Origin of the sequence: Microbacterium sp. A84 (assembly GCF_051842815.1) — a bacterium.
Classification (GTDB): Bacteria; Actinomycetota; Actinomycetes; order Actinomycetales; family Microbacteriaceae; genus Microbacterium.
This window is the reverse complement of the sequence record NZ_JBPXMS010000002.1, coordinates 55248-112918: the sequence shown is the minus strand read 5'-3', so window position 1 is coordinate 112918 and position 57671 is coordinate 55248. Positions and strand designations below refer to the sequence as shown.

36 protein-coding genes (1 of these 36 only partly in view) are annotated in these 57671 nt (G+C 62.1%); 17 read left to right on the top strand and 19 right to left on the bottom strand.

Annotation, left to right across the window (positions count from 1 at the left end; genetic code table 11):
* From ACSU04_RS10940 to ACSU04_RS10920, 5 genes are all read left to right on the top strand, one after another.
* A protein-coding gene (locus ACSU04_RS10940; protein WP_439289511.1) for a DUF7507 domain-containing protein crosses the window boundary here: on the top strand, nt 1-3988 show its 3' portion. The gene continues 2489 nt to the left of window position 1, outside the view; only the last 3988 of its 6477 coding nucleotides appear in the window; its start codon lies beyond the left edge, outside the window; its stop codon occupies nt 3986-3988.
* Nucleotides 3989-4137: 149 nt separating this feature from the next.
* A complete protein-coding gene (locus ACSU04_RS10935; protein WP_439289510.1) occupies nt 4138-8559 on the top strand; it encodes a hypothetical protein in 4422 nt (1473 codons plus the stop codon).
* Nucleotides 8560-8740: 181 nt separating this feature from the next.
* On the top strand, nt 8741-9376 hold the full coding sequence (locus ACSU04_RS10930) for a VanZ family protein (RefSeq protein WP_439289509.1): 636 nt from the start codon (nt 8741-8743) through the stop codon (nt 9374-9376).
* A gap of 131 nt (nt 9377-9507) precedes the next feature.
* Nucleotides 9508-10827 (top strand): hypothetical protein, encoded by a 1320-nt coding sequence (locus tag ACSU04_RS10925; protein WP_439289508.1) that lies wholly within the window; start codon nt 9508-9510, stop codon nt 10825-10827.
* 175 nt (nt 10828-11002) lie between these two features.
* Nucleotides 11003-12313 (top strand): UDP-glucose dehydrogenase family protein, encoded by a 1311-nt coding sequence (locus ACSU04_RS10920; RefSeq protein WP_439289507.1) that lies wholly within the window; start codon nt 11003-11005, stop codon nt 12311-12313.
* 68 nt (nt 12314-12381) lie between these two features.
* Here the strand turns inward: ACSU04_RS10920 and ACSU04_RS10915 are convergent, their stop codons facing one another.
* The 5 genes from ACSU04_RS10915 to ACSU04_RS10895 are packed head-to-tail and all read right to left on the bottom strand — an operon-like array spanning nt 12382 to nt 17477.
* Entirely contained in the window at nt 12382-13806 is a 1425-nt protein-coding gene (locus tag ACSU04_RS10915; protein ID WP_439289506.1) for an aldehyde dehydrogenase family protein, read from the bottom strand.
* Complete coding sequence (locus ACSU04_RS10910; protein ID WP_439289505.1) at nt 13803-14873, bottom strand: tartrate dehydrogenase; 1071 nt, start codon at nt 14871-14873, stop codon at nt 13803-13805. Before ACSU04_RS10910 ends, ACSU04_RS10915 begins: the two co-directional genes overlap by 4 nt.
* 10 nt (nt 14874-14883) lie before the next feature.
* Nucleotides 14884-15687: a DeoR/GlpR family DNA-binding transcription regulator gene (locus ACSU04_RS10905; RefSeq protein ID WP_439289504.1), complete on the bottom strand. Its 804-nt coding sequence runs from the start codon at nt 15685-15687 to the stop codon at nt 14884-14886.
* A 3-nt stretch (nt 15688-15690) separates the two neighbouring features.
* Complete coding sequence (locus tag ACSU04_RS10900; protein ID WP_439289503.1) at nt 15691-16575, bottom strand: aldolase; 885 nt, start codon at nt 16573-16575, stop codon at nt 15691-15693.
* Complete coding sequence (locus tag ACSU04_RS10895) at nt 16572-17477, bottom strand: carbohydrate kinase family protein (protein WP_439289502.1); 906 nt, start codon at nt 17475-17477, stop codon at nt 16572-16574. The genes ACSU04_RS10900 and ACSU04_RS10895 overlap by 4 nt, the downstream gene beginning before the upstream one ends.
* Before the next feature lie 170 nt (nt 17478-17647).
* On the opposite strand from ACSU04_RS10895, the gene ACSU04_RS10890 reads away from it, so the two are divergent.
* The 5 genes from ACSU04_RS10890 to ACSU04_RS10870 all read left to right on the top strand — a co-directional run bounded on the left by ACSU04_RS10890 (nt 17648) and on the right by ACSU04_RS10870 (nt 22443).
* Complete coding sequence (locus ACSU04_RS10890; protein WP_439289501.1) at nt 17648-18913, top strand: ABC transporter substrate-binding protein; 1266 nt, start codon at nt 17648-17650, stop codon at nt 18911-18913.
* Nucleotides 18914-18989: 76 nt separating this feature from the next.
* The gene (locus tag ACSU04_RS10885; RefSeq protein WP_439289500.1) at nt 18990-19946 is read left to right on the top strand and encodes a carbohydrate ABC transporter permease; all 957 of its coding nucleotides are present in this window, start codon (nt 18990-18992) and stop codon (nt 19944-19946) included.
* The gene (locus tag ACSU04_RS10880; RefSeq protein ID WP_439289499.1) at nt 19943-20779 is read left to right on the top strand and encodes a carbohydrate ABC transporter permease; all 837 of its coding nucleotides are present in this window, start codon (nt 19943-19945) and stop codon (nt 20777-20779) included. Before ACSU04_RS10885 ends, ACSU04_RS10880 begins: the two co-directional genes overlap by 4 nt.
* Before the next feature lie 2 nt (nt 20780-20781).
* Complete coding sequence (locus tag ACSU04_RS10875; protein ID WP_439289498.1) at nt 20782-21903, top strand: ABC transporter ATP-binding protein; 1122 nt, start codon at nt 20782-20784, stop codon at nt 21901-21903.
* Between the two features lie 84 nt (nt 21904-21987).
* A complete protein-coding gene (locus ACSU04_RS10870; RefSeq protein WP_439289497.1) occupies nt 21988-22443 on the top strand; it encodes a hypothetical protein in 456 nt (151 codons plus the stop codon).
* Nucleotides 22444-22554: 111 nt separating this feature from the next.
* Here ACSU04_RS10870 and ACSU04_RS10865 read toward each other — a convergent pair whose 3' ends face one another.
* Nucleotides 22555-22740 carry a hypothetical protein gene (locus tag ACSU04_RS10865; RefSeq protein ID WP_439289496.1) on the bottom strand — a complete coding sequence of 62 codons (186 nt, stop codon included), beginning with the start codon at nt 22738-22740 and terminating at the stop codon, nt 22555-22557.
* Between ACSU04_RS10865 and ACSU04_RS10860 the strand changes: the two genes are divergently transcribed.
* The 3 genes from ACSU04_RS10860 (at nt 22730) to ACSU04_RS10850 (ending at nt 26538) form a co-directional block, all read left to right on the top strand.
* On the top strand, nt 22730-23071 hold the full coding sequence (locus ACSU04_RS10860; RefSeq protein WP_439289495.1) for a hypothetical protein: 342 nt from the start codon (nt 22730-22732) through the stop codon (nt 23069-23071). The genes ACSU04_RS10865 and ACSU04_RS10860 overlap by 11 nt on opposite strands.
* Before the next feature lie 141 nt (nt 23072-23212).
* Nucleotides 23213-25339, top strand: a complete 2127-nt coding sequence (locus ACSU04_RS10855) for a glycosyl hydrolase (protein ID WP_439289494.1) — start codon at nt 23213-23215, stop codon at nt 25337-25339.
* A gap of 83 nt (nt 25340-25422) precedes the next feature.
* The gene (locus tag ACSU04_RS10850) at nt 25423-26538 is read left to right on the top strand and encodes an acyltransferase family protein (protein WP_439289493.1); all 1116 of its coding nucleotides are present in this window, start codon (nt 25423-25425) and stop codon (nt 26536-26538) included.
* A 223-nt stretch (nt 26539-26761) separates the two neighbouring features.
* Here the strand turns inward: ACSU04_RS10850 and ACSU04_RS10845 are convergent, their stop codons facing one another.
* The 11 genes from ACSU04_RS10845 to ACSU04_RS10795 all read right to left on the bottom strand — a co-directional run bounded on the left by ACSU04_RS10845 (nt 26762) and on the right by ACSU04_RS10795 (nt 42541).
* Complete coding sequence (locus ACSU04_RS10845; RefSeq protein ID WP_439289492.1) at nt 26762-28834, bottom strand: acyltransferase family protein; 2073 nt, start codon at nt 28832-28834, stop codon at nt 26762-26764.
* A 765-nt stretch (nt 28835-29599) separates the two neighbouring features.
* Nucleotides 29600-31672, bottom strand: a complete 2073-nt coding sequence (locus ACSU04_RS10840; protein ID WP_439289491.1) for an acyltransferase family protein — start codon at nt 31670-31672, stop codon at nt 29600-29602.
* A gap of 607 nt (nt 31673-32279) precedes the next feature.
* Nucleotides 32280-33590, bottom strand: coding sequence for a UDP-glucose dehydrogenase family protein (locus ACSU04_RS10835; RefSeq protein ID WP_439289490.1), 1311 nt, complete (start codon nt 33588-33590; stop codon nt 32280-32282).
* Nucleotides 33591-34053: 463 nt separating this feature from the next.
* Complete coding sequence (locus ACSU04_RS10830; protein ID WP_439289489.1) at nt 34054-35502, bottom strand: O-antigen ligase family protein; 1449 nt, start codon at nt 35500-35502, stop codon at nt 34054-34056.
* A 2-nt stretch (nt 35503-35504) separates the two neighbouring features.
* Nucleotides 35505-36536 carry a glycosyltransferase family 4 protein gene (locus ACSU04_RS10825; RefSeq protein WP_439289488.1) on the bottom strand — a complete coding sequence of 344 codons (1032 nt, stop codon included), beginning with the start codon at nt 36534-36536 and terminating at the stop codon, nt 35505-35507.
* A complete protein-coding gene (locus ACSU04_RS10820) occupies nt 36533-37978 on the bottom strand; it encodes a lipopolysaccharide biosynthesis protein (protein WP_439289487.1) in 1446 nt (481 codons plus the stop codon). The genes ACSU04_RS10825 and ACSU04_RS10820 overlap by 4 nt, the downstream gene beginning before the upstream one ends.
* 23 nt (nt 37979-38001) lie before the next feature.
* A complete protein-coding gene (locus ACSU04_RS10815; RefSeq protein WP_439289486.1) occupies nt 38002-38805 on the bottom strand; it encodes a polysaccharide pyruvyl transferase family protein in 804 nt (267 codons plus the stop codon).
* The gene (locus ACSU04_RS10810) at nt 38802-39644 is read right to left on the bottom strand and encodes a glycosyltransferase family 2 protein (protein ID WP_439289485.1); all 843 of its coding nucleotides are present in this window, start codon (nt 39642-39644) and stop codon (nt 38802-38804) included. The genes ACSU04_RS10815 and ACSU04_RS10810 overlap by 4 nt, the downstream gene beginning before the upstream one ends.
* Nucleotides 39641-40669: a glycosyltransferase gene (locus ACSU04_RS10805; protein WP_439289484.1), complete on the bottom strand. Its 1029-nt coding sequence runs from the start codon at nt 40667-40669 to the stop codon at nt 39641-39643. Before ACSU04_RS10805 ends, ACSU04_RS10810 begins: the two co-directional genes overlap by 4 nt.
* A complete protein-coding gene (locus tag ACSU04_RS10800) occupies nt 40666-41793 on the bottom strand; it encodes a polysaccharide pyruvyl transferase family protein (RefSeq protein WP_439289483.1) in 1128 nt (375 codons plus the stop codon). Before ACSU04_RS10800 ends, ACSU04_RS10805 begins: the two co-directional genes overlap by 4 nt.
* Nucleotides 41756-42541, bottom strand: coding sequence for a glycosyltransferase family 4 protein (locus ACSU04_RS10795; protein ID WP_439289482.1), 786 nt, complete (start codon nt 42539-42541; stop codon nt 41756-41758). Before ACSU04_RS10795 ends, ACSU04_RS10800 begins: the two co-directional genes overlap by 38 nt.
* A gap of 493 nt (nt 42542-43034) precedes the next feature.
* On the opposite strand from ACSU04_RS10795, the gene ACSU04_RS10790 reads away from it, so the two are divergent.
* Both ACSU04_RS10790 and ACSU04_RS10785 read left to right on the top strand, forming a co-directional pair.
* Nucleotides 43035-44798, top strand: a complete 1764-nt coding sequence (locus tag ACSU04_RS10790; protein ID WP_439289481.1) for a DUF4012 domain-containing protein — start codon at nt 43035-43037, stop codon at nt 44796-44798.
* Between the two features lie 258 nt (nt 44799-45056).
* Nucleotides 45057-46421, top strand: a complete 1365-nt coding sequence (locus ACSU04_RS10785; protein WP_439289480.1) for a sugar transferase — start codon at nt 45057-45059, stop codon at nt 46419-46421.
* 3 nt (nt 46422-46424) lie between these two features.
* Here ACSU04_RS10785 and ACSU04_RS10780 read toward each other — a convergent pair whose 3' ends face one another.
* Nucleotides 46425-47048 (bottom strand): RES family NAD+ phosphorylase, encoded by a 624-nt coding sequence (locus ACSU04_RS10780; RefSeq protein ID WP_439289479.1) that lies wholly within the window; start codon nt 47046-47048, stop codon nt 46425-46427.
* Nucleotides 47045-47707, bottom strand: a complete 663-nt coding sequence (locus ACSU04_RS10775) for a hypothetical protein (protein ID WP_439285995.1) — start codon at nt 47705-47707, stop codon at nt 47045-47047. Before ACSU04_RS10775 ends, ACSU04_RS10780 begins: the two co-directional genes overlap by 4 nt.
* A gap of 186 nt (nt 47708-47893) precedes the next feature.
* Here ACSU04_RS10775 and ACSU04_RS10770 point away from each other — a divergent pair, with 186 nt between their 5' ends.
* Both ACSU04_RS10770 and ACSU04_RS10765 read left to right on the top strand, forming a co-directional pair.
* Complete coding sequence (locus ACSU04_RS10770; protein ID WP_439285993.1) at nt 47894-48106, top strand: hypothetical protein; 213 nt, start codon at nt 47894-47896, stop codon at nt 48104-48106.
* Between the two features lie 198 nt (nt 48107-48304).
* Entirely contained in the window at nt 48305-57346 is a 9042-nt protein-coding gene (locus ACSU04_RS10765) for a DUF5979 domain-containing protein (RefSeq protein WP_439289478.1), read from the top strand.
* Nucleotides 57347-57671 lie beyond the last annotated feature (325 nt).

Sequence of the window (57671 nt, the reverse complement as noted above, 5' to 3'; positions counted from 1 at the left end):
GGTCGCAGGAAACACGGTGGACTGGTCGACAACGGCGATCGCGAACCCGACCGCTATCCGTGTGATCGCACCTGAACTCGTTCCGGGTGCGATGCAGACGATTCGTATCGAGTTCACGACGCCCGCCGGAAGCAGCTGTGAAGCTCCTGCCGCGGGTGACAACAAGCCGGGCCAGATCATGGTCAACTCGGCCAGCTCTTACGCGGGGCACACTGCCCTTCCGATGCTCTCATCGGCAGTGACCGAGATCGGCAGCTGCTATGCCGCGAACCTAAAGAAATACGTACAGGATTCTGCGGGTGTGTGGCACGATGCGAACACGATCGCCGATGCCCCGACGTTCAAGGTCGGCGACACCATCCGGTACCGGATCGTCGTCGAGAACATCGGCCAGGGCACGCTGACCAACGTCGTTGTTTCTGACGACCTGCAGCCCGCGCTTGGTTCGTTCACGATCGACTCTCTCGCCCGTGGCGAGAGTGAAACGCATGAGTTCGAGATCATCGCGGATGCCACGATGGACGAGAACATGGTCAACACAGCCTGTGCTGATGCGGATGCTCCGCCGGCACCGGAGCTGCCAGCCACGATCAACTGCGACCCGGCAGTGGTCACGCTCGATGGTGACCCGACGCACGTGAAGTCGCTGCTGTCAGCAACACCGATCGGAAGCGGTCAGTGGGAGCTCGTCTACGGCATTGATGTGACGAACACGTCGACGTACTCGACGGTCTACAACCTCGATGACACGCTGCGCTTCACCGACCAGGCTGAGATTACTTCAGCGACGGTGACTGCATCCCCGGCAGATGTAACGCTTGCGGTCCCTGCTTGGGATGGCGAAAGTAATGTCACGATCGCCACGAACGCGGCTCTGCTTGCCGCCGACGACGCAGGGTATGCGCCGCACCATTACGAGGTGACCGTGGTCGCCGATGTGCCTTTGCAGTTGGAAGGCGCAGGTTCTGGAGCGGATGACCCGACACAGTGTGGGGCGGCGGATGGTGATGACACTGACCGTGCGTTCAACAACACCTCTCAGCTGACTGACCGTGCGGGTGGGATTGAGGATGACCAGGCGTGCGCGCCGATCCCATCGATCGACATCAACAAGGTCGTGTCGGCAGGTCCGACCCCGAACGAGGATGGCACCTGGACGGTGACGTATGACGTCGTTGCGACGAACACGGGTGCCGAAGCGGGCGTCTATGACATCTCTGACCAGATGACGACTGACGGTGACCTCGAGGTCATCTCCGGTTCCGTCGTGAGCGCGCCGGATGGCATCACGCCGTCCGCAACGTGGACGGGTCTTGGTGCCGAGGGTGCTGAGGAGAACGTCATTGCCACGGAGGTGACTCTGCCTGCTGGTGGTGTTCACACCTACCAGGTCGAGGTTGTTATCGGTCTCGCTGAGGGCACTGAAGGAGCGCCGGTGATCACCGAGTGCTCTGCGGAGCCGGGTGAGAACGGTGGCCTGTCGAACACCGCTGAGCTCGAGCACAACGACCTCACCGACGACGCATCCGCCTGCATCACGGTGGGTATCGTCACGGTCGATAAATCGATCTCTGCAGGTCCGACCCCGAATGGGGACGGCACCTGGACGGTCGTCTATGACATCGTCGCGACCCACGTGGGCGCGGCTGCCGCGGATTACGACGTGACCGACCGCCTGCACTTCGGTGAAGGCATCGAGATCGTCGACGCCGCTGTCACCACTTCACCCGATGGTGTGACCACCAACGGTGATTGGACGGGCCTGGGCGCTGAGGACTCCGATTCGGAGAACCTTGTCGCTAAGGGTGTCACTCTCTCTGAGGGTGGATCGCACCTGTACCAGGTTGAGGTCACTGTCCAGATGGACGAGGCCACCATGGATCCGACTGAGCTCGTATGTGCTCCGGCCGGTTCGGGCGAGTCTGGTGGTCTGGGTAACTCGACCACGCTGACCAGTAACGGCATCGTCGGTCAGGATGACGTCTGCGCGACACTTCCGTTCATCGAGTTGGACAAGCAGGTCGTCGAGGGCAGCCCGATCGCCAACGGCGACGGCACGTGGACGATCGCTTATGACGTCACCGCCACGAACAACGGACAGGTTGTGGGCGACTACGACCTCAGTGACCGGCTCCGCTATGGCGCCGGGATCGAGGTGCAGTCCGCGGCTGTTGTCTCTGGTCCGGAAGGTATCGAGACCAACGCTGAGTGGACTGGTCAGGGCGCTAAGGGTGCAGATGAGAACGTCATCGTCACCGGGATCGCTCTCGACGCCGGTGAGGTTCACACCTACCGTGTCGAGGTCATCGCCTCGATGGACCGTGCAGTGGTCACCCCTGGTGACCTGATCTGCCCGGCTCCGGGATCAGACGCTGACGGCGGGTTCTCGAACACGGCCGGTCTCGTCCACAACGGTGAAGACAAGGATGCTGATGCGTGTGTGTCTGCTCCGCTGATCGAGATCACCAAGTCGCTCTCGGGCGCGGTGACACCGGTCGATGGTGAAGACGGCGTGTATGACGCGACCTATGAGATCACTGTCACCAACAGTGGCGCAGGCGCCGGGGTCTATAACCTCGACGACCAGCTCGCACCCGGTGACGGCGTGTCCGTGGTCGGCATCCAGGGAGTCACTTCTGACGCTGTGGAGCCGGTCGCAATCAACGGTGGCTTCAACGGCATCGACGATCTGCGGATCGTCACAGATCAGAGCATCGCGAGTGGTGCGGATGCACCGGTCGTGCACACCTACACGGTGACCGTGCGGTATGCGGCTGACCTGGCGGGTATCGAGGTTCCTGCTGGCGATGTGTGCACCACGCCGGAGGGCGCGCCGCTTCCTGGCACGCTGAACAACACCGCCACGGTCGGCTGGAACGGTCTGGAGGGCACGGACAACGAGTGCGTGATTCCGGGCAAGCCCACGCTCGACAAGGCGATCGTCTCGGCGACGCCGATCGGAAACGGCCAGTGGGAGGTCGTTTACGACCTCACCGTTGGCAACACCGGCACCGAGGCGACCACCTACGATCTCGACGATGAACTGCTGTTCGCGAAGCAGATCACGGTGGACACCATCACGGCAACCGGTCCTGATGGGATTGCGATCAACGATGGATTCGACGGTGATGGCGACCAGCGCATCGCGACGGACGTGGCCATCATCGGTCTGGATGACGACGGCTACACGCCGCACGTCTACACCGTGACCGTGGTTGCGAATGTGCCGTTGCAGTTCGACGGTTCCGACATGGGCGACGACGGCACCGGATCACCGGCCTGCACGGTTCCTGGCGGTAGCAACCTCATCGAGCAGGGCCTGAACAACGCAGCGACCCTGACCGACGAGGCCGGCGGAACGATCGTCGACACCGATTGCGCGCCAGTGCCGTCGATCGACATCGTGAAGGCCATGGATGGTGCGCCGATCAAGGGTGCGAACGGGGGCTGGACTGTCAACTACACGATCACCGTGCAGAACGACGGCGCAGCGACCGGCGCGTACACCGTGACCGACGAGCTCCGCTACGGTGCCGGCATCGAAGTACTCGATGCGACCGTGGTCTCCGCACCCGAGGGCGTCACGCCCGCGGCAACGTGGACCGGGTTGGGAGAAACCGGCACGGAAGATAACGTCATCGCGACGGATGTGGCCCTGGCCGCAGGCTCTACCCACACCTACCAGGTGAAGGTAGAGGCCAAACTCGACACGGACAAGGCAGACAGCACCACGCTGAAGTGCCCGGCACCGGGTTCGAATGATCGCGGAGGGTTCGCCAACACGGCGGGCGTTGACCACAACGACCTGACGGATGAGGCAACCGCCTGCGACGTTCCGGAGTGGCCGAAGGACGTTCCTCCGCCGCTCGCAGCCACCGGTGGCACCATCGCCCTCGGAACCATCGGTGTAGCCCTGCTGCTCCTGATGGCTGGTGGACTGCTGCTTTACATGCGCCGCCGCAAGGCTGCGGAAGCAGTAGCAGAGTAACCCCACCTCATCGTCCTGCTTGCCGCTACCTCCCCTTGCGGCAAGCAGGACGATGTTGTTTTGGAGGACGGGCCGACCGACGTGGTTTCTTCCGATTAACTCGAGAAATTCAGATGCAGCCAGGTCCCTGGCCTAGGAGAGAAGCGCCCATGCGATCACGTCAGAAGTACTCCGATCAGAGATCCAGGCCTTCCTGGGTCAGGAAGATGGGTTCCCTGCTCGCCACGGGTGCCTTGATCGCCTCAGGGCTGACATTCGCCACGATGACGTTGACCGCCGCACCAGCAGACGCCGCTGAGCTCCCACTGCCCGCGGTGTGCACAGCGGAGGAGACCCGGGCGACCGAGCGTTACTGGTTCTTCGGTCAGAACGGCGTCATTGACTTCGGTGTCACCGGCAACTCCGCCCAGGCGTCCCGTGGGTCGCAGACGACTCTCGAAGGTTCAACGGTTGTTACCGATACCTCCGGAACCCTGCAGTTCTGGAGTAACGGCCAGAACGTGTTCGACCGCAACAGCAACCCGATGCCGAACGGCACAGGCCTGCTCGGCAACAGTTCGGCAACGCAGGCGGTCGCGGCCTTCCCCGCACTCGGCCAGCCCGGAAAGTACTTCATCGTCACGACCAGCACCGATGTCGGTATTGCACCCAACGGGAACCTGACTTACTCGATGGTGGACATGGCCCTCAACGGTGGGTTGGGCGACGTCACAGACGTGAAGAATGTCTCGCTGGGCGCCCCAAGCACAGCGTCGGAGGCGGTTACGGCTGTTCCGAATGCGGACGGCACCGGCTTTTGGGTTCTGACGCACACGAACAATTCGCCGAACATCCTGGCGTATGCGTTCGACGCGAACGGGCCAGCGACGGGCACACCAGTGACGAATGTTATGCCGTCTACAAACTTCAACGGCTATGGATCGTTGGCGTTCAGCGCAGATTACTCGCAGGTAGTCGCACTGTCCTCGGGCTTCGCCCCGGGAGCGAATGGTACCCAACCAGCCGTGGTCCGGCTGCTGCAGTTCAATGCAGAGACCGGTCAGCTGTCCGAGCGATTCGAATGGAACCTGCCGATGGGGGTCGGATCCGGCGGCATGGGTTACAACGCGGAGTTCTCGCCTGATGGCCGTTACGTCTACGCGACGAAGATCTTCGGCGGTGCGCAGCTCTATCGCTACGACCTTGAAGGCGCAACAACCGGTGCCGAGGTGAAGGCGACCGAGGAGAACATCGGCACAATCGGAGTCAATGGTGGTCAGATTCGCCGTGCCCCTGATGGACGAATGTACGTTGCGAACCGTGCCGTCAACGCACTCGGCGTCGTGAACAATCCGAACGATGCTGATCCGGGCTTCGTCGCAAGCGGTTTCCCGCTGCCAGCGGGAGTGACCAGCCAGTTCGGTCTTCCGCAGATGGTGACAGGATGTCAGCTGACCGTTCCTGCCCTCGAGATCGAGAAGGTCTCGAACATGACCGAGGGCTCGCGTCCCGGTGACGTTGTCGAGTACACGGTGACCGCGATGAACACGGGCACGGGCGATTACACGGACGAGGTTCCGGCAGTGGTCTTCGATGACCTTGCCGGGGTGTTGGATGACGCGGAGTACAACGGTGACGCCGTGGCGATGGCATCCGATGATTCGGCTGTGCCCGTTCCTGCGTTCCTGGCCCCGTCGTTCGTGTCGTGGTCGGGTCCGCTCGCTGCTGGCGAGTCGGTCACGATCACGTATACGGTGACGCTTGCCGGTGGTGGTGACGGCGTTGTGCGCAACGTTGCATGGCAGCCGTTGACCCCACCAACGCCCGGTGAGCCGCCGACAGAGATCCCGACGTGTGACCCCGCAACCGCAGAAGGCACCGACCCGGTGACGGGCGAGCCCTGCGCGACGGCTGAGGGTCTTCTGCCGAAGCTGACGGTCGACAAGACGTCTGATGTGACGGACCTTCCTGCCGATGGTGGAGAGGTGACGTACACGGTGACGATCACGAACGAGGGTCCTGGTGTGTACACCGAGGATGCTCCCGCGGCGGCGTCCGATGACCTGTCTGAGGTGCTGGACGACGCCGTGTTCGGTGAGATCATCGCACCTGCGGATGGTGCGGTCTTCGATGAGAACGCACAGGAGCTCACCTGGTCTGGTCCGTTGGGTGTCGGGGAGTCGGCGACGATCACCTACACGGTCACCTATGACTCGACCACCGGGGACAACGTCCTCTACAACGTCGCTTGCGTTCCCGCAGACGACGCAGCCACCCTCGGTGCGGACTGTGCTGACGTGCAGATCCCGGCGGCTGCACCGCAGCAGAGTAAATCTGTGGTTCCGGCTTCGGGCACCACGGTCATGGCCGGTCAGGATGTCACGTACACACTGACATTCGGGAACACGGGCCGGGCGGACGCGACGGTAGACACATTCGATGATCTGTCGAACGTGTTGGATGACGCGACGCTGGTCAGCGGCCCGACGGTGTCGGACTCAGCACTTGTGGCAGTACTCGAGGGTGACCAGCTGCTGGTGACCGGTTCGGTGCCTGCGGGAGAGACCTACACGGTCACGTACACGGTGAACGTCAACGCGTTCGCTGAACAGGGTGACCACGTGCTGGGCAACGTGCTGGGTGGTGACCTGTGTGCGCCGAACGACCAGACCTGCCGCACCGAGAATCCGGTCAGGCACCTGTCGTTGACCAAGACTGCAGACCTGACCGAAGGTGTGAAAACGGGCGACGTCGTCACCTACACGGTGGCCGTTATGAATGACGGGACAGGCGACTACACCGCGGATGCTCCGGCGACCGTGGTCGACGACCTGTCTGGAGTCATCGATGATGCGACGTTCGACGAGTCGACGGCGTCAACGACATCCGGTGCGCTCACGTACGAGGAGCCGACCCTGACCTGGAGCGGTGCGCTTGCCGCGGGCGAATCTGCCTCCATCACCTATTCGGTGACGGTGACCAACCAGGGGGATCACAACCTGGTGAACACGGCGACGCCGGTGTGCGTGGATCTCGAGATCTGCGACCCGGCCGTGACCGTGGGCGTGCCGTTACCGCATGTCGTGCCGTCGAAGACATCTGACCCGGCTGACGGTTCGGATGTGAAGTCCGGCGACGTGGTGACGTACACCCTGTCGTGGGCGAACGATGGTCAGGCAGCGGGTCCGGTGGACTCGACGGACGACCTGTCGAACGTGCTCGACGACGCGGATATCACTGCAGAGCCGGTTTCATCGGCACCAGAAAAGGTGACTGCCACTCGAACGGACACGCAGCTTCGCGTGGTCGGCGACATCGAGCCCGGTGAGACGGTGAGCGTGACCTACCAGGTGACGGTCAAGCCGAACGGCGAGCACGGTGACAACAACTTGGTCAACGTGTTGACGCAGGATGCTCCCGAGCTGTGCGAGGACGGCGAGCTGTGTGCGCCGCCGACCACTGATCACCCGGTGGGCGACCTGGATGACTGGAAGACGGTGGATCCGGCATCCGGAACCACGGTTCAGCCGGGCACGGTGTTGACCTACACGCTCCACTTCGAGAACACGGGGGAGGCGCCGGTTGATGTCGCTCGCGATGACGACATGAATGCGGTGTTGGATGACGCAGACCTCACGGGTGCGCCGACCTCATCGGATGCTGCGTTGTCAGTATCCGAGGTGGCTGACGGTCGCTTCGCGGTGACAGGTTCGCTCGAATCGGGTCAGGAAGTCACGGTCACCTACGCGGTGACGGTGAAGGCGGACGGTCAGCGTGGCGACGACCGGTTGAGCAACTTCATGCTCGACTCCGGCGAGACGCCGCCCACCGAAGGCGCGTGCGTTCCGGCCGTTGGGGATAAGCCGGATTGCACGTACAACTACGTGTCAAACGTCGTTGTCGTGAAGTCCAGTGATCCTGAGTCGGGAACGAATGTGAAGGCCGGTCAGTCCGTCACCTACACACTGTCGTTCACCAACGTTGGCTCGGATTCGGCGGCTGCCGACGTGCCGGTCGATTACATCGACTACATGAGCGACGTGCTGGATGACGCGAACCTCACGGACGGGCCGACGTCTTCGGATGCCGCGCTTTCCGCCGAGGTCGTCGATGACACGATCCACGTGACGGGGGCACTGGGATCGGGGCAGACCGTTCAGATCAACTACACGGTGCAGGTCAAGACGTATGACCAGCAGGGCAACCATGCCCTCGGTAACGTCGTGGCCCGCAACGGCGACACCCCGACGTGTGTGCCGGACAGCCCGTTGTGCACCCTGCACGACGTGACCCCGCCCACGCCCGTGACTCCACCCACACCGGTGGATCCGCCCACGCCGGTGGATCCGCCCGCTCCGGTGGATCCGCCCGCTCCGGTGGATCCGCCCACGCCGGTGGATCCGCCCACGCCGGTGGATCCGCCTGCACCGGTGACTCCGCCTGCACCGGTGACTCCGCCGACGCCGGTGGGGACCGGCTTGGCGATCACCGGTGCAGATGTGGCACCCGCGGCGCTGTTGGCGGCGTTGCTCGTGAGTGTCGGCGGCTTGACGCTGCTGATCGCTAGGCGCCGGAACCGTCAGAGGATCTGACACCTTGCCCCCATTGCGGCCCGTCGACCTGCTCCCTCCCCCTCAGCAGTCGGCGGGCCGCCGTGGTGTGGGGGCAGTTTCGGTCGGCAAAGTGCCCGTTTTCCCAGCCACTCCCAGGTACGCTGGCAACCCGCCGATCCCTGAGCCTGTCTAAGGGCGCGACGCCCCGAAGGAGCACCCATTGAGTGAAATCCACGTCGGCCCACCGCCGCCGCGCAGCTATGCACGTCTGTGGGTCTCGACAGTCCTGCTCGCGTTCTACGCCGCGTTCGTTCTGCTGGTCACAATGTGGCCGAACCCGAAGCAGCTGGAGTTCGGGAGCATCTCCTCGCGTCTGCTGCAGGTGCTGCACAACTTCGGAGTGCCGGAGTCGTTCGGATACGACAAGCTCGAGTTCACGGCGAACATTGGCATGTTCGTGCCCCTCGGTTTCTTGTTGGGGCTCGCGTTGGCGCGCAAGGCGTGGTGGGTGGCGATCTTCTTGCTTCCCGCGTTCTCTGGCGCGATCGAGTTCACGCAGGGGCTTGCCCTGGATGAGCGTGTCTCGACGTTCTACGACGTGTTGTCGAACACGATCGGTGGCTACCTTGGTCTGCTGCTCGCGATGATCATGCGGGCCATGATCTATGCCCGTGACCGCACCAAGATCGAGCGTGAGTTGTGGGAGCGCCGAGCGGCTGCTGCGCAGCTTCAGCGTGCCCGTGCCGAGCAGTATCAGCAGTCTTATGCGCCGGCCGAGCCCGACCCGGTGACCCGGGTGCTGGATGCTGATTTCTGGGCATCCGATGAGGCGCCGACCCTGCGACTGAACCTCTGACGACCTTCGATGCCCAATGACCGGTGCAGAATCGCCGGTTGTCCCGGAAGTTCGATAAGATTCGCGTAAGCGTCAACGCTGACGCCCTTGCATCCGTCCATAAACGGTGCTCATTGACCGAAAGAGCCGACATGACTCGACGCCTTCACAACAGCAGTCCGCACAGCACGCTTCGCGCGCGCCTTGCGTCGCTTGTGGGCGTCTTCGCTATAGCGTTCAGCAGCTTGATCGTGGCCGCGCCCGCACAGGCATCCGTCGTGGTCGACAGTGTTGCGCAGCTCACGACGCAGTGCTCTTCGGATGCTTTCCAGGTCAATGGCGGCGGAGTGATCACCCTGGGCGCAGATGAGTCGGTGACTGCTTATCTTCGCGTTGATGGTAAAGCTCCCGCGAACGTCGAAACGATCACGGCCGATGAAAACGGCTTGCTCGTGAACCGCGCCGGGACAACTGCGGTCATCGAAGACGCGGAGACGCATCTCGTCGAGTGGGTCGTCAATGATGTCGTGCACTCCAACGGCCAGTTCTCGTACGCCGACAACTGCGCCGATGCGCCAGCGTCTGTTGCGGGCGCGGTGACGTTCAGCGACGCGGTGTGCCCCGCCGAAGGGGATGCCACGGCCACGGCGACCGTGCGGTTCAGCGCTGACGCGCCGAGCGACGCGACCGCCGAGCTGACCGTGATCAACGGCGACACCCAAGGAACGTACTCCGCTGACATCGATGAGAACCGCCAAGCGGTAATCGAGTTCACGATCCCGCGTGAAGGAAAGACGGTTGTGACCGTCGTCGAACGTCACACCCCAGAACTGACGATTCCCGTCGGGGAGAAGGCCTACGAGTTTGCGGTCGACTGCGCGGAAGTAACTCCGACTCCCACGCCGACTCCGACAGAGACGCCCACGCCGACGCCGACTCCGACCGTGGAGCCGACGCCTACGCCGACTCCGACCGCGGAGCCGACCGAGGCGCCGGTCCCGGCGGAGCCGTCCGCACCGCCCGCTCCTGCGCCGAGCCCTGCTCCCGCGCCGGTTGTGGAACCGCCTGCGCCCGCACCGGTTGTGCCTGCAGCTAGCCTCTCGAGCACGTCGGTTCCTGCCGGTGGCAGCGTGACGGTCAACGCGAGCGGGTTCGCGTCGAACGAGTCGCTGGAGATCTGGCTGCACTCGGATCCGTGGAAGCTGACGAACGCCACCGCAGATGCAACCGGAGCACTTTTGCTGCCGGTCGGCATCGCCGGCGGCACGCAGATCGGTGAACACCAGATCGAGGTGCGTGGCGCAACCAGCGGGTCCGTGTTCGTCGACATCACAGTGACTGACGACCTGGCCATCACCGGTATCGACTCTGCGTTTGCATCTGGCGTTGCGACCAGTGGTCTCGTGCTGGTACTTGGCGGTCTCGCGGTCGTGTTGCTGGCTCGCCGGGCTCGCATCCAGTCAGCGGCGTAAGACGCCGACCCACGGGCCTGCGGTGTGGCTGGCTGTAGCCGGTCGTTCACGAGAAATTCGATCGCCCGACAGTGGGCGGCCTGCGGTTCGACGCGTTGCTTGGCGACGCTTGGCGCATGCGCGTTGAATGGCTCGGGCGAAGCGGAGAGAACGACACACCTTGCACGGGGCTGGCGTGAAGCTCTCGGTGATCGGGTGCGGCTATCTGGGCGCCGTGCATGCCGTCGCTATGGCTTCAATCGGCCACGAAGTGGTCGGTATCGATGTTGACGAGCGGAAGGTGCAGTCGCTCTCGCAAGGAATCGCACCGTTCTTCGAACCGCGTTTGCAGGAGTTGCTCACAGCCGGACTTGCGTCGGGACTGCTCCGCTTCTCCTCGGACATTGCGGAAGCACGGGGGAGCGCTGTCCACTTCGTGTGCGTGGGAACGCCGCAGCAGGCAGACGGTGATCGAGCAGACCTGACGTTCGTGCACGCCGCATTTGACGCGCTGTTGCCGTACCTATCGAGCGGCGACGTCGTAGCGGGCAAGTCCACCGTCCCGGTCGGAACCGCGAGTCAACTGGCCCCGCAGGTCGAACAGGCCGGCGCCGTGCTCGCATGGAATCCAGAGTTTCTGCGTGAAGGATGGGCGGTCCAAGACGCGGTGGATCCCGATCGGCTGGTTGTCGGGGTTCCCGACAACGCCGCAGGTATGCACGCGGCGGCGCGGCTTCGTGCGGCTTACTATCCATCCGTCGAGAAGGGGACACCGTTCATCGTCACGGATTACGCCACCGCGGAGCTCGTGAAGGTATCGGCGAACGCGTTCCTCGCGACGAAGATCTCATTCATTAACGCGATGGCAGAGATCGCTGAGGTGACTGGCGCAGACGTCACGACCCTCGCCGACGCGATCGGCCACGACGTGAGAATCGGGCGCCGCTTTCTCGGAGCCGGCATCGGGTTCGGCGGCGGCTGTCTCCCGAAAGATATCCGGGCTTTCGCTGCAAGGGCTGAGGAGCTGGGCAGAGGAGAGTCGGTTGCGTTCTTGCGTGAGGTGGATGCCATTAATCTCCGTCGCCGGGCACGCGCCGTCGATCTGGTCGTAGATGCACTCGATGGCGCAGTCCTCGGCAAGCGGGTGGCGGTCTTGGGGGCCGCATTCAAGCCGTACTCGGATGATGTTCGGGACTCGCCTGCGCTTGAGGTCGCAGTGCGGTTGAAGGGACTCGGAGCCGACGTGGTTGTCACGGATCCGGCAGCAATCGATAACGCACGGCGGATGCACCCCCAACTCGCGTACGAAGCTGATCGTGACGCAACATTGGCCGGGGCGGATGCTGTTGTTCTAGTCACCGAGTGGGATGAGTACCGTCGGGAGCTCGATCCCGTACATGCTGGCACCCTGGTGTCGAACCGCAAGATCATCGACGGACGCAACTGCTTGGATCCTGCCGTTTGGCGAAGCGCAGGCTGGACGTACCGAGGGATGGGGCAGGCATGATCGCCGGGACATCGGGACGGGACAGGTACACCCGGTGCGGGACGGAGGGACCCACACCGGGTGTGTCCTTAGCCCCGAAGTAGTACGAGCTTCTGCTGCAACATTTCCGCGACGGCGTACCGCACTCCCTCGCGCCCTTGGCCAGAGTTCTTCACTCCGCCGTACGGCATCTGGTCGGAGCGGAAGTGCGGTGGGATGTTGATGAGCGCGGCACCCGACTCGACCTGCTTCGCGAACGCCAAGCCTGCGCGCATCGAGTCAGTGTAGATCGAGGCGTTGAGCCCGTAGTCGACACTGTTGACCTGATCGATGGCCTCTTCGATCGAGTCGACGGGTACGACAACGACGACGGGTCCGAACGCCTCTTCGTGGAGCAGTTTTGCGTTACCGGCTTCCATAAGCAGAGCCGTCGGAGCGAACACCTTGGTCGACGAGGCGGTACCCCCGGTGAGGATCCGTGCGCCATCGGCTGCGGCTTCCTGAACCCACTGCTGAATACGGGTGACGTTTTCGTCGGACACCAGTGGTCCCACAAGAGTCGCAGCGTCTGTAGGGTCACCACTTTTGACAGCTGCGACTTCGATCGCGAGCGCCGCAGAGAAATCATCCACCACATCGCGGTGAACGAAGACTCGCTGGAGTGAGATGCACGCTTGACCACTGTTCAACATCGAGGCCTGGGCAGCCGATGCAGCAGCCGCCTGCAGGTCGGCGTCTCGGTCCACGACGAGGGCGGTGTTGCTCCCGAGCTCGAGCACGTGGTGCTTGCGCGGCGACGCAGCCTTCAGCTTCCAGCCGACGGCCGATGAACCGGTGAAGTTGATCGTCGCAATGCCGGGGTGCTCCAGCCAGACCGGAACGACCTCTTCCGCTGGGCCAGTGACCAGATTCAAGTATCCCGCGGGGAGCCCAGCCTCAATGAGGAGGCGGGTGAAGAGCCCGGCAACCAGGCGACCCTTGTCGCTCGGCTTGAGTACCACAGGACAGCCTGCAGCCAGCGCGGGGCCGACCTTGTGAGCGACCAGGTTGATCGGGAAGTTGAATGGTGTGATCGCGGCCACCGCTCCGAGAGGAACCGGAAGAGTGAAGGAGATAATCCCGGCAGCGGATTGGGTGCCTTCGAGGTTCATCGCCTCGGCCGGCAGTCGCATCGCTTCCTGGCTGCTGAGCGACAGCACGCTGATGGCGCGGTCCACCTCGCCCCTAGCCGACGAGATCGGCTTACCCATCTCCGCGGTGATCAGCTGGGCGGCCTCTTCGCGTCGCTCCTCCAGGAGCTTTGCGGCGTTAGCCAGCACCGTGACGCGAGCATCGACGGGGAAGCCCCGACGCAAAGCTGCAACCGCCGCATTGGCTGCCTGCGTCGCGTGCGCCGCCGTCGCGAGGTCGACCTGGCCGATCGATTCACCACTCCACCGGTGGACGATGGGCTCCGAGGATTCGGCTTCAATCCACTGGCCGTCGATGTATAGATGTTGTGCCGCGGTGTTCATGCGAGATCCTTCACTGCGTTGGTCATTGCCGACGTGAACTGAGCGGTGGATGCGGTTCCACCGAGGTCGCGTGTCGTCACTCCCGACGACACGGTATCGGTGATGGCACGCAGGATCCGCTCGCCCGCCGCGGAGAAGCCGAGATGATCGAGCATCATGGCGCCCGCCCAGATCGCGCCGATCGGGTTGGCAACACCCTTGCCCGCGATATCCGGTGCCGAACCGTGGACCGGCTCGAAGAGAGACGGGTGAATCCGCTCGGGGTTGAGGTTTGCGGACGGTGCAATACCGATGGAACCAGTGACCGCCGCGGCAAGGTCGGAAAGGATGTCCCCGAAAAGGTTCGAGGCCACGAGTACGTCAATGCCAGCTGGGTCGAGCACCATACGTGCAGCCAACGCATCGATCAACACGGAGTCGATCGAAACGTCGGGATAGTTGGCAGTGACGGTATCTGTCACAACCTCGTCCCAGAACGGCATTGTGTGGATGATGCCGTTGGACTTCGTGGCGGAGACGAGCACCTTGCTCCTGGCCTGCGCCAATTCTGCGGCGAACTGAGTGATCCGCTTCACGCCCTGACGGGTGAACACCGATTCCTGCACGGCGAGCTCGCGGTCAGTCCCCCTAAACAGGCGGCCGCCAATTTCGGAGTATTCGCCTTCATTGTTCTCGCGGACGATCAACATGTCGACCTGCTCGCCGTCACGCAGACGGTTGCGGACGCCCTCGAAAGAGCGGACCGGACGCAGATTCACGTACTGTTCGAACGCACGCCGGATGGGGATAAGTAGCCCCCACAGCGTGACAGTGTCGTCAATGTCTTCAGCGCCGACAGCGCCGAGGAAGATCGCGTCGTGGTTGCCGAGTGTCTCGAGACCGTCCTCCGGCATCATCGAGCCGGTTTGCCGGTAACGGTCTGATCCCCAGTCGAGGTCGTTCCATTCGAGCTGGACACCTTCGGGGGCGAGTGCCGCGTCAATCACAGTGATCGCGGCGGGGATGACCTCTTTTCCAATTCCGTCCCCGGCGATGACAGCGATCTTAGACTTCTTCTGAATGCTCAACTGGGCTCCTTCACCCTGAAATTGGGACGACGGTGACGTCGATTCCCGCATCGACGAGCATGCGATGCTGCTCGTCGCTAATAGATTCGTCGACGACGGCCTCATCGACGACATCGAGTCCGGTTGCGCGCACCATTGCCGGTAGGCCGAACTTGCTGGCATCGGACACGAGGACCACATGGGAGGACGCATCGAGCAGTGCCCGCTTGGTCTCCGCGTCATACTCGTTTCCGCAGTAGATGCCCCGTTCGTCGAGCCCGCTGGCGGCGAGGAAGAGCGTGCCGATTCGCAGGTTTCGGATCATCTGCACCGTTTGCGGTCCCGAGAAAGACTTGGAGCGCACGTGCAGAGCGCCCCCTGTGCCGATCACAGTTACGTTCTCTCGTTCGCTGAGCTCATTGATTACGATCAGCGAGTGCGATACGACGGACACCGGTCGCTTTGGCTGAAAAAGCTCTGCCACGGCGGCGCATGTCGTGCCCGCATCGAACGCGACAACTTCGGAATCCAACGCACGAGTGACCGCCTCACGGGCGATCGCTCGCTTGGCTGCCGATGATGCGCGTGCGCGCATCGAGTAGTCGCGTCCGCTCCCGACCGGACTCGCGGGTAGCGCCGCGACGCCACCGTGGACGTTCCGCAACATTCCGGCCTCGACCAGCCGATTTGCGTCGCGGCGGATCGTCATCTCGGAAACTCCGAACACATCCGAGAGCTCTGTGGTGGTGAGGAATCCCGCGTCGAGGACCATTTCCAGCATCCCTTGACGCCGCGCCGTTGCTCCGGTGCGTGGTGCTGCCTCGTGTTCTGACATGCGTCAACTCCTTCGGTGCTCAGCGACCAGACGCCCCAGGTTGCGAAGTCGTTCTACCGAGACCGTAGCCAACTCTTCGTCTGCACGGCCACTGGCAATTGCATCTGCCCAGATTGCCCGGCCAGCGAGGAAGCCGTCGGCGCCACCTCGGACGGCACCTTCAACGGCGGCCGAGAACTCGTCGGAACGTACCCCGTTGGACAGGACTACCCAAGGGACATCGATGAGAGCGGTGAGTTTGGCGCTCTCGGACTCGACCTGGGAGAGGTCGCCGGCGGTGTAGCCAGGCACCTGTGCCTTGTAAATGGACGGGCCGAGATCGCACAGGGCCTTCCCCGCGGCGAGGATCGCTTCGTGACGGTGTGCCTCATCGCGCCATTCGCCATCGCGAGGCGGGCGAACGATCGCCTCCAGCAGGCTGGAGACGTTGCTGTTGCGGGCAAGGTCGATGAACTCGGTCGAGAGGCGAATGGCCGCATCGTTCGAGCCGTCTGCCTCCCACAGGACAAGAAGCTTGATAGCGGAAGCACCCGTCGATGCGATCACGTCGGGTGTGATCGAAGGGTCAAGGGCGGTCGCTTCGAGCTCTCCACCGACAGGTTGGATCAGCACGTCGGCGGACAGGATGAGGCGCCCCGGAGCGACAGTATTCAGCCGCGCGATTGCGTCATCACCGAAGCCGCGATCAATGAGGATTGCGCTCGCGTTCTGCGCCAGGGCGTTGACGGCAGTGACCTTGAAGGCGCTCAGGTCGGCGTCAGAGATCGTGTCCGCAGCGCCCGGCGCGCTCGCCAGCATATTTCGCAGTGACTCGCGCTGGTCGATGGCGAGCATCACGAAGCCACCTTTGTCTGTGGTCAGCGGCGACATTGCCTGAGTAAGAGTCATTGGTTCTCCTTGTTGAGAGTGGCAGTAGCGAGTTCCTGATGAGATCGGATCTCGGATCGGGTGGGGATGGCACTTTGTCCATCAATGGCGCGGCACGAAAGCGCCGCACAGGTATTTGCGAAACGGAGCGCGTCGGACGGAACCTGCCCGTCGAGCAGAGCAGCAAGCAAAGCACCGTGGAAGACATCGCCAGCACCGAGCGTGCTGACGATATTCGCCTTTGTCGCGGGTGCGTGGACGGGCTCGGTCTCCGGGGCAAACCACCACGAACCGGCCGAGCCGTCCGTCGCGACGACGAGCTCAGCTCCTTCGCGCAACGCTGCCAACGCGGATTCCTTGGGTGTCGCGCCGTAGCGCGAAGTCAGCGCCGCGACCGTCGGCGTGTATAGCCAGGTGCGAGACAGATCAAGCGTCGGGATCGGATTTCCGGCATCGATACTCAGTCGGGGGCGCCGCGTTGAGTCGTCTGATAGTAGAGGGTCGATCAACCCGAAGCCGACCTGATCCACGTGAATGACGGGTGCCGCATCCAGCGGAAACTGATCCGGGAGTCCGTTCGGCTGTTGGGTGATGATCGTGCGGTGGCCGCTGACCTGGTTGGCGAGGATGATCGACTGCGAGGTTGTCATCGCCTCGTGGCGCGTCACGTAGCGGATATCGACCCCCGCAGTCTGGAGCGCATCGAGAACGAAGTCACCGGCCGAATCTCGCCCCACGGCGGCGCTGACGGCCACGCGGTATCCGAGCTTCGCCAACGTGACGGCTGCGGTCGCGGCGGGGCCACCCGTGGCGCTGACCATCGCTTCGGCGAACATGCGCTCGTCATCGACGGGAACATGATCGACGGTCGCGATCAGATCGAAGTTGATCGCCCCTACACATAGGACGTCGAAGTCTGCCACGGTGCCTCCTTCAGGATCAGGACGGGATCATTCGAACACATTTCACCCGGAGAATGCAACTATACGAACATTCCAGGAGATAAATGTTTGCATTCGAACATTCAGTGTGTAAGCTCTCGCACATGGCCCTTCCCGTTGGGGTCACTCAAGCACACGCAAAGGAGCGCGCAATGCACCTGAGTCGGAAACTTTCCGCATCACTTCTCGCCGGTTCGCTAGTAGCAACATTGGCTCTTACTGGTTGCTCTGCCGCCAGTGAAGAGATTGATCCTGACCAGCCCGTCACTCTGTCGTTCTTGAACTGGCAGTGGGGCGAAGGTACCCGTGGTGAGAACCTGTGGGCCGCCGTCGAGGGGTATTCCGATAAGCACGAAAATGTCACGCTTGAACAGCGTCAGACTCCGTATGGCCAGTACATGGACAAGCTCGCCACCGAGTTCGGTGCCGGAAATGCTCCGGATGTAGTGATCGTGCTCGAGAGTCAGTTCGCCGTCCTGGCGGATGCTGGGCTCCTCGAGCCACTCGATGACATCGAGTCGAATCTGACCGGTCTGAACAACACCAACGATGCCGGCGTCTACTACGACGATCGCTATGGCTTCAGCTGGGAGCGTCCCAACTACGCACTGTCCTGGAACACCACCCTGCTGGAAGAGGCGGGTGTCGAGCCCCCGACGAACTTCGATGAGTTTTACGAAGCAGTCGTCGCGGTGACCGAGAAGACCGGCAAGTACGGATTCGCGGGTCGCCACCAGAGTGCAGACATCGACGGATGGACCTTTGAGTTTTCTAACTGGCTCTACGGTGCCGGTGGGGCAATCGCCAAGGATGGCGAGTTCCAGGCGGACGCCCCGGAGAACATCCTCGCGGTCGAACGGTTCAAGAAGATCTACGACTCGGGTGCGATGCCCATCGGGGACGACGCCTCTACCTTCCGCTCGAAGTTCGGTGAAGGGCAGGTTGCGTTCATCATGGACAACGCCGGAACCCTGACGTCGCAGACGCAGAGCGGTGCAGCCATCTCTGGCGAGCTCGTTGACGCTTCCGCGTTGCCATTCGAGTTCCCCGGCTCGCACATGCAGCTGATCATCGCGGTGAACGCGAAGAGCCCGAATAAGGCAGTGGCAAAGGACTTCGTCCAGTGGGTGATGTCCGCCGAGGGCCAGGAAGCGATCCGACCCGATCACGCCGCCAGCACCATCGGAACGGACGTTGCCAGCCCAGAGGAATTCCTCTCGGTCAACCCGTGGGCGGATGCTTTCATCGAAGCAGCCAAAACATCGGAGCCGTCTGTGGTCGAAGGCTACGAAGTGGACAGCCGCGCGATCTGGCGCGTGTTCCTGAGTGGTGTCGAACGGGTCCTGATCGAGGATGCCGACCCTGCCGCTACCCTCGCCGAGGTCCAAGACGACCTAGTCAAGGAATTCTCGAAGTAATCCGATGCTTGGGGGAGAGCGCTCAAACGCTCTCCCCCAAACTCTCCCGTGAACGCGGTCAGAAGGAAGTGGCACGATGACGATGACCGAGACGGTCCCCGCGACCACCGTCGCGATGCCGGCCGCTGTTGAACAGGGCGGTCGCAAACGAACGAAGCTATTGCGAAAGCTCTTCCCCTATCTATTGATAGGTCCTGCGCTTCTTTATCTGTGCGTGGTCATGATCTACCCGCTCATTCAGGGCATCCTGCTGTCTTTCACCGACACCAAGCTGATCAACCCGACCGGCGGTCGCCCTGTTGAACTCGCCAACTACGAATTCCTCTTCCAGAACGATCGGTTCTGGAACTCGGTGCTCGCGACGCTCATCTACACGGCCGCGACCGTCGTCTTCGCGGTCGGCCTCGGCGTTATCACGGCGCTCCTGTTGAATCGGGCGTTCATCGGCCGGACGCTGGTGCGTGGTCTGCTCACAGTGCCGTGGGCGGTTCCCACGGTGGCCGCTGCATTGATTTTTGCCTGGATGATGAACCGCGAGAATGGCGTACTCAACGACGTCACCGGGGTACTGGGTCTGGGGGAGCATGGCTGGCTCACAGACCCCAAACTCGGAATGATCTCGGTGATCATTGCCACGGTCTGGAAGATCTCTCCGCTCGTGATGCTCATCGTTCTCGCTTCTCTCCAGTCCATCCCCGGCGAGCTGTACGAGGCAGCTTCTCTGGACGGGGCGAACGCCCGTCAACAGCTTGTGAACATCACGCTTCCGTCGATCGCCCCCACAATTCGCATGATGGCGTTGCTGATGACGGTCTGGTCGATCCGGCGATTCGAGATCATCTACCTCCTCACCGGCGGCGGACCACAGGACACCACGACGACGATGGTCGTCAACGTGTTCCTCACCGCTTTCCATGACCAGCAGCTCGGCCGGGCAGCAGCCATCGGCGTCGTCGGACTCGTTCTGTCGCTGATCATCACCTCTGTCTACTTCATCGCCGAGCGTCGGCTAGATCGAAAGGATTCCCTATGATCGGCAAAGAACGACGTGGCTCTCGGGCGCTCCGTCTTGCTTTCGTCGGGATCCTTGTAATCTGCGCAGGGTTCCCGATCTATTGGATGCTCAACACAGGACTGAGCGAGAACTCTGAGCTCTACGGCGAAGGGCAGAGCTGGTTTCCGCATCTGGAGCGCATCGGAAACCTGGGGGACTTCCTTGAAGGGATTCCGATCCTCAAGTGGCTGATGAACTCGTCGATCATCGCATTCGGGATCACCTTGCTCAGCCTCGTCTTTTCGGTGTTCGCCGCGTACGCGCTGAGTCGATTCCGATTCCGTGGCAAAGGTGTGGCGGGTTTCCTTCTCTTCGTGACGCAGATGATGCCGGAAGCGCTGCTGATCGTGCCGCTATACGCACTTTTCACCAGCCTCGGCCTATTGAACAATCTGTTCGGCCTGGTGCTCGCGCACACCGCGTTCGTCATGCCAGTGGCCACGTTCATCCTCAAGGCTGCGATCGATAAGGTTCCCTACGAGATCGAAGAGTCCGCGCGCGTCGATGGCGCGAAGCGCATGGGAGTGATCAGCCTCGTGGTCTTCCCCCTGATCCTGCCGAGTGTCGCCGCGGCAGCCGTAATGTCGTTCTTCGACGGGTGGAACGAGTTTCTGTTCGCGAACACGTTCATCTCGGATCCGTCACTCTGGCCCGCGTCAGTGGGGCTGGCCTCCTTCATCGGGCAGTTCGTCACGCCGATCAATGGAGTGATGCTGTCTGCGCTGGCGTTCTCCATCCCGGCGATCGTCTTCTTCCTCCTTATGCAGCGTCAGATCGTTGCTGGCCTGTCCGCCGGATCTGTGAAGGGCTAAATATGTCGTCGCTCACTCTGGATAACGTTGTTGTCCGATACGGCAATACCACCGTCATCCCGTCGCTGTCGCTGAGTACCGACGACGCCGAGTTTCTCGTTCTGCTCGGCCCATCTGGATGCGGCAAGTCCACGCTGTTGCGCACGATCGCCGGACTCATCACCTCGGCAGAGGGAAGAGTCCTGTTCGACGGTGTTGACATGACCGATGCGGATCCACGCGAGCGCAACGTGGCTTTCGTGTTCCAGTCGTACGCGCTGTACCCGAACCTCACTGTGGGCGAGAACATTGCCTTCCCCCTCATCGTCGGGGATCTCAAGCCGTGGGAGTACATCCCGGGCATTAGCAAGCTGGCGATCCGACGGCGATCTCGGTCGCCAGAGGTGGCGGAGAAGGTTCACGAGGTGAGCGCTCTGCTAGGGCTTGATGATCTGATGCTTCGGCGTCCGGCGGGTCTTTCCGGCGGACAGCGGCAGCGCGTGGCTCTTGCCCGTTCGCTTGTGCGTGACCCTTCGATTTTCCTTCTGGATGAGCCGTTGTCGAACTTGGACGCCAAGCTGCGAACCAAGCTACGCGTCGACATTGCCTCTCTGCAGCGAGAGCTGCAGAAGACGTTCGTCTATGTCACGCATGATCAGGTCGAAGCCATGACTATGGCGACGAAGATCGCGGTGATGGATCGGGGCGTTGTGCAGCAGTTCGGCACGCCCTCCGAGATCTATGACCACCCGACTAATCTCTTTGTCGCCAGTTTCGTCGGAACCCCGACCATTAATCTGCTCACACGCGACGACGAGATCGACGCTCTTGGCATCGCGCTGGACGCATCGGCACGAACGGTAGGTCTGCGGCCCGAGAACCTACGTCTGGGCGATCGGGGCCTTGCAGTGACCGTGGAAGCCGTAGAGGATCTGGGCGCCGACGTCGGGGTTACTCTGACGACGGCATCGGGCACGATACTGCGTGCTCTCAGCCCTCAGCCGTGCTCGATTCGCCCTGGCGATCCGATGCGGGTGGCGACTGATCCCGAGAAGGCGCATCGCTTCGGTGCCGATGGGGTTCGACTCCAGGAGCGGAGTCCAGCTTCGGCGGATCTGTCAGGTCATCAGCCGGAGGTTGTCTGAGGACGGGCAGGGGCTGCTGAAGGTTCGGTTGAGTCCATGACCGCATGATTCCCGGGCCGGGGTTGTGCTGGAAGGATGGCAATCGTGCCGAAGATCTATTTCGATGAGTTCACTCGAGATGCTGCGGCGATGGTTGCGCAGCTCACGACGCAGTGCTCTTCGGATGCTTTCCAGGTCAATGGCGGCGGAGTGATCACCCTGGGCGCAGATGAGTCGGTGACTGCTTATCTTCGCGTTGATGGTGAAGCTCCCGCGAACGTCGAAACGATCACGGCCGATGAAAACGGCTTGCTCGTGAACCGCGCCGGGACAACTGCGGTCATCGAAGACGCTGAGACGCATCTCGTCGAGTGGGTCGTCAATGATGTCGTGCATTCCAACGGCCAGTTCTCGTACGCCGAGAACTGCGCCGATGCGCCAGCGTCTGTTGCGGGTGCGGTGACGTTCAGCGACGCGGTGCGCGCAGCCGAAGGGGATGCCACTGCCACGGCAACAGTGCGGTTCGGTGCTGACGCGCCGAGCGCCACACCCCAGAACTGACGATTCCCGTCGGTGAGAAGACCTACGAGTTTGCGGTCGACTGCGCGGAAGTAACTCCGACCCCCACGCCAACTCCGACTGAGAAGCTGACCCTGGCGCCCACGCCGGTTCCTACGGTGGAGCCGGCGCCCACGCCGACCGTGACGTCGGTCCCGTCTGAGGCTCCAGAGCCGTCTGCGCCTCCTGTTCCTGCAGCACGGCCCCCGAGCCGGCTGAGACTCCTGCGCCCGCACCGGTTCCGCCGACATTGAACTTGTCGAGCACGTCGGTTCCTGCCGGCGACAGCGTGACAGTCAACGCGAGCGGCTTCACACCTGGAGAGCCGCTGGAGATCTGGCTGCACTCGACGCCGTGGAAGCTGACTAACGCCATTGCAGACGCCAACGGAGTGCTTTCGCTGTCGGTGGGGATCGCGGGCGGCACGCAGATCGGTGAGCACCAGATCGAGGTGCGTGGTGCCACCAGTGGTTCCGTTTTCGTCGACATTACAGTGACCGACGATCTGGCCATCACCGGTATCGACTCGGCGTTCGCATCGGGCGTCGCCACTACCGGCCTCGTGCTGGTGCTCGGCGGTCTCACGGTCGTGCTGCTAGCCCGTCGGGCACAATTCGAGGCGCGGGCGTAAGCAATCCGGTCGTATGTCTCGCGCCTCAAGGCGACGTGAGATGGCCGGCCGGGCGGCGTTCGCCGTACGAGAGATGCACATTTGCGTTCCCGTAGGATCGTAAAGCCGACGAACTCGTCCCGAAAGGACCCTCGTACTTCTATGTCGCCGAAGCTTCGAATCTCACGCAAGACGCTCATCATTGGCATCTCAGCCCTTGTGATCCTTGGAGGGACCGGGGTCGCAGCGGCGGTCATTGCGAACCAGAACTCCGCGGGTGCCAAGCCGGAAGCCTCGCCGTCGTCGACTCCCACTCCTACGCCCACTCCGACACCTGTTCCGACGCCGGCGACCATCGAGCCGGCCGCGATTTCACAGGGCGCGGTGGCGAATTGGTCGTTGGCATCCCGTGCTTCCCTTGCGGGCGTACTGCCGCGTGTCGGGGATGCGGCTGAGGGTGAGATCTCGATCTCGATCGATGCTCCGGTCGTCGCTGAAGCGGCGACCGCGCTGGCGTCGACCATTGCCGTAACCCCGGCCACCGAGTACACGCTGACCGCAATGGTGCGTGTGCCATCAGAAGATCTGGTCGAGGTTCCGGCCGAGGTACGCGTCGGAACCACGACCCTGCCAATGCCCGAGCTCAACGCTGACTGGCAGGAAATCACCACTACGTATACGACTGGTGCTGCGGAGAGCTCTGTTGATCTCAGTGTCGTCGTCACGGAGCCTGTGCGCGGCCTCGCCGTCGACAGCGTCAGTCTCGTCGACGAGGATGGGGCCGACGTCATCCTAAACGGATCGTTCGAGGCTGTCGATGCGCCATTCGGTATCCGAAATGATTCGCTCATCCTCCAGCAGAGGACCGCAACACTAGCTGTCAAGCTGGCGGCAGGCGACGCGATGTGGAGCGCTAAGGCAGCGGACGGCTCCGAAGTGGCGGCCGGCATCGTGTCGATTACCGATCAACTCTCCCCGGTGCGTCTCGAGGGCCTCGGTCAGGGGTACTACCAGGTCACGGTCACCGACGCGACCGGCGGCAACATCACTGCTCCCGTCGGCATCATCGACATGCCGACGTTCTACGTTCCGACGGACACGAGGTTTGGCACGCACGTCCATGCGGCGAAAGAGCTTGCTCGGGATGCCACGCCATCCGCTGCTGCACTCGGTCTCGGTATCATCCGCCTCGGAGATAACTGGCAGGTCACCGAACCGGCACCGGGGGAGTTCCACTGGAATGAACCCTTCGCACAGGCTATGGGCGAGGCCACGGTTAACGGCATGGACAAGATGATCGTGGTGGGCCGCACGAACAAGGCCTACGACGGTGGCATGCCGCCTTCGAGCGGTGGAGCGCTTGAGGCCTACAGTCGCTACTCAGCGGCACTCGTGGAGCACTACGATCTGCAGGCGATCGAGGTTTACAACGAGTGGAACATCCCGTCGTTCAACAAGGGCTGCCGAACGGGTGGTTGTTACGAGCCCGTTCTGCGTGCAGGCTACGAAGGCGCCAAGTCCGTGGACCCGAATATTCCGGTCATCGGCGGAGTGACCGGCAACTTTGATCGAGGCTTCTTCCAGCAGCTCTGGAATGCGGGCGGCATCAACTCGCTGGATGCCATCAGCTTCCATCCCTACCAGACGATGGCATACGCAGAACATCTGGCAGGGCTGGTCGATGAGGCTCGCGCTGATATGAGCGGCCATGGTGCAGAGAAGCCTGTCTGGATCACTGAACTCGGATGGAGCTCAAAAACCGGGGACGTCTCGCTCGAAGAGCAGGGAGAGATGCTCGTTCGGTCTGAGATTACTGCGCTCGCCGACGGCGTTGAGCGCTACTTCTGGTACGACTTGGTCAACGATAAGACCGACCGCGCGGATCACGAAGGCAACTTTGGCCTCTTCACTCAGCGCGTCGACGGTCTCGCTGCGTACCCGCCCAAGCCGTCCGGGTACACGCAGGCCCTGCTAATCGCCAAGCTCGCGGGCGCCACGTACACTGAACCGGACGAAACCCCCGGAGTGTACTCGCACATGTTCAGTGGTGCTGGGTCCGAGGAGCTCCATTTCGCTTGGTCGACCGCGGGCGATGCGACTGCCGAGTACTCGGCGTCCGGGACGATCACCGCGACGAACACGCGCGGTGAGGTCGCCACGTATGAGCCAGTCGACGGGATCGTGTCGGTGCCGGTTTCGAGTACACCTGTAATCATCGCAGGGGAATTCAAAGCGGGAACATCACCAGAGCCGAGCCCATCGGAGACACCTGAGGATGAGGATAAGTAATGCCAAGTTCTTTGTGCGGGTAGGGTGGGGCGACGTGATATCGCATTTCGCCGCTACCCTGTTTGGATGAAGGAGTTTCATCAGTGAACGTTGCCGCGTCAGCCGACAGCCTAGCCATCCGGCATGGCCGATATCTGTCAACATCCCGCTTCGTCCCATTGGATGGTCTGCGCGCAGTTGCGATCATGTTGGTGTTTCTTGCTCATCTGTCGTATTCCGAGGTCTGGGCGAAGGTGTCTGGCGGCGCGGGCGTTACAGTTTTTTTCGTGATCTCCGGCTTCATTATCACGACGTTACTTCTCCGCGAAGACGATCGGAACGGGCGGGTCAGCCTGAAAGCGTTCTACATCCGGCGCGTTTTCCGCATCTACCCGCTCTATCTCACGGTCTTTGCGGCATACTTTCTGATGATCGTCGTCCTTGGAATTGCATCAGCAAGAGAGCAGCTCTTTCTAAACGCGGCGCCGTGGTATTTGTTTGGTTTTCCCGAGATCGTGCAGCTGACGAATGTTGACGGACAGGCGCCGTTCTCCCAAGCGTGGTCGATTGGGATCGAAGAAAAGTTCTACCTCGTTTGGCCGCTCGTCGGATTCGTACTTCTGCGCAAAAGGCTTATGCCATCCCTGCTGTTCCTGTTCGCCTTCGGGGTTATGTTCACCCTCATCGGTTTCGGCTATCCCGTTTCGAAGGTGCTACAGCCGTACGTTCAAATCATCTTCGGCGTACTTTTGGCATTCGCGCTGCACCACAGGGCATCGTTCGTCTGGATCAGCCGGATCTTCGGGCGCGCGTGGGTTGCAAATCTGCTCGCGCTGGCGACAGTAGCGTGTTTGCTCCTGCGTACTATCAGCCTCGGTCACCCGTTCTATGTGCCGTACGGCTTTCTGATCACTGTCACGCTCGCCGCAATCCTGACGGCACCAGAATCAGGAGTATCGCGGCTGTTATCTGTCCGCCCGTTGCTCTTCCTCGGCATGATCAGCTACTCGTTCTATCTCACCCACGGGTTCGTCTTGAACGCACTCGAGGCGGTCCTGCCCACGCGCCTCTTGAATTGGTTGGACCTGCCAGTTGGGTTCCCTCTTGCCGTGCTGGTCGCCTGGGTAAGTTATCGATTGGTTGAGAAGCCGTCCATCAAACGTGGGCACGCACTCGCTGCGAGGGTCGCGGTGCCTGCTGTGCTGCGCGCTGGCAGTTAAACGCGATGTACTGAAGCGCCCTTGAGGACTTTCAACGAGCGCCGCCATCTCCTCGATCACCTTGTCAGTGATCTTCGAGATCGTCACCTTCGACACGGGTGGGGGCTATGCCGACCATTCCGTGCTGTCACCCCGGGCAGTGTCAGATCGTGTACTTGGCGGGCGATCTGAGTGGATGGAAGCCTAACCCGGTAACGCACGTCCTCTCGAGGGACGGTACCCGTCAGATCACGTTTGTCAGCTTGGCTCGCAGGATTGATCCAAGCAGTTCCGCAAAGTGCTTCGTAGTGTGGATATTATCCAGCTTCACTGGAACGTTGCCGACAAATCCGGGGCATGCGCCATCTACGCAGTACCAATCTTCGGTGCGCACGTACGTTGCACCGGTAGCGCGAGCCACCGCACGATCGGCTTCCGCGACCTGATGGTACGCAAGCTCCAATCCGGCGGTGCACGCAGACGGGGTGCTCCCTGGTTTCGCGCAATCCGAGAGCACAGGGCCCTTTGGTGGCGATTGAACCAGAACGACGACGCCGGCGTACTTCTGCACTTCTTGGACGAGCTTGAAAGTTGCGAGCGCCCACTCGGCGGCCCCGCCCTTGTCTGGCGGTGCCTTCGATGAAATCTTCTGTACGTGAGAGTAGACGTTCTGGATGAAGACGACGTCCGGTTTCGTCTCGGCCACCACATCGAGTGCGGCCGACTGGTGGGCAGCGCAACTATCTGCCCGTTCTTGCGTATCGAAGTGCATAACGAGCTCAATCTGTGGGCACGACTGCATGGTGGTTCCACGTACGTTCCACGCATCCCCCAGGGCAGAGCGCACCGTAGGAATCAGTGTGATCGCTGTGGAATCACCCATGACGAGAGCCGTACGGCCTGCACCCTCATTCGGGAACCAGCAGGTATCTAGATTGCTGAGATCCGACGGTGAACACCCCGTCCGTTCGTCAACTCGCCCCAATTCCGCGACGTCGCCGGGAGAAACTACAAGCGTCGGCCAATCGTCGGCGGCAAGCGCTGAGCTGAGCAGCTTGGTGAGCTCCTCCTGGGTCTGTGGGGTGATAGGCACCATGCTTGCCGACGGGGAAGCATCGGCCGCCGCTGCGGGGCGGAGAACTATAACGGACGTCGTCGCCACGAGAGTCATTACAACGACGGTCGCGGCGATCGTGTACAGGTTTGACTTACGATCGGAACCTTTCTCCAACCAGTGGGAATGACGGATCGGATCTTCGATCAGGTGATAGGTCGCAACCGACAGGACGAGCGTAACTGCGAGGACGGCGAGGAGGAATCGTCGCTCATGGTGCTCGAAGTATGGGCCGATGAAGACGATGACTGGAAGGTGCCACAGGTACAGCGAGTACGAAATATCACCGACGTAGCTGCTGGCTCGATTCGACAGTGGCCAGACTGACGCTTCGCTCTCCGCGCCTGTACCGGCTCCGATGATGAGCGCTGTTGCAGCTACCGCGACGAGCGCACCTGGTACCGGCATCCCGTCCGTCTCGGTGACGGCCATGAGCGAGTAGGCGAGGCCAACGATCCCCACCCAAGCCAAGTAAGGGCGGAGAGCTTCTGGGATGCGCGCGAGCTGTGTTGCGGCGAGAGCAAGGAGAGCGCCAACGCCGAGTTCCCATGCGCGGGTGAGCGTCGAAAAATACGCCCACATCGGGACCGTGTCCACCTGATGTGCCGCCCAGACGAGAGAGCCGACTGTGATCAGCGCTAGCATGACGCCGAGAGCCAGCTTCAAGGCCCGTCGTTGGTAGAGGGCAAACGCGACGACAGCGATGATGAGCGGCCAGATGACGTAGAACTGCTCTTCCACGCCAAGCGACCAATAATGCTGAAGCGGTGACGTGGTTCCATCGTCAGCCCAGTAGTCGGTGCCTGTGATGGCGAACCGCCAGTTACTGACGAAGAATGTTGCCGCGAGGGCGTCGCCAGCGATCTGGCGCGCGCGTTCCCCGCCGATTAGCAGGTAGCTCAAGGCAACGGTTACGGCGAGGATAAGCGTAGCGGCAGGCAGGATGCGCTTCACTCGTCGCTTGTAGAAGGTGATGAACGAGATCCGCCCGGTGCGGTCGACCTCCCGCAACAGCAACGCGGTGATGATGAAGCCCGAGATCACGAAGAAAACATCGACACCAAGGAACCCGCCTGAAGGTTCCCCGACCGCATGGTTCAGGATGACGGCGATGACAGCAACGGCGCGCAGGCCTTGAATATCGCGACGGAACGAGGTGCGTTTCGTGTGCTTGGTCACGGTCGCATGGGGATGTGCTGACACCCCAATACACTATGCGACTCCTGCGACTTGCACGCAACTGAAGCGCTCCAGATTTGATGTCGCATTCTTTTGAGTGGAAAGAATGTATGTCAGGCCAAAGAAGATTGATCCTGATTTCCGTGAACGGGCGGTGCGACTGGTATGAGAGCACCAGGCGGAGTACCCTCACTCCCGACCGCGTCAGCGGCCGTTGCCCTTCAGGTTGAAGGCGAGATGAGTTTCTGCGCCGGGTGTTGTAAGCCGATATCGACGTCGGCACCCGGGACAGTGTGACCCCGGTCGAGCACGCCGAGATCAAACGAATCAAAGCGGAGAACAACCGGCTCCGCGAGGACGTTTCGATCTCGAAAGTAGCGATGAGGTTCTTCGCGGGCGAACTCGACCCCGCAACCATTGAAGCCGGGCTTCAGCGACACGATGAGAGCCGAAGGGCGCGCGGTTGAATCGATCTGCCTGATCCTGCGCGAGCAGGGCTACCAGATCGCCACGCGCACTTACCGGGCGCGGCGCGGCGGCGCGGCATCACCACGCGTACGATCAGCGACGCGCGGGTCACCGACGCGGTCCGTAACGTCGCGTGGATGAGCGCCGTAGACGCGACAGGAAGAAAGCGCCGCAAGTTGTCGTCGGAAAGGTTGTATGGGTGACCACGGTCAAGGACAGCAAGACCGTGCAGATTCGCACCGACACCTAACCCGACCGCACGCGCCCCCGTATCTGACCTCACGGTCGGGTGCGGGGCCTTCTGTTGATGTATGCAGCAGATCAGTCCAACACGTCGGACAGATCGTCGCGGAGCACCGGGGCAAGCACAGCGGCATACTGTTTTGTTGTGTGGGTGCTGTCGCTCTTCAGCGGGATATTTCCTGCAAAGCTGGGGCAAGCCCCGTCCACGCAGAACCAGTCTTCGGTATTGACATAGCGAATCCCAGTGGCCCGCGCGACAGCGCGCTCCGCATCGCCGACAAGTCGGTAGTCCGTGTCGGGCTTCGATACACAGGCCGCAGGCGCACTTCCGGGCGCAGCACACTCAGAGAGCACAGCGCTCAGCGGGGGAGACTGAACCACAACTACCGTGGTCGCGTGCTTCTCGAGTTCTGTGATCAGATCGGCGAGAGCCAGTCCCCATTCGACCGTTCCGCCATCTTCGGGTGCAACCTTCGATGAGACCCAGTTGACCTGCGTGTACACGTTTCGCACGAAGACGATGTCCGGCTTCATGGACGCTACAAGTTCTAGGGCTGCAGCCTGGTGCGGGATGCAGATATCCGCGAGATCCTCGGTACGGAAGTTCATGTGCAGTGGAAGCTGAGGGCAACCCGCCATCGTCGTTCCGCGCACATTCCATCCTTCACCGAGCGCAGCGCGGACTGTCGGGAGCAGGTTGATCGCCGTCGAATCACCCATGACAAGGGCCGTTCGGCCCGCGCCGTCATTCGGGAACCAGCAAGAGTCAGGATCGGACAGATCTGTCCGATCGCAGCCCTGCCAACGTTCATCGGATTGCCCGTCCTCAGCAACGTCACCAGGCGCAGGCGAAAGGGCAGGCCATTCGTCCGCGGCGAGAGCTAAACGCAAGTGTTCGGTGAGCTCCTCCTGGCTCTGCGGTGCGATCGTCGCCGCGGCAGGCGCGCTTGCAACGGTGATATCCGGGCGGAGGGCGAGGACGGACGTAGTTGCAATGAGGCCGATCACGACGGCGCTCGTGGCGATCGTGTAGAGGTGTGACCTGCGACCTGTATTGGTCTCCAACCAGCGGGAACGGCGGATCGGATCTTCGACCAAGTGATAGCTGGCCACGGATAGCACTGCGGTGATCGCTAGCACGGTGAGTAAGAACCGCCGCTCGCGATGGGCGAAGTAGGGGCCGATAAACACGATCACCGGAAGGTGCCAGAGGTACAACGAGTAAGAGATGTCTCCGATGTAGCTGCTGCCCCTGTTGGATAGCGGCCACACAGCGGCTTCGCTGACTGCGCCGGTGCCAGCACCGATGATGAGCACAGTCGCGGCCACCGCAAGAACCGCACCAGGGACAGGCATCCCGTCTGCTTCGGTTACGGTCAGCAGTGAATATGCGAGCGCCGCGATCCCGGACCACGCCAGGTAGGGCCGCACGCGCTCGGGTATCCGCGTCAGTGAATTGGCAGAGACAGCAAGAAGGGCGCCCGCCCCAAGCTCCCAGGCGCGGGTGAGTGTAGAGAAATACGCCCACATCGGTGCCGTGTCAGTCTCATGTGCTGCCCATGCCAGGGAGCCGATAACGATGAGCGTGAGGATGACGCCGAGAACAGGTTTCAGCGCACGCCGCTGGTGGAGGATCAGCGCGACCACACCGATGAGGATTGGCCACACAACATAGAACTGTTCCTCGACTCCGAGGGACCAGTAGTGCTGCAGCGGGGATGTCGTTCCGTCATCTGCCCAGTAGTCCGCACCAGTCGCTGCGAATCTCCAGTTGCTGACGAAGAACGTTGCGGCGAGTGCATCGCCTGCGATCTGTCGAGCACGCTCTCCTCCGTGAATCACGACGGACAGGGCAACGGTGACCGCAAGAACGAGAGTCGCTGCGGGCAGGATGCGCTTGACGCGACGCTTGTAGAACTGAACGAACGAGATGCGCCCAGTTCGATCTACTTCTCGCAGTAGCAGCGCAGTGATGATGAACCCCGAGATCACGAAGAAGATATCGACACCGAGGAATCCGCCAGACGGTTTCCCGACGGCGTGATTCAAGATGACGGCGATGACAGCCACCGCGCGAAGGCCTTGGATATCACGACGGAAGGCAGTCTTCTTCGCGCCTTCTTGGGAAGCAGCCATTGGAGGGGAGGTCACTTGATCAGATTAGAGGAAACGTCCACGTCCGATGAGCTCGAGGCTGCAACGCATGAATGTCGCGTGCTCAGGATGTCGAGGTCTTCGGGTGCCGGGGTGCATCGTCGTAATGCTTCTCAAGATCTGCATCGGAAGCGGCCAGATGACCCAAGGCACATCTCGACCGTGGGAACGGGATGAGTTCTGCCACCACCCCAGCATCGTTCGGTGCGGGCTCAGCCGCCGTGGAGACCAGACCCATCGGACGGTCGCGGCAGCAGTTACATTGACGATTCGAAGCGCCCGCACTCCGTACACCCCGGCAAGGCTATCCGATCGGCGTTCACCAGCTGTGGCAACATTCGGATGCAGGGTCACAGGGTGAAAGCCCGTGGTCAACGCCTTCGAGGCCGAATCAACTAACCAAGCCAGGCTAGATTCACCGCTAATTTTACAAAGCCGGCCGCATCTATCCACGGAATTCTGCTCGTCTACACCGTCCGGGCCTGGAGTCTTCGATCTGCCGTTGATCGATTGGTCGGCCAGGAGCCTGTCAAGCGTCTCAGCCGATCCTCTGAGTCGTCGTTAGTTCCGGTCGCTCTTTTGCTCGATGCGCGCTCGATGCCAGTTACGGACGTCCCATTCCGACGTACTCGAACCCGCCAGCCCGCCAGGTTGCGGGATCGAGGCAGTTTCGCCCGTCGATCACTTTCGTCTGGGCCATCAGAGAGGCAGCATGTGAAGGAGTGAGCCCGTGGCGGTACTCATCCCATTCCGTGACGATGATCGCAAGTTCCGCATCGCGCAGAGCCTCGTCAATATTCGTCGTATACGTCAACTGAGGTTGTTGACGCTTTGCATTTGGCGTGGCTGCGGGGTCGGTGACGACCACTTCAGCTCCCAGACCGTGCAAGCGCACAGCGATGTCAAGGCCGGGAGAATCGCGCACATCATCACTATGAGGCTTAAACGCTGCGCCAAGTACAGCGATGCGCTTCTTGAAGAGGACACCGCCCAAGGCGGCAGTAGCCAGGTGCACGACACGATCGCGACGGCGAAGGTTGATCTGATCGACCTCGCGCAGGAAGGAGACCGATTCCCTGCGTCCCAACTCCTCCGCACGTGCTGCGAGCGCCCTGATGTCCTTTGGCAAACACCCACCACCGAACCCGATGCCGGCACCGAGAAAACGGCGGCCGATCCGATTATCGTGTCCGAGCGCGTCGGCAAGCGTGGTGACGTCGGCTCCCGTCACCTCTGCGATCTCCGCCATGGCATTGATGAACGAGATCTTCGTTGCGAGGAACGCGTTGGCTGCAACCTTTACGAGTTCTGATGTCGCATAGTCAGTGACAATGAACGGAGTCGACGCCTTGGCAGCTGTGTGATACAAATTCTGAAGCGTCTCCGCAGCAGCTGACCCACCGTCAGAATCAGGGACGCCGACTACAATCCGATCAGGCGAGAGGGTGTCTTGGACAGCCCAGCCTTCGCGGAGGAACTCAGGGTTCCACACGAGGGTTGCCCCTGTGGCCGTGATGCGCTCAGCGAGTTTCGCCGCTGTACCAACAGGCACCGTCGACTTGCCGACTACTAGATGACCGGCTGACAGCAGCGGCAGCAAGCTGTCGACCGCCGAGTTGACGTAGGTGAGGTCCGCCGCATTGCTTTCGCTCTGCTGCGGCGTTCCGACTGCGATGAAGTGAATGGTTGCGTCACCCGCGTCCGCGAAGTCGCTTGAGAAGCGAAGGCGCCCGGAATCAAGGCCAGAAACCAGCAACTCTCCAAGGCCGGGTTCAAAGAAAGGTGCGTCGCCTCGGGCAAGGGTGGCGATCTTCCCCGCATCGACGTCGATACCAACCACATCGTGGCCGATCGAGGCCATTGCTGCCGCATGGACGGCGCCCAAGTAGCCGCAGCCGATCACCGATAGTCGCATGTGTACTCCGAAGTGCTTGATAACGCGAAACGTCTCCGCGCCCAACCCAGCCTAGAGGACTTGAGTGAAACAGCTATGATCCAGACGGCTCGACGAAGATGAAACCGCAGAATACTCGGTCGTGCCGAGGGGCCTACTCGTCTTCGATAGCCTCGAGGATCGGATCCATCAACGTAGGCGCCAGACTTTCCACGTCCGTACCGGTCACGTGGTGACGATCTCGGTAGACGACTACATCGCCGATCACCATCGGACAGCTGTCAGCAGTGCAGTAGAGATCGGTCCCTAACAGTCCTTCATCGCTATGTCGTTGCGAATCGCAGACACGGCCGGGGTCAGTGTGGACCCCTGTTCGTTCACGCAACCATCATCAAGCAAGAAGTTCGCACCCACGCACTGAGCGGTAGCGTCAAACGGGACTGAATCTCGGGGCGGGCTCCTTGTTGGAAGTCCGACATCAGCTTCATGCTTTGTCTTCTACGGGAACAACCGTTCGCCGCAGGTTCCAAGGTCGCCAGATCCAGAAGTCACTAGTCCAGAAACGCCAGGAAACCACATCAAGCGGTGCCGTGGCGAGTCCGCGGCTGAAGCTCACGGGGTCCATGGTCGGACTCTTCGACGCACGGCGGGGGGTGCTGATTATACCTGCCACAAAGCCGAAGCACACCATAAACAGCGGCAACATAAACTCGGAGAACAGCCCCCAGCCGGTGACGGCAGTGAGGAGCAGGCCAGGAACGGCGCCGAGCAAAGCAATTGCGTATCCGTCGGCAGGATACGTTCGATTCCGCGCCGTCCGCGCCGTCCGTGCCTTCCGCGCCGTCCACGATCGCACAATCACAACGACGATGGGCACGAAGAACAAGACGGTGAGAATCAAACCGAGCTCGGCTGTCATCAGCAAGAAGGAATTATGGACAGGAAGATCCGGTTTGGTGTATTTATCGAAGAGCGAGACGACAGCGATGTAGGAGTTCGGTCCGATTCCGAACCAGGGCTCTCTGGAGATTTGCTCCAGCGCTGCGGGGATCAGCTGCGGACGTGACCCACCGAACGGGTCAAAACGTGACCGTTGGAGCACGACAAGCAGAACGGGGATCGCAGCGACGACCAACGCCCCGATAATGACGAGCCGAGTACGGAGGCGAACTCGCATCCCAAACAGGAACCAAACGAAGAGAAGCACGCCGGTCGCAGCGATGTTGGCTCGTCCGTACGTGAGGCCGATTGTGATCATCGCGAGGCCAATAGTGGACCATGAGAGCACGCGGATACTCTTCGTGGCGGACCGGGTCAGTGGCAACGCAAGGACGAGGACAAAGAAGAGGGCCTTGGCGAGGGTGCCGGGGTGTCCGAGTGTGCCGTTGACTCGTGTGATGATCTCGCCACCAGAGATGAGAGTGCCAACGTCTCGGACCCCGAGAAGCTGGAGAGCGCTCTTGCCGGCCTGGGCGAGTGCGATCACGAACAACGTCAGAGCGAATCCCTGCTGAATGCGTTCGCTTTCCTTGAATGCGCGCGCGAAGGCAAAACTACCTGCCCAAGCGATGAAGCCGATGACGTAAAGAAGAACGCCTGAGAAGCGTGCCACGTCTTGCTCCCAGCTCACGAGCAGGAGTACCACTGCGAGAGACGTGAACAGCATGAATGAGATCGGCATGCTTCCTCGAAGGCGAGAAAAACCGACCACAAGAATCAGTAGCACGGCGAAGACCGAGTAAGTGTGTAACGAGAGACCAGCGCTTGCCATCCCGGAGTGATCATCGTCGCCCGCGATGAAAGTGACGATCTCGCGCGGGACCACTGCGCAGGAGAAGATCAAGCCAGCAAATACTGCAGTCTTCGGCGTGAACGCGATCGACACGGCAGCGAAAGCGAGCGCACCGATTGCGAACAGAGTTACGTTATCCATATTCATTTCCTCCGGTGCGTTACATCGATCGCATCGCGATACACCTGTTCATACTGCCTCGCCACGGTATCCCAATTGCGACCGTCCATAGCCGGCTCAGTTGTGCGCTGACTAGCTTCAGCATCACGGATCGCTGCGGCAAGTTGCTCGGCGTCGAGGTCGTCAGAGAACGTGTATATCCACCCATCTCCAACTTCTTCGCTTAACTCCGTTCCGGCTGCGGATGCAGGAACGAGCACTGGCACTCCCAGAGAGAGAGCAGCAAGGGCAACGCCGGAATTGTACAGCCCCTTGTACGGTAGAACGACTAGTGAGGCAGCCGTGATTTCTCTCACGAGCTCATCATCTTCGACATAACCGAAGCGAAAGCTGATTCGATCGTCGGAGTCGGCCGCGCTCTTGAGGGACTGCTGTGTTTCACTATCGGCCTTTCCTACGACGCGCAGGCTCGCATGTGCATCGTGGGTTGGAATTTCATGGAAAGCCGTGACCAAATTGTCGACGTTCTTGTACGGCCTTATCAGGCCGAAGAAGAGGACTCGTCCGGGAATCTGTGGAGACCGTGTGTACGAAGTGAATCGTTCCCGATAGTGCCCGTGCAGAATGGTCGCAGTGTTGGTGGCAGCAACTGAAACTGGCTGCCGGTTGATCAAGATCGCGGTAGTTGTGTTGCGCTCGAGCATGCGCATTGCAGCGTTGACAAGCTTGCTGGGCTGTTCGTGTGGCTCCAGGTTATGCAGAGTGCGGACGATGGGCCTACGCAGCAGTCGGGCCCGTGCTATGAGTCCCCACAGCAGTGCGGCCTTCACTGAACGTATCAACGGCCGTCTCGAAGTCATGAGAGCTTCAGGCCAGTGCACGTGGAGTACGTCCCAGCGCTTTAGTAGAGCATTCTGCCAACTGAAGTAAACGAATTCGACATCATCGCTCGCGTGTGTCACGACTTGGTCGATGTAGCGGGTCGTGGTGTCGGGAGCATTGGTGGATTGAAGTACCGTCACCCGAGGATGGAGAGATGAATTGTGGTCGGTCATGAGAATCCTTTTCGGACAGCATGCAGGACGAGTCGCACGTCACTGCGGAACGAGCGGAAGGCGAGAATCAGTAGTGCGCTGGTGCCGAGTAGGGTGCCTAGAGCAAGAAGTGCCCCGGGTACGCCGTCAAGCCCGGACAGGCGCCTCACGAACTCACTGAGCGCTGCCGCGAAGCCATAGAGCAGTAAGATACGAAGCCCGTTGGTAAAGATTGCGAGGCCCGGAGCGTTCGACCGATGGGAGACCCAGATCACTCCGAGGGGCCACATCACTGCGGTCGCGATCGTGTATCCCCAAGCGACCCCGGGAACACCTCCGACTGCGGCGCCGAGAACGATTGCCCCGATAATGATTGGCCGTGTGGTCAGCGACCATGCGAGCAGACGACCTGATAGCCCGAGCGCCAGGAAGCACCAGTAGGTCGCATATCCCGCGGCTTGGAAACAGCCCGCAATGGCGAGGACGCGGAAGATCTCAGTGACACCTGACCACTGGTCGCCGAGGATTACGGTTACGAACGGGTCAGCTCCGAGCCAGGCGGCTGCGAACACGATCATGATCAGATGCAACAGCATCGTCTGCCCTGTCAGCAGATAGCGACGGAAACCTGGAGCGTCATCTTGCAATCGTGATAGAACAGGCATCGCGACTCTGGTGGCAGGCGCATTTAGTTGATTCAGTGGCAACATCAAGAATTGGAATGCCTTGTTGTAGATACCGAGCTGAGCCGGACCGAAGAATGCTCCGACGATCACAGAATCGATGTTGCGGCTGGCGTAAGTGACTACCTGCGAGACGAAAATGTTCGCACCGAAGGCAACGAGGGATCGAATCTCGGTGTTGCGTCGGTAACGAGTTGGGCGCCACTTCGCGACGTATATCGATCCGAGCAAGGTCGCCAAGGCTGTGATGATCTGCTGCGCGACCAGCGCCCAGTACCCGCCACCAGCAAGCGCAAGGAAGATCGCAATAATGAGGCCGGTGAATGGGGCCACTGTCTCAGTGACGGCCAGGGCAGACAATCGTAAATCGCGGGTTGCTTTAGCGCGAAACTGCGTTGTGACCCCGTTGATGAGGAAGGTGACGCTGAGCGCGAGCACGATGGGCACGAGTCGGGGTTCCCCGTACAGCGCAGCGATCAAAGGAGACGTCGCCGCGACTACGAGGGTGGCAACCGCCCCGATCCCCGTGTTAATGAAGAACAGATTGCTCTGTTGCTGATTGCTCAGGGTTTTTGCCTGAATCGCCGCGAACGAGAGACCAAAATCACGGAGCAGTTCAGCGACGCCGATGATCGCCACGACCATTGTCAGGTATCCGTAATCCGTGGGCGACAGTAGCCGGGCGAGGATCACGATCCCGGCTAGTTGTATGAGAAGTCGCGCTGCTTGGGCGCCGATCGTGAAGGTCGCCCCACGAGACGCCTGTCTTCCGATACTCACGTTGAGATCATCCGCCACTGGAGCTACTTCGTCCAGAGATGGCGGGGGAACGCCTCGAGCAGGTGTCTCGGGTCAAACTGAGGGCCGTCTTGACCGCCCATTTCGCGTGCCTCTTCGACCGAAGAGGCAAACTCGGCTGGGCTTCGTCCCGTTCCGAGCATGTAATCGTCGTACTTGAACTTGGGTTCATGCAAAGAGCGGATGAAACGTGCGGGGATGCCAAGCGACTCTGCAACAATCACACCGTGCAACGACGACCCGCACACAAAATCGCTGTTGGCGATGCGTTGCAACACAGCCGTCACCGATGAACGAGGGTTCAGGACATCTTGGTTGCGTGGAGACGCCGCGAAGTCGTGGAAGTTCGGCACGACCGTGAGTTTGCGTTGTTCGCCAGCGCCCGACAGCTTCTCTCTTCCGAACAGCGCGCCGAGCAGAAGCGCGGGGTCACCATATACCTCAGGCACGGTAGCTCCGCGTTCGGTGGCCCAAGCGCGGGTCAGCGGACCACGCACCGCCGTGAACGCTACATCCTCGAAGCGAACCTCATGGTCAATTGATTTGCCGTTGACGCCAGTGCCCCAGACAGCGTCGCCGGGCCGTGCAAGGCCGAGAATCGATCCAACGGCAAGGACTCGTTGTGCCGCGTGTCCAACCGGATTTGCAAGCCCCTCCTGGGAGAGGATCTCATTAATGATCAGGGGGCCGAGAAGATCTCCAAAGTTGTTGATCCGCGGGCCTACAGCACCCAGGCGATTGAGGGGGCCGCTTGCCCGAAACCGGCGGGGGTTCCAATGAACAATCTCGATCCCACGGTTCCGCGTCATTTCGTTACCTTTCGGAGGACAAAGATGGGGTTGATCAATGCGCCGTGCGCAAGCGAACCGAGGGCGGATAGATAACGTTTCTTCGAGAAACTGACTCGTGCCGCACGGATCTTTCCTGCAGCGCGTAGTTGCTTCTCCGTGAGCAGGTCGGCTTTGATCCCCAAAGCTTCTGCATAAAAGCCGCGGATTCGCTCCTTGTCGCGAAGCGCAGCTTCGGCAGCTGTGCTCGATTTGCCGTCATACATGCGATATCTCATTGAGGGCATCTCGTGCATCAGGACGTCGCCGACACGCGCAAGCCGGATGATCAGCTCGTAGTCTTCCGCATAACGCGTGTTCAACGGTGTGGGTGCCTTCGCGGCTGCATCTACTAGTGCAATGCGTCGCACAACTGCCGCGGCGGGCGGCCACGGGCCGAAACCCGTGCGGATCAGAGTTTCAGGCGTCACTGATTCGAAATGGCGGGGACGAATGCCTAGTTCTCCGGCAGCGGTGAATCCTTCGATCCGCCCGGCGCAGACAACAGCGCTCTGGTCATCGTTCAGCATTTCGATCGAGTGGTGCACACCAGCAGCGATGAGTTCGTCATCCGCGTCGAGGAACGTCACAAGCGGCGCGGAAGTCTGAAGGAGCCCATTGGCTCTTGCGGCAGATGCGCCTTGATTGGTTTGGCTGATCACCGTTGCGCCGTCTTCTCGGGCGGCCTGCGCGGTGTTATCCGTGGAACCATCGTCGACGACTGTCACGCTTGCGTCGGCAATTTTGAAGGCACTGCGCACGGCTGCCCCGATGGTGTCCTCAGAATTGAACGCCGCGATGATGATGTCGATCTTTGTCATACTGCGACCACCTGCTCCGTACCGAGATAAGCCCCGACGAGGCGATCGTGAGTTGGGATGGCTCGCAGTGACTCGACGACCGAGGCTGCGCCGTCGATAACCTCCTGGCGGGCGTGTGCATTCTCGAAGAATGCGGTGACCTTCGTGGCCAAGGCCTCGGCGGGTCCGACAACGCTGTGATAGCCGAGGGAGCGCAACGATGGTTCATCGCGACAGATCACGGGCAACCCTTCGGCTAGGGCTTCGACAAGAGACATGGGCGACGCTTCCCACGCTGCAGTGTGTATGTATAAGTCAGCGTTGCGCAGAGCCTCCGAGATCTGCATCTTGGTCTGCCAACCAGTGACGACCACGCCCGCATCTTCGAGATGGGTGCGCAGGCCTGGATCGCCGTCACCGATCCAGATGAAGTTGGTGGCGGGCGCACTCCTCGCGACAGTGGCGAAGAATTCTGGGTCTTTCTGGGGAGCGATACGCCCGACAGTGATGACCGTGCGACCGCGGGGCCTGGATGGCTCGAATTGCTCGATTGATCCGAGATTTGACACGCTAGTCACCTTCGAAAGCGGAACGAATCGAGCTGCTTCGTCCGCTTCATGTGGGCTTACGGCCACGACGGTGTCGGTAAACATTCCCATTGCCCGCTCGACAGCCCGGTACATGAATTTATGCGCGGCGCTGATATCTGTGCGCTGGAATGCGAAGCAGTGCGGGGAGTACACCACGCGGGGTGCCCCTGCGATTGGGCGCAGGACACCGGCCAGACTGGAATGGAAGTGCACCGCTACTGGCTGACGGTCGCGCACGATCTTGCGCAACTGCGTGGCGAAGTTAAGGAAGGAGCCGGTGTGCGCGATGCTCTCTGCCTCTGCTGGAACGGAGGTCTGCTCGCCCGCGCGGACTCTGCCATAGATTACATGTTTGAGATCGGGAGTCTGCTCGATGAAATGTGCGATCGCTGACTGGACGCCGCCGCCGAAGGCCTCCGTGACATGGACGATTATGGGTTTCGAGTCGACGTTCATCGTTCCCCTGAGATGACGGCTCGAACGTCGCGTTCAATGCGTTGTTCAGCGGCGGTGATCTGTTCCCGTTGCGCTCTGATTGACTCCCAGTACTTCTGTGGGTCGCGTTCGATACGTTCCATGAGCTCTGCGATCTGCGGGAGGGTTGCGTCTCGAGCGGAGATCGCATACTCAGGGATGCCGAGATCAGCAAAAGCGCTGTAGCCCTTTCGCTCGTAGCTGAGGTGGATCGTGGGGTAACCGGCAATCAGTGATGACAGGGACCCGTGTAGTCGAGTGCTGACGACGATACGCGGGGTTTTCTCGCCGAGGACGCTAGCGAGAGGCGGCGCTTCGGCCTTGGCATATTCCGCGGTGAGGGGGGCGTCATTGTTCGCGCTACCCGTCGCTTGGACTGCCCAATCGAACTGATCAGAGTCACGGACCTCAGCGAGAAGGTCGTAGTACCGTCGGGGGTCGCCTAGATTGCGCGCGATGAACACCGGTCGCCCCAGCGCGCCAATCGGAGTGGCGTCGACGTTCCGAGCCCATTCCAGAATCGCCATATCAGGCACCCGCTCCACGTTCGACAGCTCTGCCAGGTCGCTCGCGGTGCGGTCGTCACGAACATAGACCCGACGCACACGTCCTAGGAGTTTGCGAGTTCTTGCACCGTAGAGGCGCCCGTACGGTCCAATGCTCTGTGGAAAATAGACGCTCTTGTCGCCATGACGTGCGGCGAGCTTCACTTGTCCGTGGTGCGCCCCCCAGCTCTTGAGCGATTCAACCGTGCTACCGCCGCGTAGATACGCGCCGCCAACTGCAACGATCAGATCTGCATCACGAGCGACCTTGCGCACCTCGTTTGTCGGCCCAAGTACACCCGTCAGCGCCATTGAGATGCGTCGAAGTGCGCGCGGGAACTTCAGTGGCGAACGCCATTGCATAAAACGAGGATCATCGAAACCATCGGCGTCTGAAGCAACTACCTGATACGTGAACTCGGGTGAAACGCGGCGGACCAGGTCGATCGCCAGATCGACGAGAAGCCCATCGCCGGAGTTTGAAGGGCTGTATGCGTGGAGTATGAGCACATGAGGTGGTCGGTTAGCCGGCGAGATACTTGGCAAGATATCGCCTTTCATCTGTGTGTCTTTGGAATGAGACAAGGGCGGCTCGGTGAGCCTCCTGCCGCGCGGGTAGCGAGCGGCTGAACTCAGCGATGCGAGCGCCGAACTCACTCGGGTCGGCAAAAATGAGCAGTGGCCCCTGGGTGGCCAGATCGCGGAAAACTTCCAGGTCTGAAGCGAATACTGGCCTTCCGCGTGCCCAGGATTCCCAGATCGTCATCGGGTTGAGTTCCCAGCGACTCGGCATGAACAGCGCATCTGCCCAATCCAGTTCAGCTGGGAGCGTATCTGTGTGCCCGATGTACTCGACACGGTGTGGTTGCGGAGTCGAACTAGCAAGAGATTCGGCACTCGCGCGGAGCTCACCATCGCCTGCGATTCGAAGGTGAATTGGCACGGAACTCGCCTGCAGAAGGACCCGGATGCGATCGAGGCCCTTCTGTTCGGTCAGACGTCCAGCGAAAAGAAGGCGGACTGCGTCGAGTCTGCCGTCGCGTGGGGGCAGCAAATCGTCTGATCTAGCGTCACTTACGTTTGCCTCAAACCGGATCGCGTCGCGACCGGCGAATCTGTGTTCGGCGATTTCCTCTACGGCGCGGTGGCTCGGTGCGGTCACGAGCCCTGCGTAGTTCACTGAACGTCGGACCAAGATGTCTTCCAGTTTCCCAATCAGCGCTTTGCTGTCCTCTGACGGCAGCTGATGAAACGTGGCTGCGAAGCGCTTGGTTCGCAATATGCGAGTAGAACCGATGCCGAGCACCATATGACTCGCTCGCATGAGCGAGTAGATGCTTTCTGCGGCTTGGAGGTAAGGCGCAAGCTTTCGCCGTGCGTCCACGATGCCGAGCGGAGTACGTGCTGCGTCCAGGTAGATGGTCTCGGCGACGTCGTCATGGAGCGACTCAGAGTTCTGATTGCCGCGGAAAAGGACGACGAGCCGGACTCTGTCACGCGGTAAACCGCGCAGGACACCCTGAAGTGCCTTTTGTCCGCCCCCGCCCTGAAGCCATGGTGCAACGACAAGGATGCTGGGCTCCAAGTCGGTAACTCCTTCAGTCGCGTTGGGGGATGCGATATGTGGGTGGCCAAGTAATCCCCCCGGTCCTGGCCAAGATCAGTATTTCACATGCTGCCTGAGTCGTTTGCTGGGACTGCCTTGGGCTGGCTGGGAGGAAGACGGGCGGCGTGAATCAGTCGCGATCTAGCGAACGGTCCGATCAGCGATCGCTCAGGGCCGTTGCCGATAGACTTCCACGGTGCCACACGTGTCCCGAAAAGAGGCGCGCGCCGCTGCTGAGCAGCATACGGTTGCCGAAGCCCAGAGTCGCCAGGAGCGTCGCCGCAAGCGCGCTCGCACCACCTGGCTTATTGTCGCCATCGCGGCCATCATGCTGCTCCTCGCGGCCTGTTGGGTGGGGTTCCGAGCCATTACGGTGAAGAACGGCCTCGAGAAGAGCCAGCAGTTGATCAGCGACGTCCAGAACGGTGGTGATGTCGACGCGGCGCTCGCCGGTATCTCTGAGCACGCAGCCAGTGCCGGAGCTGCGGCATCCGACCCGGTGTGGGCGGTCCTGGAATGGATTCCCGTCGCCGGCGACAATCTGAAGGGCGTTCGCCTCGCAGCGCAGTCGCTCGACCTACTTGTCAACGACGTCGCGTTGCCCGTGGTTAACACGAGCGAGCAAGGGCAGTCGCTGCTCTCACAGCTCATGATCGTCGCCCAGGCGCAGTCCGAGCAGATCGGGCAGCTCGCAGACGATCTGTCCGCGGTCCGCGAGTCGCCGTTCCTTATCGGTCAGGTGCGCAGCGGCGTGGAACTGGTCGACGACGTTGTCGGGGCCGCGGCGCCGGCACTGGAGATGCTTCCGACTCTGCTCGGCGCTGACGGAGCACGAAACTATCTGCTGGTGTTCCAGAACAACGCAGAGACCCTCGCGCTCGGCGGCAGTGCAGCCGCGCAGACGCTGGTGAACGTCGACAACGGCAACATCTCGATGGGAACGCAGGGCAACAGCGGCAGTTACAAGAACGGCAGTGCCATCGACGTCGAGGTCCCGCAGAGTGCGACCGACCTGTACACGAGCTACCTGGTCGATCACATCAACACCAGCATGAGCCGCCCTGACTTCCCGACCGCTGCACAGATCATGCGCGCCTGGTGGCAGCGCGATATCGCGCCCGACCAGATCGACGGCGTCATCTCCATCGACCCGCTCGCGCTGTCACGCATCCTGGTGGCCACCGGCCCGATCGAGTTGCCGACAGGCGACGTGCTCACGTCGGACAATGCGATTTCGTTGTTGCTGAATGACATCTACAAGCGCTGGGATGCCTATAAGTACCCCGACCTCGTCGACGGCTTCTTCGCGGCGGCGGCGGGCGCAGTCTTCGACAAGGTCGCGACCGGCAGCTTCAACATCAAAGACATGGCGTGGGCGATCAATGAGAGCGCCTCGCGGGGGAGTATCCTCGTCTGGAGCGACGACGAAGCGGTCACCGAGGCGATTGCGGGCTCGCGCGTCAGCGGCATCCTGCCGACGGACAACGGCGAAGCCACCACCATCGGTGTGTACTTCAACAACAGCAACGGCTCGAAGATCGATTACTACACGGAGACGGCCGTGTCTGCAGGCGCGGTCTGTGAAGCAAACAACGCCACGTTCAGCGTGGATGCGTCGATCTCGCTGCCGATCTCTCAGCAGGAGGCAGATGGACTGCCACGCTATGTGCAGAGCATGACGTACGGCACGACCTTCCGTGACTGGGTCTTCGTATACGGCCCCCCAGGCACCACACTGGCGGACGCGACAGTCAACGGTGAGAAGGCTTCCGTCATGCACCGTGACATCGACGATCTCGGTCGCCCGGTTGTCGCGTTCGAGGCGTGGTTCAACCCCGGTCAGCAGGTGAGTGTGAACGCGACGTTCACTGGGCAGGGCGAATTCGGCCCGCTCGCAGTGCAGACGAATCCGATGATTCGTGGTGCTGCTCCGGTCGTCACTGACGGCTGCGCCAACTGAATCGGGCAGGCGTGCCCATCTGTGAGTAGAGACCGAGTGAGTTAGAATAACTCCGGTTCTGTGTCGACGCTGGGGAAAGCCCAGCGCGACCAGAAGCGATCGGACGAGGGGGTGATCTGCATAGTCGTAGATACTGTGCAGACGCACGCAGCGGGGGCTGAACAGGTGGACAATTCGGCAGGGATGCCAGCCGTTCGACCACGACGCGGCGTGTGGCCGCGACGCTATGCGAGTCGGCTCTTCTACAGTGACCTCCTCGTGCTGGTTATCACCCTGGTCGGGGGATGGCTGCTCGTGAGCCCCGGAATCTACTCCGCAGTCACCTGGTCAGGTGGGCCCAGGCTCTCCTACGGTGCGGCGCTGGTGATCATCGGCGTGATCTGGTTGCTCGGCCTCGACGCGACAGACAGCCGCGATCGACACATGGTCGGTCAGGGCATCCTCGAATACCGCCGCATCGCCGACGCGACGGTCGCCGTCTTCGCGATCACCGTCGCTCTCGCGTTCTTCTTGGGGATGAATCTCTCCCGTGTACTCGTCGCCGTGATCTTTCCGGTCGGGCTACTGCTTCTCGTCCTCTCGCGCTGGCTCTGGCGTCAGTGGCTGCGGGGTAAGCAGAGGAAGGGACTCTATCTGCATCGGGCAGTGCTCATTGGTGAGCCCTCGAAGGTCAAGCATGTCGCCAAGCAGATCAGACGCACCTCGGGCAGCGGCTACACGATCGTCGGTGTCATCACCAACGGAGTGCCTTCAGAGGGCATTCCTGATCTGAACGTTCTCGGCGACATTGCCCATGCCGAGACAGCCCTGGATGACGCGAACATCGATGCGCTCATCATCGTCGGCTCCGACGACCTTGACCCCGACACGATGCGTCGCCTCGGCTACGCGGTCTCTGATCGCGATATCCAGCTGATCATGGCCCCGGCGCTCACCGACATCGCCGGCCCACGTCTGCACAACACCCCGGTTGCGGGGCTGCCTCTCGTACACGTCGACTTCCCTCGCATGGAAGGCGCCAAGCGCTTCCTCAAGCGCACCTTCGACATCGTCGGCTCCTCGCTTTTGCTGCTGCTGCTGTCGCCGGCGTTCCTCGCCACAGCGATCGCAATTCGCGTTGACGGACCGGGCAAGATCTTCTACCACCAGGAGCGCATCGGCCGGGGTGGTCGTCCCTTCGGGATGCGCAAGTTCCGCTCGATGGTGGCTAACGCCGACGACCAGCTCGCCAGCCTGCTCGACCTGCAGGGCAACAGCGACACACCGCTGTTCAAGGTGAACGACGACCCCCGCATCACCAAGGTCGGACGCTTTCTGCGCAAGCACTCCGTTGACGAGCTGCCTCAGCTCATCAACGTGCTCCGCGGTGAGATGAGCCTGGTCGGGCCGCGCCCGCAGCGTGACTCCGAAGTGGCGCTCTATGACGACATCGCTTACCGGCGTTTGCTCGTGAAGCCTGGCATGAGTGGGCTCTGGCAGGTGAGTGGCCGCTCCTCCCTGTCGTGGGAGGAGACGATTCGTCTGGACCTGTACTACGTCGAGAACTGGTCGCTCACGCAAGACATCATCATTCTGTTCCGCACCGTGCGCGCGGTCGTCGCGCCGGGAGCGTCCGCGCACTGACTCCTATAGCGACCGGTAGCCGAGGCGCTTCTTTGCTTGAGCGACCAGCTCATCTGCGAGGGTGTCGCTGAGTAGCGCGCTGAAGCTCACCCGAGAAGGGAACGACGCTACTTGCTCTGCGCGCCGGAACAGTGTCACGAGCGGCTCATCATTGATGGATGAGCGGTGGTAGAGCCCGTCAAGATCATCCCCGTGGCGCTCGTCGATCGCGCGAGCCCACGCCTGGGTCGTGTGCTTGTCGTCCATCATCATCGACGCAGCCGCGCCATTGAGCACCGGCCAGTTTGTGGTGAGATCCAGTAGCACCAGCGGCCGCGACGGGATCCACGCGACAACCGTCGCACCACCCACCGAGCGGTCAATGACGCGGGTCGTTTGATACACCTCGCCGAGAGCAGCGTGTGGCGTCGTTGCGGCGTACAGCACTCCGATGTCGGCATGCATGTCAGCCGGCGGCGGGTGCGGGTCGAAGCGCATGCCTGGAACAGGTCCGTATCGACGCAGCTCGTTCCAGGCAAGAGCATGAGAGCCTTCTGTGCGGAACACTCGCCACAGTGCACTCTGGAAGCTGCGCCGGTGCGCTGTCTCAAAAACGAATGCGGCTGGGGGAGTAGCGGGAACCTTCACGATTGCAAGAAGCTGTCCAGCACGCCGACCACCATCTTGATGTCGCCACCTTTCAGGAGCCACTCAATGGGGGTTACAGCAACTGAGCTTGAACCGCTATCCATGCGGAGGTCCTCTTGTGGTGTGGACATGAAGCCTTCCACCGATGCGGGGTGCATACCCTCGGGGATCGCCTCAACGATGGCGGCAAGACCCGGCAGTACCGGCTGCGTGGAGTTGCCGGTGAACTGCCACAGCGGGTAGCGGCGCTTACCTCCGGTCAGGAAGGCATATAGCAGTCCTTTGGATTGGCGGTGCCGCACGCGCGAATCGTCGATGCCGAGCATTTGCGCGACCTCGGTGGCACTGCTGGTATCCAGTAGCGAAGCCAACTGGGCCTCGCGTTCTTCGCGTGCAAGGCCGCCGCCGGCGACGTGGGTCTCTGTGTCGACGAACTCCGCGGAGGTGAACGCCCCCGACGTGATCAGGAAGTTGACCTGTTCCTGTGAGAGTGCACCGCCGCGAGGCTGACGCTTCGTCAATAGTTCAGCAGACTCATTGATGAGCATTGCCACGTCGTTATCGCGACCGCGAGCTCGGGCGGCCGTCACGAGTGCTTTGACGCTCCGAAGAATATGCACATCGTAGACGTCCGCGTCCCCGACAGTGTTGATGGTCATACTGACTCCTTCAGTGGAACCCTAAGGGCTCCGCGCACTTGACATCTTAGTTCAGATAATGCGTGCGCTCAAGGCGTGATTCGGAGGCTTATGCAGCGTGACTCTTCCGCTCCGGCGGAGAGAGAGGCAGAATAAAGATGCCGGCAGAAGCCGCCGGTGCTACGACCACTTGTGAGGGGACCCGACATGGGAATCGAAGACATCGTCAACAAGGGCAAGGACCTGTTCGAGCAGAACAAGGACAAGATCGAAGAGGTCGTCAAGAGCGAGCAGGCCGAGGACGTCAGCGACAAGGTTCTCGACGGTGTCGCCGACTTCGCCAAGAAGATCGCTCCGGGAGCCGCCGACAAGATCGACGAGATTCGCGACGGTGCCGACAAGGCCGTCGGCAACGAGTAATAGTTTCGCGAAAGGCGGCACACCTTCGGGTGTGCCGCCTTTTTTGTGCCTGGCCCATGTGATCAATTCGGTAGGTCGCGCCCGCGGAGAAATTTATGAAAGGATTAAACGATCGTTTCTTAACGATCCGTCTGGCTGTGCGGATGTGATTTCGCGTTGCGTTCTGCGCGCCGGATGAAACATACAAAGGGGCAAGGCGTGAGCTTGAAGGCGATGTACGGGTCTAAATGGCGCAAGCTCGGAGCAGGGATCGCCGCAATCGCGGTCGTCACCACAGGTCTGGTACTGCCAGCAGCAGCGCACGCCGCTGATCCGACAGCGTTGCTTGACATTCGCAAGGCGGCCAGCACCTCCGAGGTCTTGCCCGGTGACACCTTCGACTACACGATCGATGTGTCGTGCTCGAGCATCACCGACCTCGGCTGCATCAACGCGCAGCTCACCGACCCCGTCCCCGCCGAGTTCGAGATCCTCGACGTCACGGTTGAGAATGCTCCGCACGGTGCGCCTGTAATCGACGGGCAGAACGTCACAGTCCCGTTCAACGAAGACCTGGGCGGGGGAGTGCTGGGCCTGAAGGACAACACCACCGCCACGGTCACCATCTCGGTCCGCGTGCGCGCAGACCTTCCCTACGAGCTCAGCGGCGTCGAGATCCCCAACACCGCGACCGTATCGGCCGACAACGCCGCGCCGAAGCCCGCCACCGCGCCGGTCGTCCCCACGATTCCGCTTGAGCTGAGCACCACGGCAGAGAAGTCGTTCGCCCCTGACCTCGCGCAGGCGGCTCCCGGAACCGAAACCACGCTCACCCTGATCGGCACGAACACGTCGAACGCCGGTGTGGATGCCCTCACCCTGACCGACCCGGTCGATCCGAGCGCCGCCGGCAGCCCCTTCGATTACCTGGCCATCACGGCCGTCGCAGAGGTCGTCTGGCCTGACGGTGCCGAGAACGTCGTGCTCGAGCACTGGGACGGAAGCACCTGGATCGAATCGGGAACCGCGACTCGCCCCGGCGCTCCTAACGCCCCGCCGAGCAGCGCAACGGGCATCCGCGTGACCTTCACCGGCGCCGATGGCGCCACGATCCCCACCGGCGCATCCGGCGGCATCATCCTCACACTCGAGCAGCGTGACAGCGTCGTCGATCTCACCTCCAGCCTCACCGTGTCGAACACGCTGCAGAGCCAGGTCGCCCTCGGCGACCAGACCGCCACAGGCACCGCTGACGCCACGTATCGCATTGTCACCGAACCCATCACTGTCGCAGCCGCGAAATCGTTCACCCCAGATGTCGTGTTCGCAGGCGGTGCTACCTCGGTCAGCCTGACCGGCACGAACTCGGGCGAGACTTCGCTCGACACGCTCACGATTCGCGAACCCGCTGAGGGCGAATTCGATGCGCGACTCTCATTCGCAGGCTTCACGTCCGCCGTAGTCTTCCCCTCTGGTGCGGAAACCGGCGAACTCACCTTCGTGTACCTCGACGTCACCGGCCTCGAGCGGTCCGTCGTCACGCCGCTGGTCGACGGCGGAGCATTCCCCGAGCTTCCGGCTGACTTCGCCACCTTGCGGCACTTCGAGGTCGCATTCGCAAGCACCGCAGACGGTCCGATCGTCTCGGGCGCAGAGTCTTCCATCACTTTCGACGCGAATGTCGCCGAGGGACTCGACGCGGGCACCGTCATCGACAACGTCGTGCGCGTGGGCGGCACATCCGGCACGCAGACCGCACAGGATGACGCTCCCGCCGCTCTCACGATCGATGAGCGCAGCCTCGATGTCGAGACACAAAAACGCATCAGCCCCGGAACGATCTGGGGTTACGCGGGTGAGGTCGCGACACTTCAGCTTCCGACGACCCTGCTGCCCTCATCCACGACGAACGCGCACAGCATCATCGTGAATGACCCTGCCCTTGCCGAAGACGGCACCCCCGCGGCATCCGACTGGTGGGATCACTTCCGACCGACCGCCGTGACCAAGACCGACGTACCGGACGGCGCGACGCTGACCGTGCGCTATTTCGACACCACGAGCGGCGCATGGGTGACGCTCCCCGGCGCCGACGGCATCGCAGGACCGACGTCGTTCTCGATTGACATCCCCGTCGACATTCGGGACGCGATCGGTGGCCTCCAGTTCGAGTTCATCAACGAAGACCCCGGCTTCTCTCCCGGCGCCATCGTGCAGCCGAACATCACGACGCAGCTGAAGGAGAGCCTGCCTCCGAAGCCCGAGGGCGCAGACATCTCCGTGCAGAACTGTTCCGGTGCCTCCGCCACCGCACCCGGCGCCACCGCTGGGTCGGCGACCGTAGACCCGTGCCCGGCGATCGAGATCCTCGCACCGACCCCGGGGGAGTCCGACCTTCTCGAGAAGGAATGGATCTCTCCCGCCGACGGCCTGGTGACCGCGCGCTCCGGAGAGCACGCCACCTCGCGACTGCACTGGTCGACCGGTGGCCGTGGAGGCCTCGAGCAGATGGTCATCGCCGACACCGCAACGAACGGCGGTGACATCGACGCAGGCCCCGCGGCATCCGTCGAGGACACCACCTTCCAGGCGTTCAACCTGGTGAAGGTCAAAGCGATCACGCCGACGCTTGACCCGCTCATCGCCTACGACCGCATCACCGCGGTGCAACTGTGGAACGGCACCTCCTGGGTCGGTCTTGCGAACGCGGCCGTTCCCTACAACGGCGCACTGCCTGAGATCTCGTTGACCGCAGCCGAGCAGCAGTCCGCTCTCGGCATCCGTCTGGTTGTCGAGGAGTACACCGACGCGCGCGCGAACGCGACGGCGCCGGATGCCCCGTCTGCCGGCAGCGGCGTCGCCCGCTCGTTCGAGAACAACCGCGCCATTGACCTCGAATGGCAGATCCGCGACGCCAAGCGCGTGCCGACCGACGGCTCCGAGCCGGTACTCGGCAGTGAGACCTACAACACCGGCGATCAGGGCGATGTGAACAACACCGCCAGCGCGACCGGGTTCGCCGGCGGCGCCGAGCAGACGCGCGACGTCGATTCCGACATCATCTCGATCCTCGACCGCCCGCTGAACGTCACGGTCACGAAGGGCTGGACAGGCGGGCCGCTCGGCGTTCCGCCTGAGGGCACACCCACGGACGGGTATCCGACCAGCCGGGTGACGGTCACGGCGAAGAACACGACGGTCGCGAAGGTCGACACGCTCAGCATCACCGATCCTGCTCCTGGCAGCGCGACCGACCCGTTCGACACCTTCGATCTGAAGGACATTCGCTCGATCTCCGTTCCCGCGGGCGCCGTGGCATCCGAATCGGTCGTCATCCTGAGCCGTGACGGTGGATCCTCCACCACACACACCATCGCGCAGGCGACGGAACTGACGGCGGCCGACCTCGCCGACGTGACCGGCATCCAGATCGAGCACAACGGGCGCATCATCTCGACCGGCGCCTCCACGCTCGTCATGGATCTGCGTCTGCGCGCGACGCACCGCAGCGACGACAGCCCGGTCACACTCGTGGACTCGCCCATCGCGAACGAAACCGAAGCCAAGGTCGTCGACCCGGGCGGCGTCAATGGCGTGCACGAGGTGACCGCCCTCGACGAGGCGCAGATCCCGCTCGCCAACCTGAACATCGATGTCGTCACGACGAAGCTGTTCAGCCCCGACACGCAGTTCGAGATCTACCTCCCGGAAGAGGACGCATACGCGACCGAGCCGTGGGACCCGATCAGGATGAACCTCACCGCGCAGCCGAGCGGCTCTGCCCGCACCGCCGTGATGACGGTCACCGACGAGACGCCGACCTTCTGGAACACGTACCGATTCGTCGGGTTCCCGTCCGTCTTCGCCCTGAAAGCGCCGATCGAGCAGGTGCGCGTCGACGCCCTTGTCGGCGGCACGTTCGAGGTGGCAGCCGACGGCTCGCTCGCCCTGAACGGCGCAAGCTGGCAAGAAGGCGCGTTCGGCGCGGCCCCGGCACTGCCGGCCGGCGTCGACGCAGATGACGTCCGCGGTCTGCGGTTCACGTTCCAGCGCGCCGACGGCTCGCAGTGGGAGAACCCGGCGAACCCGCTGCAGTCGATCCCGATCGACGTCAAGCGTCGGGCATACCAGGTGATCGACCCCTCCATGCCCGTCCCGTCGAGTGCGGCCGTGAACGCGGCGGCGCCTGGCGAAGAAGGCGACGAAGGCGGTGTGTTCACGAACACCGTGCAGGCGCACGTCATCAGCGCCGTCAACGGCGCGGGAGCAACCCCTCTGACGGCTGATCACGATGCCACCGCCCAGGCGTTCTACGTCGCCGGTGGTATCGAGGTCGTCACACGCAAGACTCCGGTCGGATCGCAGGCACCGGGCAGGGTGATCCCGTTCAAACTGACCGTGACGAACTCGGCCTCTGCGGATTCCGGGCTCGAGAAGTCGATCCTCAACCCTGTGATCGTCGACACGCTCCCACTGAATGCGGACGGTGAGCCGTGGCTGATCTTCGACGAGGAGAGCACGGAACCGCACTACGCGTATGCGTACACCCAGACGGCAACACCTTCGGGGGAGAACACCCGGATGCCGATCGATCCGGCGCTGATCACCCTCGAAGAGGTGACCAACGCATCCGGCGAGATCATAGAAATGCGTTTCAGCTTCCCTGATGGCACCGTGATGATGCCGGCCGAGACGTACGTCATCACCATCAACATGATGTTCCGCCCCGGCATCACCGCGGGCACTCAGGTGACCAATGGATTCGGCATCAGCTCAGACGAACCCTTCGAAGCCTGCAACGGTGTCGAGGGTGAAGTCGACGTCTGCGGCACCGACACGACCGTCTACCCGACGGCGACCGGCGCACTGCGCGGACAGAAGTTCGTCAAGTCCGACGACACTGAACTCGGTGTGAACGACGTCACCAACGCGGCGAATGTCTGCGAGCCCGCGCTCGACGACTTCTACGCGGGCAACTGTGTTCCGGTCACGAAGCCTCTCGGCACCGAGACCTGGCGCGAGCGTGTCACGAACACCGGAACGCTCGAGATGGACAAGGTCGTCACGATCGACCGCCTGCCGACGCCCGGCGACCGCGGCGCGTACGTTGCGCTGCCGCGCGGTAGCGAGTGGCAGCCGATGTGGGTCGGCGCTCTGACGCCGGTGACGGATGCCGGATACCGCACGCCCGAGTCGATCGAGTACTACTATTCCTCGGCAGACAACCCGTGCACGGCGGATCTCACGCCCGGTGCGGCGTGCCCGACCGACGCGTGGCTTGCGCTGACCGACGACGTGGATCCGACGCAGGTCAAGCACATCAAGACGGTGTTCGGCTTCGAGGGGAACCACTTCCTGCCGGGCGACGTGCTGGGTTACACATTCCAGACGCGGACGCCGGCGGTTTCACCGGTGGCCAACAAAGACACGGTCGCCTGGAACACGATCGCCATTGGCGCGCAGACGGTGAACGCGGACGGCGACCGGATCGGCGACCTGTTGCCGACCGAGGGTCGACGCGTGGGAGTCGCACTGGCGACCGGACCTGTCTGGGTCGAGAAGACCACGAACGGTGAGGGTGTCTCGTTCGCGCCGGAAGTATTCCAAGTGCAGCTGCAGTGCGTCGTCGGCACCGGCACGGACTTCGAGACAGTGCTCGACCCGATCGTGGCGACTGTGTCTGCTGACCAGATCACCGACCTGGAGCGGCAGCTTCCCTGGGGTGCGGAGTGCACGCTCGCAGATGTCGCTGGCGCGAACGGTGAGACGTCATCCGAGTCTGGTGACGCCGTCACGATCGGCCGCAACGGCGAGGTCGTTCCGGTTGCGACCGTGGCCAACACGTACTTGCTGTCGAACCTCGAAGTCTCGAAGACCGTTGTCGGCGCAACCGATCAGGACGGTGAGCTGATCGCGTACGGCGCATTCGACTTCAACGTGGTGTGCACGTTCGTCGGCGCGCAGGTCTGGGCCGAAGGCTTCACTGCCTCCCCGATGCAGTTCGAGCTTTCTGCCGGTGAGGACCGCGTTCTCGCGGGACTGCCGTCGGGAGCCGAATGCCTCGTCACCGAGACCAACGCTCAGGGCGCCGTCACGACCAGCGTTGTCGTCGGCGCGGATGGTGAACCCATCGATGCCGGTGCGGAAGCCGGAGTCACGACTTCGGCGGATGCCGAAGCAACGGTGTCGTTCACGAACACGTTCGAGCTCGGTGCGATCGCACTGACCAAGCAGGTCGACGGTGACGCCGCCGAGCTGTTCCCCGACACGACCACGTTCGAATTCGCGGTGCTCTGCGTCTACGGAGGCGTGACGGTCTACGAGACCACTGTCACGCTGACCAAGGCGGATGCCACTGGCGGAAAGATCATCACGATCGATACGCTCCCGGCCGGCGCAGAGTGCGCCGTGACCGAGACGGACGCCGGTGGTGCCAGCTCGACCGTCATCACTCCTGACACCACTGACGCCCCGGTCGCGGTCGGCACGATCGCTGAGCCGGTGCTGTTCACCGCGGCGAACACGTTCGGAACCGGCACGCTGCACGTCACCAAGGAAATCCTCGGTGAAGGTGCATCGCTGTGGGGCACGGGTCAGTTCGAAGTCACGCTTGTGTGCACATTGAACGGCGCGGATGTCATTGTGTCGGACGGCGCCACTCGCACCTTCTCGGCCGCGGACGGGCTCGAAGCCGACTACAGCTTGCTGCCGATCGGCGCCGAGTGCACGCTGACCGAGTCGAACGACGGTGGGGCTACGACCTCGCAGATTGTGGATGTGGATGGTGCTCCGCTCGTCGGCGCATTCGTCATCACCGACACCGCTGAGCCGCTGCAGCTGCGCGTGCAGAACACCTTCGATATCGGCTCCATCGAGTTCTCGAAGGAGATCACCGGTGACGCCGCAGGCTATGCACCGGACGAGTTCGGATTCGACGTGATCTGCACCGTCAACGGTGCCCAGATCGACCTCGGTGCGAACGCGATTGTGGAGCTGCACTCCGAGAACGGTTACACGCAGCGCATCGACGGCCTCCTGCTCGGCGCCACCTGTGATGTCACAGAGCAGGGCGAGCTCGGTGAGTTCGGTGAGACCACCCGCTATGGCACTCCGACGACCCTCGTGGTCGCGATGGAGAACTCCCAGGGCGCGATTCCTGAGGAACAGATCGCGGTCATCGAGAACGAGTACGACTACTCGGGTCTGTCGGTCACGAAGACCATCGACACCGACGCCAGCGAGGGAGAGTTCGGCCCGTTCGACTTCACCCTCGTGTGCACCTCGGCGCTCGGTGCCCCTGTCACGTTCGACGGCGGCGTAACCGAACTGTCATTCACTCTGGAAGGCGGCGAGACCTTCACCGCTCCCGAGAACACGATCCCGGCACGCGCCACCTGCGTGATCTCCGAGGTCGACAGTGCGGATGCTGATGGCACCGTCATCGTCGGAGACAACGTCACCGACAACGGCGACGGCACCGCATCGGTGCTCGTGGGCACGACGACTTCATCCGTCGAGTTCACGAACGGCTTCGACAGTGGACTGCTGACCGTGAACAAGGTCATCGACGGAGAGGGCGCAGCGCTCTTCGGCGCCGGTCCCTTCGACTTCACGGCCGTCTGCACCTACCGCGGTCAGACGCTGCTGGACACCGAGTTCATGCTCGACCCGAACGCGCAGCGCACGTTCGGTGTCTTCCCGACCGGCACCAGCTGCATCGTCGAAGAGACCGCGACCGGCGGCGCCACCAGCACTGCCATCGACCCGACCGACGGGGTGGTCGTGATCAGCGCCGACGTGGATGCCACGAACGCTGTCACCGCGACGAACACGTTCGCGTTGACCTCCATTCAGGTCAACAAGACCGTGACGGGTGCAGCAGCAGGATACGCGGCCGACGAGTTCCTCGTCGACGTGGTCTGCACCGTGCGCGGCATCGATGTTCCCCTCGGAGCGGACGCGGTCGTTTCGCTCAACACGGCGAACGGCTTCTCGTACCGCGTCGACGGCATCCCCACCGGCGCATCCTGTGCGGTGACGGAGCAGGGCGAGGTCGGCGAATTCGGTGAGACCGGACGCACCGGCACCCCGGCGGACATCGCCGTGGACACGGTAGTGGATGCCACCGAGGACGTGCCTGCAGCGCAGACCGCAGAGCTCGTGAATGATTACGCCTTCTCCGGTCTGTCGATCACGAAGCGGGTGGATGCCACGGCCGATGCCACGTACGGCCCGTTCGACTTCACCCTTTCCTGCACGAGTGCCACCGGCATCCCGGTGACCTTCGACGGGGGAGTCACGGAGCTCGGTTTCACTCTCTCGGGTGATGAGAGCTTCACGGCACCGGAAAACACCATCCCGGCACGTGCCGACTGCCTCGTCACTGAGGTGGGCAGCACCGCGGATGGTGTGGTGGTCGTGGGTGACAACGTCACCGACAACGGCGACGGCAGTGCCCTGATCCACGTCGGTGTCGAGGCTGCGGCCATCGAGTTCACCAACAGCTTCGATGCGGGTGTGCTCGTCGTGCAGAAGGTCGTCGATGGTGCAGGCGCGAACCTCTACGGCACTGGTGCGTTCACCTTCACCGCGGTGTGCACCTACGAGGGTCAGACGCTGCTGGACGACTCGTTCGAACTCGCAGGTGGCGACCAGCGCTCGTTCGGTCCGTACCCGACGAACACCTCCTGCATCGTTGAGGAGACGGATGCCGGTAACGCCACCACCGCGACCCTCGACCCGAGCGACGGCATCGTCGCACTGGGTGCGGGTGCGGCAGCGACGGTTACCGCGACCAACACGTTCGAGGTCTCCTCGATCACCGTGACTAAGAAGGTCACCGGCGATCTGGACGCCGAGGGCGCGCGGGGCGTGTTCACTGTCGAGTTGCAGTGCACCGTGGGCGGCGCTTCGATCGAGATCCCGGGTGGGGAGCAGCGCATGCTGCGCGTCGAGGGCGGCTACGAGGTCACCTTCAGTGATCTGCCGACCGGCGCAGACTGCATCATCGTCGAGACGGAGACCGGCGGTGCCCTGCGCACCTCGATCATCGTTGCCGGCGCTGACACGGTCGACGGGACATCTGCTGATGTCACCGCGGTCGGCCACGTGCAGGTCGAGATCACGAACGAGTTCGTGAAGGATCTGCCGAAGACCGGTCTCTCGATCCCGCCGCTGCTGTGGGCGGCCATCCCGCTGACACTGTTCGCGGGGATCGCGTTGCTGCTGATCGGAACGCGACGCCGTCGCGAAGAGGTCTAATCGACTGAGCGAGTAAAGGGCGGGTGCGAGTTTCTCGCATCCGCCCTTTCCTCTCCCATAAGCGCTGTCGCTTCCCATAGGATGGTCGGAGCCGCCTGGGGATCTTGCGGCCGAGTTCGTCGAAGGGGTTCGGCGAACTGCACTGCACGGCTGGGGTCGTGCTGAGTACTGGGGAAACGATTTGGGGATCATCGTGCGTTGTGCGCCGTCTCGGCGCCCGTACTTTGTCGCGCCTGCGCGGCGAGCGATCCACCAAGCCTTCGACGAGGATTCTGGCGTCCCTTCGCGCCCGAATCCTCGTGTTCGGCGCGCCCCCTCGCGCTGA

What these genes read in the sequence shown, in the direction of transcription:
- ACSU04_RS10935 (WP_439289510.1), top strand. Translation starts at nt 4,138, where the DNA reads ATGCGATCACGTCAGAAGTACTCCGATCAGAGATCCAGGCCTTCCTGG.
- ACSU04_RS10925 (WP_439289508.1), top strand. Translation starts at nt 9,508, where the DNA reads ATGACTCGACGCCTTCACAACAGCAGTCCGCACAGCACGCTTCGCGCG.
- ACSU04_RS10915 (WP_439289506.1), bottom strand. Translation starts at nt 13,806, where the DNA reads ATGAACACCGCGGCACAACATCTATACATCGACGGCCAGTGGATTGAA.
- ACSU04_RS10905 (WP_439289504.1), bottom strand. Translation starts at nt 15,687, where the DNA reads ATGTCAGAACACGAGGCAGCACCACGCACCGGAGCAACGGCGCGGCGT.
- ACSU04_RS10900 (WP_439289503.1), bottom strand. Translation starts at nt 16,575, where the DNA reads ATGACTCTTACTCAGGCAATGTCGCCGCTGACCACAGACAAAGGTGGC.
- ACSU04_RS10890 (WP_439289501.1), top strand. Translation starts at nt 17,648, where the DNA reads ATGCACCTGAGTCGGAAACTTTCCGCATCACTTCTCGCCGGTTCGCTA.
- ACSU04_RS10885 (WP_439289500.1), top strand. Translation starts at nt 18,990, where the DNA reads ATGACGATGACCGAGACGGTCCCCGCGACCACCGTCGCGATGCCGGCC.
- ACSU04_RS10880 (WP_439289499.1), top strand. Translation starts at nt 19,943, where the DNA reads ATGATCGGCAAAGAACGACGTGGCTCTCGGGCGCTCCGTCTTGCTTTC.
- ACSU04_RS10875 (WP_439289498.1), top strand. Translation starts at nt 20,782, where the DNA reads ATGTCGTCGCTCACTCTGGATAACGTTGTTGTCCGATACGGCAATACC.
- ACSU04_RS10855 (WP_439289494.1), top strand. Translation starts at nt 23,213, where the DNA reads ATGTCGCCGAAGCTTCGAATCTCACGCAAGACGCTCATCATTGGCATC.
- ACSU04_RS10835 (WP_439289490.1), bottom strand. Translation starts at nt 33,590, where the DNA reads ATGCGACTATCGGTGATCGGCTGCGGCTACTTGGGCGCCGTCCATGCG.
- ACSU04_RS10830 (WP_439289489.1), bottom strand. Translation starts at nt 35,502, where the DNA reads ATGGATAACGTAACTCTGTTCGCAATCGGTGCGCTCGCTTTCGCTGCC.
- ACSU04_RS10825 (WP_439289488.1), bottom strand. Translation starts at nt 36,536, where the DNA reads ATGACCGACCACAATTCATCTCTCCATCCTCGGGTGACGGTACTTCAA.
- ACSU04_RS10815 (WP_439289486.1), bottom strand. Translation starts at nt 38,805, where the DNA reads ATGACGCGGAACCGTGGGATCGAGATTGTTCATTGGAACCCCCGCCGG.
- ACSU04_RS10810 (WP_439289485.1), bottom strand. Translation starts at nt 39,644, where the DNA reads ATGACAAAGATCGACATCATCATCGCGGCGTTCAATTCTGAGGACACC.
- ACSU04_RS10805 (WP_439289484.1), bottom strand. Translation starts at nt 40,669, where the DNA reads ATGAACGTCGACTCGAAACCCATAATCGTCCATGTCACGGAGGCCTTC.
- ACSU04_RS10800 (WP_439289483.1), bottom strand. Translation starts at nt 41,793, where the DNA reads ATGAAAGGCGATATCTTGCCAAGTATCTCGCCGGCTAACCGACCACCT.
- ACSU04_RS10795 (WP_439289482.1), bottom strand. Translation starts at nt 42,541, where the DNA reads ATGGTGCTCGGCATCGGTTCTACTCGCATATTGCGAACCAAGCGCTTC.
- ACSU04_RS10775 (WP_439285995.1), bottom strand. Translation starts at nt 47,707, where the DNA reads ATGACCATCAACACTGTCGGGGACGCGGACGTCTACGATGTGCATATT.
- ACSU04_RS10770 (WP_439285993.1), top strand. Translation starts at nt 47,894, where the DNA reads ATGGGAATCGAAGACATCGTCAACAAGGGCAAGGACCTGTTCGAGCAG.